Below are 41,173 nucleotides of genomic sequence, written 5' to 3' on the forward strand. Positions count from 1 at the left end.
CAGCTTCGTGACCGCCTGCTTCAGATCCGCGTTGGTCATCTCGCCGGTGTTGAGCTCGGGGCTATAGCTTGGAAGGTAGAACACCTCGATGGCCTCGTGATGCTTGCTCAGCCATGCCTGACGAGGTTGGCGTGGTGCACGCGCCAGTTGGTTCGTTGGCGCAGCGCGTGTTCACCGACATCCGGCGCTGGAGCGTGATGCCGCACGGCGGCCACTTTGCCGCCATGGAGCAGCTCCAGGCGCTGGCTGAGGAAATCCGCGCCTTCTACCGGCCGCTGCGCTGAAGCTGCCGGCCGCCGCACTCCCTGTTCCTCTACTCGCCCAGCACCATCTCATGGTGGCCACTGCCGGCCGGGATCATCGGAAAGCAGTTCTCGTCGGAGCGCACGCGCACGTCGAGGAAGAACGGTCCACCGCTGTTGAGGCATTCGGCCAGCGCCGCGTCCAGGTCGGCACGCCGGTCCACGCTACGCGCCTGCCAGCCGAAGCCCCGCGCCACGGCCACGAAGTCGGGTTGCGACTCGTGGTAGCTCTGGCTGTAGCGCCCGCCATGAACCAGCTCCTGCCATTGCCGCACCATGCCCATCCAGCCGTTGTTGCACAGCACCACCTTGACCGGCGTCCGGTGCTGGCGTGCCGTGGCGAGCTCCTGGATGTTCATCAGGATCGAGGCGTCGCCGCTGACGCACACCACGGTCCTGTCCGGGTGAGCGAGCTGCGCGCCAATGGCGGCCGGCAATCCATAGCCCATGGTGCCCGCGCCACCGGAAGTCAGCCAGTGCTGCGGCTGTTCGATACGCAGATGCTGCGCGGCCCACATCTGATGCTGGCCCACGTCGGTGGCGACCACGGCGTCGTGCCCATCGAGTTGTGCCTGCAACCGGTTCATCAGCGCTTGCGGCGCGATGACCTCGGTCGTGTCTTCGAAGTCCAGGCACCGCTGCGCGCGCCAGCCCTCGATGCGATTCCACCAGTCGGTCAACTTCGGCCCCCGAGTTGACGAGCCCGCCACCGCCGTAGAACACCGGCCGGCGCGCCGCAGCAATCAGTGCGGCGGCCTCCTCCAGCGCCGCGGCCGGCAATGGCGGCTGCGCCGCCTTGGGCGCAGGGTTGGGCAGGAGCGAAAGGCCGTGCCGCACCGGCGCCGCTTGCACGTCCTTGGGCAGGTCCACCAGTACCGGGCCGGGACGGCCACCCGCGGCGACGCGAAATGCCTCGCGCAACGTGGCCGGCAGCGTCTCGGGATCATGTACGCACATTCCAGCGGGTCACCGATTTGGAGATGGCGAGCGCATCACACTCCTGGAAGGTGTCCGTGCCGATGGCGCTGGTCGCCACTTGGCCGCTGATGCAGACCAGCGGCATCCTGGAGGCGCTGCAGCGCGACGCGCGCATGAGCCTGCAGGAGCTCAGTCAGCACGTGGGGCTCACCAACTCGCCGTGCTGGACCCGGATCAAGCGCATGGAGCAGGCGGGCGTGATCGAGGGCTATACGGTGCAGCTCAATGCCGAGCGCCTCAACCTGTCCGACACGGTCATCGTGCAGGTGACGTTGGACTCCCACTCCGACGAGGCGCTGTTTGAATTTGGCCGCGCGCTGGAAGCCATCCCGGAAGTCATTGAGGCGTTCCTTGTGTCCGGCGACTATGACTACTACGTCAAGATCGCCGTGCGCGACACGCGCGACTACGAGCGGCTGCTGCGCGAGCGGCTATACAAAATTCCCGGCATCCGCCACAGCAAGTCCAGTTTCGTGCTGCGCACTCTCAAGCGAAGCCCGCTGCCCATTCGCCGCTGAACATCGCTGTGGCGCGTATGACGATGGACACTGAAACTACCGAACCCCTGCATGGACGACGTCGCCAAAGCCGAGGTGAAGCTCAGGCCTGCGCGGAACCCAGCCACCGAGGCGCGGCGCTCGGTCTCGGCCTGCGCTACTTGGACGATGCCCCGCGCGCCCAGCGGGCGCAAACCCACCATGGCGGCTATGTCCGACTCGAAGGCATCGCGGGCGTTGTGCAAGGCGTCCTCGACGCTGTCGCCGTCGGCCATGACGCCGGGCAGATCGGGAAACGTCACCAGGTAGCCACCCCCATCCTCCTCGCTGAGAGGGCTGACGAGGCGCGCGTAGTCCTCGAAGGGATACGGCGGGAGAACAGGCTGGATGTGCTTGACGTCGCCCATGGCTCAATTCCCTGGATGCGATCGACGAGGGCCACGAACTGCTTGACGTAGATGGCCTTGATCGGTCGGTGAGCGGGCACGGTCACGATGTCGGAGACCGCCGGATGCGCGCGACTGATGCAGCAGATCTTGCTTATCCAGATAACCGTTCATAATCTTTGCTATACATAAATTCCAGCAAGATCGCCGCCATTGGCCACCACTTGTTGAGCCTCGTGGAGCCACAAGCACTTGCGCAGGCCCTGCCCCAGGCGCCTCCACGCAATCCCACCTGAAAGGGTTGAGAAAGTGTCGGCCGCCCGTAACCACGCTTTTCCGCAACGTTGCTTTGCGCCAGCCGATTGAAGGCATCGGCTGGATCCGGGCTCGCCGTTACGCTGGCGGCCCCTGGTTCAAGCGACAGCAGGAGGTATGGCCATGCTGGAGGGGATTTTTGACACATGGGGCCGTCGCGGGCGCTGGCGTGCGGGCGGCGGCTGGGGTGCCGCGCTGCGCTGGCTGGCGGCACTGGCCACGGCGTTCGCGGCGCTGGGCGCGCCGCTGCAGGCGCACGCGCTGGGCGTGCGGGTGCCGGGCACGGCCAACCCATGGCTGGCCGGCATGCCGGACGGCAGCATCGACCCGCCGGACAGCGCGCCCGCGCAGTCGCCGGTGCTGCTCAGTGGCCTGGACCTGAGCCGCCTGGACGTGCTGACCTTCAGCGTGCGCGGCGGCGTGGCCAACTGCCCGGCCACCAGCACCAGCACCTTTTGCTGCCCCGAGTGCGGACGGGCCTTTCCCCGCGCCGACGGGCCGGTGCCGGGCGTGGACGGCGCCACCGAGGTATTCACCCATGCGCCGGTCAACGGCATGTCCAACCTGCGCGCGCCCATCAACTCGCTCATAGGCGTGTTCCTGGGCCCGTCATTGCCCACCGCGGGGCCGACGCCGGACGACCTTGATTTTTCCGGTAGCGGCCTGGGGCTGGACTTCCGCACGCTGCACCCGCAGCTCAAGCAGACCTTCTTCATCGGCGACGGGCTCACCGGCCGCGGCAGCGGCGAGCGTCAGCAGTTCTTCGTCCCCGAAGGCGCCACGCGGCTGTACCTGGGCACCATGGACGGCTACGAGTGGAGCAACAACGCCGGCGCCTTCCGCGTGCGGGTGCCTGCCGTGCCGGAGCCCCCGGCGCCGCTGCTGCTAGCGCTGGGCGCGGCGGCGCTGGCCGGGTGGACGCGCCGCGGCGCGCGCGGACGCCCAATGGGTGCGCTGCCCGCCTGAGCGGCCGGGCTCAGGCCATGGCCGCCGCCGCGCGGCGGCGGGCCGCCCACAGGCCCTCGGCGCTGTACAGCGCCAGGGCCGCCCAAATCAGGACGAAGCCCAGCACGCGCGTGCCCTGAAAGGGCTCGTGGAACACCCACACGCCCATGAGCAGCTGCAGCGTCGGTCCGATGTACTGCAGCAGCCCCAGCGTGCCCAGCGGAATGCGGCGCGCGCCGGCGGCAAACAGCAGCAGCGGCACCGCGGTGATGGGCCCGGCCAGCAACAGCCAGCCCACGGTGGGCGCGTCGGCCTGGGCGATGGCGCTGCTGCCGGAGAGCGTCCACAGCGCCAGGGCCGGCACGGCCAGCGGCGCCAGCAGCAGCGTCTCCAGCGCCAGGCCCTCCAGCGTGCCCAGCGGCGCGGTCTTGCGCATCAGCCCGTACAGGCCGAAGGACGCCGCCAGCAGCAGCGCGATCCAGGGCAGTTGCCCCGCCTGCCAGGTCAGCCACAGCACCCCGGCCCCGGCCAGCGCCACGGCCGCCCACTGCAGCGGGCGCAGCCGCTCGTGCAGGAAGGCGTAGCCCATGAGCACGTACACCAGCGGGTTGATGAAGTAGCCCAAGCTGGCGTCTATGACGTGCCCGTTGTTGACCGCCCACACGTAGACCAGCCAGTTGCCCGCCAGCAGCAGCGCGCTCACGGCAAACAGCAGGAGCTGGCGCGGCGACTTCAGGGCCGGCTTGAGCAGGTGAAAGCGCCGCATCGCGCCCAGGACGACGAGCAGGAAAACCAGCGACCACACCGTGCGGTGCAAGACGATTTCCAGCGAAGGGACCGCGGAGACCTGGCGGAAGTACAGGGGAAACAGGCCCCAGGCCACGTAGGCCAGGGCCGCATACAAAATGCCGACATTCATTCACGGGGATTCTAGGCAGCGCCCTGCGCACCGCCCCCCGGCCGCCGCCTTGCCACCGGCCGGCACAGGGCTGCACCGCACGCGGCGCGCCTGAATGTCTCCAGATTTCCAGGACTTTCCGGTATGCACTGCGCGTTTTTTAAGCCTGGCCGGCCGACATGGGCGCACGCAGCCGCGTGTCTGCTGCTGGCCGCGCCGGCATCCGCCGCCTTGGGCGCCGAGGCCGGCGGTGCGGGCGGTGGTGGCAACCCCGTGGCGGGCAAGGCGGTGTTTGCGCGCTGCGCCAACTGCCACCAGCTTGGGCCGTCGGCGCGCGGCGGGTTTGGGCCGCAGCTCAACGGCATCGTGGGCCGCAAGGCCGGCAGCACCACCGACTTCCACTATTCCGACGCCCTGAAGAACGCGGATTTCGCCTGGACCGAGGAGCGGCTGCGCGCCTTCATCCAATCGCCCAACCGCACCGTGCCGGGCAACAAGATGCGCTTCTGGGGCTTGGGCGACCCGCGCCAGATCGACGATTTGTTGGCTTACCTGCGCACGCAGCGCTGAGGCGGCAGGACGATCCAACGAGGCCAGAAAGCACGGGCTTCAGCCGCTGCCGGCCGTGCCACCGCGGGCCGTTTGGGACGTCCCAAACTACCCGCCTCCGCAGCGGTCCCCGAGGGCGGCTGCGGGCACGGCGTGCGGGCCCCGGCGGCGCCGGGCGCTCAGCCCTTGTCGAAGCAGTTGCGCGCAAAGCGCCAGACCAGGCGCGAGGCGCAGGGGCCGGCCGGATCGCTGAAGCGCTCGCGCGCCGCGCCGCCGCTCCAGGCGTGGCCCAGGCCCTGTATCTCGCACAGCGTGGCCACGGTGCGGCGGCCGGCCTTGTAGTCGGTGACGTGCATGGCGTGGCGCTGGCCGCGCTGCACCACGCGTGCGGCGCCGCCGCGGGCACCCACGGCCTCGGCCCACAGCTCAGCGGCGGCAGCAGCGTTGCGCGAGGACACCACCGCGTCTGCGCTGCCGTGCAGCACCAGCAGCGGCGGCAGCGAGGCGCCCGCCAGCAGCGCCGGGCCGACCGGGACGACGCCCTGCGCGCCGTGGCCCAGCATGGCCCGCAGCGCGGTGGCCGAGGAGCGCGCCACGCCCGGCGGCACGCCGGAGTGCATGGCCACGGCCTTGAACAGCTGCGGCCGCCGCACGGCCAGCAGCGCCGCCATGCTCGCGCCGGCCGACAGCCCCGCCACGGCGATGCGGTTGCGGTCCACCGCCTGCGCCAGCGCCACCTGCTCCACCGCCGCCACCAGCGTGGCCGCCTCGGCCAGCGCCTGGCCGCTGCGCGTGTCGTACCAGTTCCAGCAGCCTTGCGGGTTGGCGCGCCTGTCCTGCTCGGGGTAGAGGACGAAAAAGCCTTCGCGCGCGGCCAGCCGGTTCATGCCGGTGCTGATGGCAAAGCCGTGCGCGTCCTGGCTGCAGCCGTGCAGCATGACCAGCAGCGGCAGCGGCGTGGACCGCCCTGCCCCCTCGGGGCGGTACAGCCGCCAGCGCCGCGCGCCGGCCGGGCCCAGCACGGTGCCGCTGAGCCAGTCGCCCGGCCCCGGCGGCGGCGCGTGGGCCGCAGCCACCGCCTTGACCATGTCCTGCGTCAGCCGCTGGCCGGCGCGCGCGACGCTGCGCACCTGGCGCTGCGCGGCCTGCTGCCACAGCGATACGAGCTTCACATTTCGCATGCCCAAAAACCTTGCTGCGGGTGGCCGGCGTGACCTGCCCTGGTCAAACCTTGAGCGCCTTTTGCAGCCGCTGCTGCAGGTCGCGCGCCTCGTCGTCGCTCAGGCCTTCGAGCAGGAGCTGGATGCGGCCGTCCTCGAAAGTCTTGAGCTCGCCCTTGCCCGCGCCGAAGCTCACCTTCATGCGCGAGGCGTGCGGGCGCTTGTAGGGGCCCTTCTCCGCCGCCTTGCGCAGGTTGTCTATCTCGCGAAAGCTCATGCCGCGGGCGCGGGCGCGCACGACCAGCTCCAGCGTCTTGTCGTCGCCGCAGGTTTCCCAGTAGGCGCGGATGGAGGCCAGCGTGCGCGCATACAGCAGCGCCGGCACCTCGGCCAGCGCCTGCAGGATGCTCCTGGGCATCTTGGCCAGCGACAGCACGCGGCTGACGTCGCCCTCGTGCAGCCGCAGCGCCTCGGCCAGCGCACGCTGGTGGGGATAGACGCCGGTGTCCAGCAGCTCCTTCCAGCGCAGCGCCTCGTCCAGGTTGGAGGGGTTGGAGCGCGCCTCGTTGGCCGCGCGCGCCGTCTCGTACAGCGTGCGCACGCTCTGCGGCTTGGGCCGGATCTCCACGCGCAGCGTGGGCCAGTTGAGTTGCTGGCAGGCCTTCTGGCGGGTCTGGCCCTCGATGAGGACGACGTGGTCGTCCTCCACGTAGCCGGTGGCCGCGGTGGTCTGGCCCTCGTCCAGCAGCGACTGCGCCATGTTCTCCACGGCGTCCACCGTGTAGAAGATGCGCGGGTTCACCGGGTTGGGCCGCAGGCACTCGTGCGGCACCTCGTAGACCTGCCCAACCTGCCAGGGGCCGTAGTAGAGGACGGTTTGGGACGTCCCAAACTCGCCGTCCACGCCATCGTCCGGCGCTGCGGCGATGAGGCCGCGCACCGCGGCGGGTGCAGCCGCGGCGGGTGCGGCGGCTGCACCCGCCGCCTGGCGGGCCGGCGCGCTGGAGGGGGCGGTGTCCGGGGCCGCAGCGGGTGCGGCGACGGCTTGGGCGGCGGCGGGCGCGGCGTCAACTGCGGCGGCTTCGGCCTGGAGTGCGGCGGCGTCCTCGGCGCTGACCTTGGCGCCCTGCGCCTCGGCCTTGGCCACGCGCTGGGGGTCGAGCTGGATGGGGCGGAATTTCTGCCTGAAGCTCATGCGGCCTCCATCTCGTTGATGCGGCGAGCCACCTCGTCGTAGACGGCGCGCATTTCCGTCGCGGCCGCGCCGGCGCCGGAGATCTCGTGGATGGCCAGCCCGTTGCCGGTGGCCTCCCACACCTTGCGCCGCGGCAGCACGGCGTCGAACACGCGCACGCCCGCGTCGCTGAACTGCCGGCGCACGAACTGCGTTTCCTTGGCGCGCGGATGCAGCGCCACGCGGTTGAGCAGCACATAGACGGGCACCTGCACGTCCTGCAGCAGCGACAGCGTCTGCACCGTGCGCGCGATCTCCGGCTGCATGGGCCCGCAGGGCAGCAGCACGAGGTTGGAGATCTCGGCGCACTCCTTGATGACGGCCTTGTTGCCCGCGCCGATGTCCACGACCACGAGGTCGTACTCGCGCGCCAGCGCGGCGATGGTGCGGGCGCACTGGCGCATGACGCCCACGACGTTGATGGGCGGCTCCACGCCGTCCTCGCTGCGCGCGTTGCCCCAGTCCGTGGAGGTGCCCTTGTCGTCGGCATCCACGATGACCACCGAGGCGCCCTCGGATGCCGCCATGGTGGCCAGGCACACCGCCATGGTGCTCTTGGCCACACCGCCCTTGATATTTGCAATCGTCAGAATCACGTCCGCCTCCTGAAGGCGCGATTTTGCGGCGATACACGGCACCCCAACACCGGATTTGCGCTTTGATGCACCGTAAAGTTTGCTGGGTGCCGGAAAGTGTGGGGCGCATGCGACGCATGCGGTTCGCAGTCGGGGAGCTTGGGGCAGGTGCGCGGAGAGTTTGGGACGTCCCAAACCGGCGCCTGGACGCGAGGCTGCGACACGCGCGGGGAAAAATGCGGCCCCTCACCGAACAGCGAACGCTTTACTTACCGCCTGGGTTTGGGACGTCCCAAACGAGCGCTTGAACACGCGATCCAGGCTCCCTCTTGGCCACTGCGTCACCACCGGCCTGCAGATGCGTTGCCAGCAGCCTCTGGTTTGGGACGTCCCAAACCACCCTTCGTCTCCAGAGGTGAGCGCAGACAGGCACCAGCCGCAGCCGACTCGGCCGCTGACTCCCATCCGTCATTACCGAAAGCGGGAACCCAGGAAGTCCCCAAGCTGGCCACCAGTGCGAAAGCCGGTATCGCAAGGCTTGAATCGCTGCTTTTCCGTGTCGCGTCTTCGCTGCGGCGCAGCGATCGCCCAGGTTCCCGCCTTCGCGGAAATGACGGGCGAGGGTGCTGAACGTTTGGGCTCTCGGGCCGCCAGCGTGGGGCGTTTGCCGCACAGGTACGGCTCCAAGGAGTTCAGTTTGGGACGTCCCAAACAATGGTTGAACCCACATGCCACACGGTCCGCCTTGGTTTGGGACGTCCCAAACCGGTGTTCGAGTCCACTTGCCGAACACCACAGACAGCGCATTGCACGCCGTCGTACCTCAAACGGCGCACACGCCTGCCCCGGTTTGGGACGTCCCAAACGGCCCGTTCTGTCTAGAGTAAGAAGCGCGGACAAGCGTCAGCCGCAGCCGGCACCGCCGCGCACACTCAACCGTCATTCCCGTGAAGGCGCACGGCTGTCCGGGGAAAACGTAACGGTCGCCGCACAGGGCTGTAGGCCGAAGAAAAACCGCCGTCATCCCGGCGAAGGCCGGGATCCACGCGCACTAAGGCGCTGGCGTGAAGCCTGTTGGCACGCTGGGGTGCACAACGGGGCGACATCTCGGCACTCGTGGTGCTTGATTGAACAGCGTGCCCGCCACCGTTACGTTTTCACCGGACAGCAGTGCGCCTGCGCGGGAATGACGAAGTGGAGGGCGAAGCGCCTGGGCTCACGGGATGCCAGCCTGGGTTGACCTGGTACGAACGAGCGGGCATTCCGTGACGCAGATGGGCTCCAAGGAGTGCAGTTTGGGACGTCCCAAACAACCGGCCTTCATGCGCTCGCCGATCACTGCAGGGTGCAGTGCACGCCGTCGCGCCACAAACGGCGTGCACGCCAACCCCTGTTTGGGACGTCCCAAACCACCCCTCGTCCCCAGAGTGAGCGCAGACAGGCGTCAACCGCAGCCGACTCGGCCGCTGACTCCCGCCCGTCATTACCGAAGCAGGGAACCCAGGGGGCGCCCAAGCTGGCTCGCTCCGGCGCAGGGCCGCCGAAGTTCCCCCTTCGCAGAAATGACGGGCGAGGGTGCCGAACGTTTGGGCTCTCAGGCCGCCAGCGGGGGTTGGCTTTGTGCGACCTGTCGGGCAGCTCGCCGCGCAGGTGGGCTGCGAGGCGTTCAGTTTGGGACGTCCCAAACCGACGCCCGGATGCCAGGCCTGGGCATACGGAGACAAAGGCCTGGAGCCCGGACAAGTCGCGAGCGTATGACCAGTCCGATAGGGTTTGGGACGTCCCAAACCATGCCGCGCCTGCAAAGTGAGTGCGGACAAGCGCCAGCCTTAACCGACTCGGCCGCTGACTCCCACCCGTCATTCCCGCGAAGGCAAGAAACCAGGAGACCCCAAAGCCGGCCGGACCGTTCGCCGGCCGGCGTCATGAAGTCTTGAGCCGCCGCTCCTTCGCGTCGCCCCTTCGCTCCGGTGCGGAACCACCCGGGTTCCCACCTTCGCGGGAATGACGGATGAGATTGCCAAACGTCTGGGCTTTCGGGAGGCCAGCACAAGCTGGTTTTGCGCAAACCATCGCGCATACCGTCGTCAAATGGGCTTCAGAGTGTTCAGTTTGGGACGTCCCAAACCCGAGCCAAAACGTGCAACCAGCCCGTGAATGCATTGCACACCACCTGCGCGGGCGTTGAGCACGGCCCGCTCCCTCCATCACCAGCCTGCGCGCCCTCCAAGCCGGCCCAATGCGCCCTTACCCCGCAGTCCCAGCCGAGTTATCCACAGGCTCGCCTTCTGACTCTCGCCAACCCGCCCGCTGACTCCCAGTTACGAGAGCCGCCGCCGCCGCCCACCCACGCCTTGCGACTCCCCCGCGACACGCCCGCTGACTCCCGCCACCCACGCCCGCTCACTCCCGCGGCCGCGCCCTCTGGCTCCCACCTGGGAGTCAGAAGAACTTTTAAAATCAATAACTTACATTGCTTATTCACAAGGCTGAATCGTCTTTAATCGTCTTTGAATCCGTCTTGAATCAGCAAAAACCGGGAGCCTGAAGGCGTTGGCGCTGCGCGAAAAGCACCGTTTCCTGCCCACGTTGGGCGATCAGGAGGAAAACCCGGCGCGCCAAGGCCTTGACTGCGGAAGTCGAAGCATCCGGCGAAGGAGGATGCGACTACAAACCGGGACTCAGAAGGCGTGTGTGGACCCGCACCGGAGCCCTCAAGCCGCATGGCCGTGGGTGCCGGGGGCCGTCACGCCATCTGAAGGCACGCACGCGGACCGTCAACTCGCCACCGCGGCGCCAGGGATCGCCTTCTGACTCCCACGGCCGGGGTGGCCGACGGCACTGCCCGGGAGTCAGAAGGCGCGCCCGGGGGGAGTCAGCAGGCGTGTGCGCCACCGCTGGCCCCGGTGGGAGCCACAGGGCGTGCCGCCCGCCCGGGAAATGCCTAGGCGGCGGGAGTCACAAGGCCTGAACGGCGATACCCCGCCCCGAAGGGCCGCCGAAGCAGGCGGCCACCGGGAGTCAGCCGCCCACACGGCGCCTGATCGCCCCGCCAGCGGGAGCCAGAAGGCGTGCCGCGGGGACGGCGGCGGCGGCTTCGGGAGTCAGCGGGCGTGGGTTGGGAGTCACAAGGCGTGCATAGGGAGTCAGAAGGCGTGCGCGTGCGCTTGTCGGCCCTTGCAACGCTCGCGGACACTCGCCCCGCGGCGCTGCAACCGCCGGTTCGGCCGATCCGCCGTCCCACTGAATCGCCTTCTGGCTCCCACCGGCGCCAGGCATGGCTGCGAACGGTGAGCCGGCAGGTCGTCCAACCGCCACCGCCACGCCTTTTGACTCCCGGTACAGCCGGCCACAACGACGACGTTTCTCAACCATGCCACCGGAAAAAAGCCCGCCCAGCAGTCCGCGTGCTCCCGTGGCCGCCGCGCCGTCGCAATTGCCGCTGTGGCACGACCGGGTGCGGGGCCTGCCCAACCCCATCGCCCGCTCCTCGCTGTTCACCGTCGGCAACCAGAACGAGCCGCGCAACTTCTACCGCGAGCACCGCACCATCCAGACCCTGGCCGGCTGGGTGCTCACCGTGCGCGGCGAGGAGCTGCGCCAGGACGACGAGGACGTCTTCCTGCAGCTCATCCACCTGGCCCGCTGCCGCCCGCTGGGCGAGGCGGTGAGCTTCACGGCTTATTCCTTCCTCAAGGAGCTGGGCTGGAAGCGCAGCGTCGAGGGCTACAACCGCCTCAAGGCCAGCTTCGACCGGCTGCAGTTCACCAGCATCCGGCTGAGCTCCGACGCCTCCGGCGCCGATGGTTTCTACCTCTACCAGGGCGCGCTGCTGCGCAAGTTCACCGGCAAATCCGCCAGCGGCGACGAGCCCAAGGCCAAGTGGACGGTCTGGCTGGAGCCGGAAATCATCAAGCTCTTCGGACCCAGCACGTACACGCAGGTCTGGTGGGAGCAGCGCCTGAGGCTGCGCAGCGCGCTGGCCAAGTACCTGCACAGCTACTTCTCCACCCACGAGGCGCCTTACCCGCTCAAGGTCGAGACCTTGAAAGGCCTTACCGGCTCGCGCGCCGCGCGGCTCACCGACTTCCGCAAGGCGCTGCGCGTGGCGCTGCAGCAGCTCGTCAACGAGGGCTTCCTGGACAACTGGACCATTGACGGCTCCGACATCGTCCACGTCACCCGCAGCACCAAGGGCAAGGCCAGCAAGGTGCTGCCCACGGCCTGAAGCGTCACCCGTGCGCGGCCGCGTAGCTGCGGCCCACGCTGGCCAGCAGCGCGGCGATGGCGTCCTTGTCAGCCAGCCGCTGCCGCCACCACTCCAGCGCCTTGCCTTGCGCGCCCACGCGCCAGGCCACGCTCATGGTCTCCGGCGTGCGCTCGTTTTCCACGCGCTTGCGCACCAGCACGCCGGCCTGCAGCAGCCCCTGCACGCAAGGCGCGGGCAGGTAGCCCACCCCTAGACCTTCGGCCTGCAGCCGCAGCTTGGCGCGCAGCGTGGGCACGGTGATGGTCTGCTGCCCGCTGAGCAACCCGGCACTGCGCACGGGCAGTTGGCGCGCCGAGTCCGCCACCACCACGCCGCGGTGGCGGCGGATCTGCGCCTCGGTCAGCGGCTCGTCCTCGCGCGCCAACGGGTGAAACGGCGCGATGCAGAACCAGAAAGGCACCTGCGCCACCTCGCGCGCCAGGTAGCCGCCGCCGGCCGGACCGGCGCCCGTGGCCAGCGCCAGGTCGCAGCGCGCCTGCAGCAGCGACTCCCACGTGCCCGTGAGCGCCTCCTCCTGCACGCGCAGCCGCGTCGCGTCCGCCACCTCGCAAAACGCCGCCATGTGCGGCGCCAGGATCTCGGTGGGCACCATGCTGTCCACCGCGAGCTGGAACGTGCTCTCCCAGCCCGCGGCCACGCGCTGCACGCGGCACTCCAGGTCGCTGGCCGCCTGCAGCAGCAGCCGGCCGTCCCGCACCAGCTCGCGCCCGGCCTCGGTGATCTCCACGCGGGGCCCGTTGCGCGTGAAAAGCTGGACCTGCAAATCCTGCTCTAGCCGCGCCACCGTGTAGGAGATGGTGGAGGGCACCTTGTGCAGCTCGTCGGCCGCGGCGCTGAAGGAGCCCTTGCGCGCGATGGCGTCCAGCAGCTCCAGCCCCTCCAGGGTCAGCTTGCCCATGCAAGGCCCTCATTTTTCATTTTCGATGAATTCGATGATGAGCACCGAACACTCTCATGCTCAAGCTTGATGAGGATCAACACAATGCATCCATGTCGTTGATGTACGGCATCAAATCGTAGATCGAAACCATCGAAGGAAAGGGTCAACACCATGATCACGCTGCGCAAGTCTTCCGACCGGGGCCACGCTCAACACGGCTGGCTGGACAGCCGCCACAGCTTCTCCTTCGCCGAGTACTACGACCCGGCGCACATGGGCTTTGGCAACCTGCGCGTCATCAACGAAGACAAGGTGGCGCCGGGCAGCGGCTTCGGCACGCATGGCCACCGCGACATGGAGATCGTGAGCTACGTGCTCGAAGGCGAGCTGGCGCACAAGGACAGCATGGGCAACGGCAGCGCCGGCGGCGCCAACGCCGGCGTCATCCGCCCCGGCGACGTGCAGCGCATGAGCGCGGGCAGTGGCGTGCTGCACAGCGAGTTCAACCACGCCAAGGACCGCACCACGCACTTCCTGCAGATCTGGCTGCTGCCCAGCCGCCGCGGCGTGGAGCCGGACTACGAGCAAAAGCACTTCGACGCCTCGCTGCGCCGCGGGCGGCTGCTGCCCATCGTCACGCCGCAAGGCGAGGGCACGTCGCTGCGCATCAACGCCGACGCCTCCATCGCCGCGGGCCTGTTCGACGGCGAGGAGTCCGCCACCGTGGCGCTGGACCCGGCGCGGCTGGCCTACGTGCACGTGGCGCGCGGCGCCATCAAGGTCAACGGCCACGCGCTGCAGGCCGGCGACGCCGTCATGCTCGACGGCGAGACGCAACTGGCGCTGCGCCGCGGGCAGGACGCCGAGGTGCTCGTGTTCGACCTGGCGCGCCTGTAAGCGCCGCCGCCTGCGCATTCCCGGGAGGCGGCCTCCCCAGCGGCGGGGCAGCCGGCACGTGGCTTGCCGCCGCCATCGCCCCATCGTTCCCGTCCATTCCCGCCCACGGGTGCCGGGCTCAGCCCCGGTGCCTCGACCCCGCAGCAGGCCCCGCACGGCCTGTGCATCACTACCCAGGAGATTCAAATGGCCCGTGTTCTCGTTCTGTACTACTCGTCCTACGGCCACATGGAAAAGATGGCGCAAGCCGTGGCCGAAGGCGCGCGCGGCGCCGGCGCGACGGTGGACGTGCGCCGCGTGGCCGAAACCGTGCCGGAAGAGGTGGCCAAGAAGTCGCACTTCAAGCTGGAGCAGGACGCCCCCGTGGCCAGCGTGGCCGAGCTGGAGCAGTACGACGCCATCGTCATCGGCTCGCCCACGCGCTACGGCCGCATGGCCTCGCAGATGGCCGCCTTCCTGGACCAGACCGGCGGCCTGTGGGCGCGCGGCGCGCTCAACGGCAAGGTGGGCGCGGCCTTCACCTCCACGGCCACGCAGCACGGCGGCCAGGAGACGACGCTGTTTTCCATCATCACCAACCTGCTGCACTTCGGCATGGTGGTGGTTGGGCTGCCGTACAGCTTCCAGGGCCAGATGCGGCTGGACGAGGTCGTGGGCGGCGCGCCCTACGGCGCCACCACCATTGCCGGCGGCGACGGCTCGCGCCAACCCTCGCAGACCGAGCTGGACGGCGCCCGCTTCCAGGGCGAGCTCGTGGCCCGCACGGCGGCCAAGCTGTTCGGCTGAGCACGCCTGCCGCGGCGCCGGGCGCGCCGGGCCGCGCCGCGGCTTGCATACAGCTTTGCGTCCAAAAAGTCGTGACCAACTAGACACTTTTTGGATTTATGCGCGCCACATGCGAATTACGCACGAAGCAGCTTGGATGTAAGTCAACCGGAAGGATGGCTTGGCCCAAGAGAATGCGCCGCTTCCCCGGTGTGCGTTGCCTGTGTTGGCGGTGTTGCCGGAGACGACAACACCTGGAGGCCGCGCTGCCATGAAAGTCAACTTGCCCGTCACGGGCCGTGAATACGGCATACCCCCTGGTGTGACGCTGATGTCCACCACGGACGTCCACGGCAACATCACCTACGCCAACGCGGCCTTCATCCATTCCAGCGGCTTCGAGCTTGGCGAGCTGATGAAGCAGCCGCACAACCTCGTGCGCCACCCCGACATGCCCGCGCAGGCCTTTGCGGACATGTGGGCCTCGCTCAAGGCCGGCCAGTCGTGGACGGCGGTGGTGAAGAACCGGCGCAAGAACGGCGACCACTACTGGGTGCAGGCCAACGCCACGCCCATGCGGCGCGAGGGCCAGCTCGTGGGCTACATGTCGGTGCGCACGCCCGCCAGCCGCGAGCAGATCCAGGCGGCCGAGGCGCTGTACGAGCGCATGCGCAACAACCAGGCCGGCGGGCGCAAGGTGCATCGCGGGCTGGTGGTGCGCACGGGGCTGCGGGCGTGGATGTCGGCGTTGCAGGTGATGTCGCTGCGCCAGCGCATCGTGCTGGCGCTCGGCCTGGGCTGCGGCGTGGCGGCGCTGCCGGCGCTGCTGGGCGCGGCCACCGGCGTGCAGTCGCTCATCGCGGTGGGCGCGGCGTTGGGCGGCATGCTGGTCAGCGGGCTGGTGCTGCAGGCGCAGGTGGTGTCGCCGGTGCGCGACATCCTGGCGCACGCCAACAACGTGGCCAGCGGGCTGACCGCGCCGGCGCAGCCGTTCAACCGCGTGGACGAGATCGGCCTGCTCATGCGCGCGGTCAACCAGGCGGGGCTGAACCTGCGCGCGGTGGTGGACGACGTGGCCGAGCAGACCGACGGCGTGGCCAGCGCCAGCAGCCAGATCGCCGCGGGCAGCACGGACCTGAGCCGGCGCACCGAGGCCTCGGCGGCCAACCTGGAGGAAACGGCGGCCTCCATGGAAGAGATCACGCAGACCATCAGCCACAACACCGAGATGGCCGACGAGGCGCGCCGCGTGTCGGAGCAGGCCTTCGACGTGGCCGCCCACGGCGGCGAGGCCATGCAGCAGGTGCGCTCGGAGATGGCCGGCATCCAGAGCCACAGCCAGCGCATCTCCGACATCAGCGGCGTGATCGACGGCATTGCCTTCCAGACCAACATCCTGGCCCTGAACGCCGCGGTGGAAGCCGCGCGCGCGGGCGAGGCGGGGCGCGGCTTTGCGGTGGTGGCCGGCGAGGTGCGCTCGCTGGCGCAGCGCTCGGCCACGGCCGCGCGCGAGATCAAGGCGCTGATCGACGAGACGGTGCAGCGCGTGGACTCCGGCGGCCGCCACGTGGAACAGGCCGGCGCGACCATGGAGCGCATCGTGGAGCAGGTGCGCCGCGTCTCCAAGCTGGTGTCGGAGATTTCGGACGCCTCCATGCAGCAGGGCCTGGGCGTGGCGCAGATCCACCAGGCGCTGATGGAGCTGGACGGCACCACGCAGCAAAACGCCTCACTGGTGGAGGAGAGCGCCGCGGCGGCCTCGTCGCTGAGCCGCCAGGCCGAACGCCTGGCCGAGGCGGTGACGCTGTTCCGCGACTCCGGCCGCCACAACGGCCCGGCCCCCGCGCCGGCGCAGCCGCAGCAGCGCGGCGTGGGCGGTGGGGCGCCGGCCTGGAGCGTTTGAGGCGCTCAGGCACTGTTTTTTTTGGGCGGCTACGAGCAGCCGCCCCACCGCAGGCCGTCGCAGATGAGGCCTTCATGCCTGTGAAAGCGCACTGCTGTCCGGGGAAAACGTAACAGCCAACGCGTTGCCCGTTGGGAGTGCAGTCCGTCAGCCCATACGCCGTCATCCCGGCGAAGGCCGGGATCCACGAACGTTGCCATGTCACCCTAGATGCGTTAACGACGCACTCCAGCGCCTCCACGCCCGCACCTCGGTTCGCGTGGATCCCGGCCTTCGCCGGGATGACGGCACTTTTCTACGGCCTGACCCTCTGTGCGGCCCCTGTTACGTTTTCCCCGGACAACCGTGCGCCTGCGTGGGAATGACGCAATGGGGTGCGGCGCGCCTTGGCTGACGGGATGCCCCGCCCCACACGGTGTTTCCCCAACCGGCCGAGCCGTTTACAGCCCCGCCAGCACCTGGTGAATCTGCGCCACCGCCGCCGCCCCTTCGCCGATGGCGGCGCCCACGCGCTTGACGGAGCCGGCGCGCACGTCCCCCACCGCGAACACGCCCGGCACGCTGGTTTCCAGCGGCGCGGGCGGCGTGTCGCCCTTGCGCCGTTCCACCGCACCACCGGTGCGCACGAAACCTTGTGAATCGAGCTCCACGCCGCAGCCCTGCAGCCAGTCGGTCTCCGGGTCGGCGCCGACGAACAGGAACAGGTTGCGCAGGTTGCGGCGGCTTTGCTCGCCGCTTTGGCGGTGGCGCCAGGTGACGGCCTCCAGCCCCGAGTCGCCGCCTTCGAGTTGCGTGATCTCGGTGTGCGTGAGCAGCTCGATGTTGGGCGTGGCCTCTATGCGGTCTATGAGGTAGCGCGACATGCTCGCGGCCAGCCCGGCGCCGCGCACCAGCATGTACACGCGCGACGCATGGCCGCTGAGGAACACGGCCGCCTGCCCGGCCGAATTGCCCCCGCCCACCAGCGCCACCTCCGTGCGCGCGCACATGCGCGCCTCCACCGGCGAAGCCCAGTACCACACGCCCCGGCCCTCGAAATCCTCCAGCCGCGGCACGCTTGGGCGCCGGTAGCGCGCGCCGCTGGCCACCACCACGCAGCGCGCGCGCAGGCGCCGGCCGTCGGTCAGCTCCACGGACAAGGGACCGGCCGCACCCGCGCCCGCCCCGGCGTCGCCTCCGTCCACCGGCTTGGCCGCCTTGGCCGCGGCGGCGCCGCGCTGGTCCTGCCCCGCGGCCGCGTTCGCGTCTGTGCCAGCGCCCGCCTCGCGGTGGCATTGCAGATGCGCCACCTGCGCCGGGATGAGCATGCGCGCGCCGAACTTCTGCGCCTGCACGTAGGCGCGCCCGGCCAGCGCCTGGCCGGAGATGCCGGTGGGAAAGCCCAGGTAGTTCTCGATGCGGGCGCTGGCGCCGGCCTGCCCGCCGAAGGCGCGGCAGTCGAGCACGGCCACCAGTAAACCTTCGGAGGCGGCATAGACGGCGGTGGCCAGGCCCGCGGGGCCGGCGCCCACGATGGCCACGTCCACCACCTCGGCCAACGTCGCCTCGTCCACCATGCCCATGCAGCGCCCAAGGGCCTCGTTGTCCGGGTTGAGCAGCACCGAGCCGTCGGGGCACACGGCCAGCGCGTCGGCGGGCGCGGCGCCGTACTGGGCCATGAGCGAGGCGGCCTCGGCGTCGCGGGTGGCGTCCAGGTGCTGGTAGGGGTGGCCGTTGCGGCGAAGAAAGTTCTGCAGCCGGAGCAGGTCGGCCGAGTCCGGCCGGCCTATGAGCACGGGGCCGCTGGCGCCGGCCTCGATGAGGCCCACGCGGCGCAAGATGAGCGAGCGCACCATCCGCTCGCCCAGGTCGGCCTCCGCGATGATCAGCGCGCGCAACTGCTCCGGCGGCAGGCACAGGGCGTGCACGCCCTCCTGCGCGCGGGCGTCCACCAGCGAGGGCTTGCCGGTGAGCGAGCCCACCTCGCCCACGAAGTGCCCGGCGCGCATGGTGATGATGGGGCGCTCGTGCCCCAGCCCGTCGCGCTGCACCACCTCCACCGCGCCCTGCAGCAGCACGTACAGCCCCGCGCCGGGCTGGCCGGCCTGCAGCAGCAGGCTGCCGGCGTCGAAGCTGCACTCGTGCGCAAAGCGGCGCATGCGCTGCACGTCGGCCGCGCTCAGCAGCGGGAACATCTGGTGGCGGCGAGAGAGCAACTCGCTGGGGGCCTGGTCGGGTGCCGTTGGGTCCGCGGCGGAAAGCTCGGCGGCGGGCGTGGTCAGGTCTTCCGGCATGGGGGCGTTCTCCTGGGCGGGGCGGTTGCAGGCAGGCCGTGCGCCCGCTCGTGGGTCAGTGGCGGGGCAGCGGCGGGGCAGCGCGCCAAGGATGCACCTGCCCGCGAGGCGGACGATTCAAGCTGTTTCGCGCGCGGCGGCAGCGGCTTGCGCCGCCGTGGCCCGCAAACGCGCCCAACACGCGTCCACGAAGGCTTCCATGATCCGTCCGTAGCGCGGGTGCAGCTGGTGGCCCCATTCGGGATGGAATTGGAAACCCCAGGCGAACTGCGCCGCGTCGTGCCAGCGGAAGGCCTCCACCAGGCCGTCGTCGGCATGGGCCTCGGCCACGAGCCCCGGCGCCAGGCGCTTCACGCCCTGTGAATGCAGCGAGCTCACCGCGAAGCGCTGGCAGCCGGTGATGCGCTCCAGCTCGCCGCCGGGCACGACGCCCACCTCGTGGCGCTCGGCGTACTGCTGGGCCAGCGATTCTTCCGGGTCTTCCCAGTGCACCACGCCGCCGCCCAGGGCCTGCAGCCGCTGGTGCAGGCTGCCGCCCATGGCGACGTTGATCTCGTGCGAGCCGCGGCAAAAGCCGATCAGCGGCACGCCACGCTCGATGCACAGGCGTATGAGCGGCAGCGAGACGGCCTCGCGGTCGGGGTCGAATTCCATGTCCTCGCTGACGGGCTCCTCCGCGTAGTGGCGCGGATGCACGTTGGTGGCCGAGCCGCCCAACATCACGCCCTGCACGTGCTCCAGCATCAGCGGCAGCCGTCCGGCGGGCACGCGCGGGAAGCACACCGGCTGCAGCCCGCGGCTGACCAGCGTGCGCAGGCCGCCTTCGTCCATGACGGTGTAGGGCTGCGGGTGCCCGTGCTCGTTGCCCAGCTCGCGGTGGCTGGCCACGACCCAGACGCAGGGCACGGCCTCGGCCGGAAGTCCGGTGGCGATCGCGGTGGCGGCGGCGCAGTGGGAGTCAGCGGACGTCATGCGCAAGGCCCCATGCGCCGGCGGCAATGCTCTGCGCAGGCCTGGGCAAAGGCCTGCAGCGTGCGCTGGTAGAAGGGCGTCTGCTCGTGCCGCCACTCCGGGTGCCACTGCACGCCATAGGCGAAGGCCCGCGCGCCTTCCACGTGCACGCCTTCCACCAGCCCGTCCGGCGCCATGGCCTCGGCCATCAGCCCCTGGCCCAGGCGCTTGATGCCCTGGCCATGCAGCGAATTGACCATGGCGCGCTCGCCGCCGGCCCACTCCATGAAGGCGCTGCCGCTCTTGAAGATGACTTCGTGCCGCACGGCGAACTGCACCTCTTCCGGCTCGCCTTCTGGCTCCCGGTGGTCCAGGAGGCCGGTTTCGACGTGCACCTGCTGGTAGAGGCTGCCGCCCAGGGCGACGTTCATCTCCTGCAGCCCGCGGCACACACCAAAGAGCGGCGTGCCGGCGGCAACGGCTGCGGGGACGAGCGCCATGGTCAGCCGGTCGCGGCGCGGGTCCAGCAGGTCCGAGGCCAGGGCCGAGGCGCCGAAGTGCGAGGCCTCGACGTTGGAGGGCGAGCCCGTGAGCAGCACGCCGTCCACCAGCGGCAGCAGGTCGGCCACGTCGGCCGCGCCCGCCATGGGAAACAGCACCGGCTGCAGCCCCAGCCCGCAGACGGCTGCGGCATAGCGGTCGGCCAGCACGGTGTAGCCGCCGGGGTCGCAGAGGTCGAGGTTGCGGTGGCAGGCCGGCAACCAGACGAGAGGTTTGTGCGCGGACATGCGCCCCATGGTTCACACCGGCAGCGGCCGGGAACATCGGAAAGGGGCGGGCGCGGCTGTAGGACGGGGCCGATACCGGCGCGGCCAGCGCGCATGTCGCAAACGCACAAGACCGTGTCGCATCCCTACGACCGAAGCGCGCCGGCGGTTTCTATATTGGGGGCGTGGATGTTTGAAAATGAGCGCGCGAAGGCATCCATGAAGTCAACGGAGTTGAATCATGAAAGTCATCGCCGAATCAGCGCTGAAAATATTGCTGCGCCGCAGAAACTCGTCCGGCCCGCTGCGTGACACCACGCGGCAATTGATACGGCAGACGATTGCGCAAATTCACGCCGAGGAGCGCGGCCGGGTTTGAAATTGCTTCAAACCCACATGCCGGTTTTTCCGCCGCGCCCGCGGCCCAATTCCATCGCGAGTTTCGCCCCCATCGCCGCGTTGTTTTTCACCAGCGCGATATTGGCCGCCAGGCTGCGCCCCCCGGTCAGCGCCTTGATGCGGGCCAGCAGGAAGGGCGTCACCTCCTTGCCGGCGATGCCGCGGGATTGAGCCTCCGACAACGCCTGCTCGATGATGGCGTCGATTTCATCGCGGGCCATCGCATCGCTTTCCGGCACGGGCACGCCCACGACCACGCCGCCTTTCAAACCCAGATCCCACTTGGTGCGGACGATGCGGGCCATGACCGCCGGGTCGTCCACGCGGCGATCGGCCTTATAGCCGCTGTCGCGCGTATAAAAGGCCGGGAAATTCTCCTGGCCCACGGAAATCACCGGCACGCCGTGGGTTTCCAGGTATTCCAGCGTCAGGCCGATATCGAGAATGGATTTGGCCCCGGCGCAGACCACGGCCACGGACGTGCGGGCCAGCTCCTGCAAATCGGCCGATATATCCATGGTCTGCTGCGCCTGGCGGTGCACGCCGCCAATGCCGCCGGTGACGAACACCTCGATGCCCGCGAGTTGCGCGCCAATCATGGTGGCCGACACGGTGGTGGCGCCCATCTCGCCGCTGGCCAGCACGGCCGGTAGATCGCGGCGGCTGACCTTTTGCGCCTGGCCGCTGCGGCCCAGCAATTCCAGCTCGTCGTCGGCCAGGCCTATGCGCAGGCGGCCGTCCATCACGGCGATGGTCGCGGGCTCGGCGCCGTGCGTGCGTATGACGGCTTCCACCTCGCGCGCCGTGCGCACGTTCTCCGGGTAAGGCATGCCGTGCGCGACGATGGTGGATTCCAGCGCCACCAGCGGCCGCCCGGCCGCGCGCGCGGCGGCAACGGCGGGGCTGTCAACGAGCCAGGGGCGGGCGGTGTCCGGAAGGGGCATGGGCAAGTCCTTATGTGCTGCGGCGGTGCAAAGCGCCGGCAGTGTGCCGCAGCTTCCGGTGTTCCAAGCCGTGGGCGCGGCGCCTGGCGGGCGCTCCCGTGGCCGTGCCCCACGGCCCGGGCTGGGCATCTGGTTTGCCGCCCCGCTGCGCAATGACTGGCCCAGGACGAACCCGCGGCCCTCGGGAAACAGCCAACCGTCCACGCAGCAGTACAGGGAGCACCGCCAGGCCGATGAACGAAGAAGTCCGCCGCCTGCGCACGCTGCACGAGCTGGGCCTGCTGGACACGGCGCCGCAGGCCGAGTACGACGATCTGGCCCGCCTGGCCGCCACGCTGTGCGGCACGCCGTCGGCCGCGCTCACGCTGGTGGACGAGCACCGCACCTGGCCCAAGGCCACCTTCGGCCCGCCCATGCCGGAGGTCTCGCGCGAGGACTCCCTTTGCGCGCGGGCGCTGGGGGCAGGGGACTTCTTCGAGGTCGAAGACGCCACGCGCGACGCGGCCTTGAGCGGCCTGGCCCCGGTGAGCGGCCCGCCGCACATTGCCTTCTACGCCTGCGTGCCCCTGGCCCTGGCCGACGGCGCTCGCGTGGGCGCGCTCTCGGTCTTCGACACCCGCGCGCGGCGCCTGGACGAGGCAGCGCGCGACTGGCTGCGCACCCTGGCCCGCCAGGCCGTGTGCCTGCTGGAGCGGCAACTGGAGCGCCGCCGCCACGAGGAAACGGCGCAGCAACTGGCCGACATCCAGTCGCTCAGCCACGTGGGGACCTGGTCGCTTGAGCTGGCGTCGGGCTCGGTGCAGTGGTCGGCGGAGGTGTTTCGCATTCTTGGGCTGGACGAGAGCACCTTCGTGCCCTCGCGGGAGGCGTACTTCGCGCTGGTCCACCCCGAGGACAGGCCGCGCCTGGAGCACGCCATCGCGCGCGCGGGCGAGGCGCCCATGGACCTGCGCGTGCGCGTGCTGCGCCCGGACGGCAGCCGGCGCTGCGTGCACGAGCGCGCCGCGCTGCGCGAAGGCCCCGAGCCCTTCGGCCAGCGGCTGGCCGGCACCATCCAGGACGTTACGGCCGAGCACGAAGCCCTGCTGGCGCTGCAGCAGCGCCAGCAGGCGCTGGAGCGCGCCGGCGAGCGGCTGCGCCTGGCCTGCGAGATGGGCCACCTGGGCACCTGGGAGTTCGACGTGCTGCGCCAGCGCCTGCACGGCGACGCGGAGTACCTGCGCATCCTGGGCTTCGAGCCGGCGGAAACGCCCACGCCGCAGCAGGTGATCGCCCTGTTCGAGCCCGGCCACCAGCGCGCCATCGCCCTGGCCTTCGAGCAGGCCTGCGAGCACGGCACGCCTTACGACCTGGTGCTCAAGTTCACCTGCCGCAAGGGCCTCACGCGCTGGACGCGCTCGGTGGGCAAGCCCGTGCGCGGCGTGGCAGGCCCGGGCGCCGGCTCGAGCGCGGTAGTGCGGGTGCACGGCATCTTCCAGGACATCTCGCAGCAGGTGGAGGCGGTGGAGGCGGCCTACCAGGTCGGCCGGCAACTGGAGGCCACGCTGGAGCGCATGAGCGACGCCTTCTACCTGCTCGACGGCCACTGGCGCTTCCTCTACTTCAACGCCGCGGCCGAGCGGCTGCTGGGGCGCAGCCGGCGCGAGCTGCTGGGCCACACCCTGTGGGAGGCCTTCCCGGCCACCGTGGGCTCGCCGCTGGAGCAGCTCTACCGCGCCACCATGGCCGACGGCCGCACGCGGCGGCTGGAGTTTCACTACCGGCCGCAGGACCGCTGGCACGACATCTCGGCCTTCGCCACCGACGAGGGGCTGGCCGTCTATTTTCGAGACAACACCGAGCAGCACGTGCAAATGCAGAAATGGCGGCTGTTGGCCGAATCCATGCCCATCGTGGTGTGGACGGCGCGGCAGGACGGAACGCTGGACTTCGCCTCCTCACGCCTGGCGCGCTACACCGGCGTGCCGGTGGAGCAGGTCATTCCCCAGGGCTGGCTGGCGCTGGTGCACCCCGACGACAAGGGCGCCGTGGTGCAGCGCTGGGGCGAGGCCGTGAAGCAGTTGAAACCCTTCGAGATCGAGTACCGGCTGCGCCGCTTCGACGGCGCCTGGCGCTGGCACCTCATCAGCGCGCAGCCGGTCAACATCGACGGCGGCGCCACCATGGCCTGGTATGGCTCCTCGGTGGACATCCACGACCACAAGCGGCTGGAGCAGGAGGCGCGCGCCCTGGCCACGCGGCTCACGGCCACGATGGAGAGCATCACCGACGGCATCTTCTCGCTGGACGACGGCTGGCGTTTCACCTACGTCAACGGCCAGGCCGAGGTGTTCCTGGCGCGCCGGCGCGGCGAGCTGCTTGGGCGCACGGTGTGGGACGAGTTCCCCGAGGCCGTGGGCTCGCGCTTCCAGCGCGAGTACGAGCTGTGCATGCGCACGGGCACGGTGGTGCGCTTCGAGGAGCACTACCCGCCGCTGGGCAAGCGCTACGAGGTGTCGGCCTACCCCTCGGACGACGGCGGCATCACCGTGTACTTCCGCGACGTGACGGAGCGCGAGCAGGCCGAGCGGGAGCGCGCCGCGCGCCGCACCGCCGAGCAGGCCAGCGAGGCCAAGAGCCGCTTCCTGGCGCGCATCAGCCACGAGCTGCGCACGCCGCTCAACGCCATCCTGGGCTTTGCGCAGATGATGGAGATGGATGCCGACGCACCCTTGCGCGGCGCGCAGGCCGAGCGGCTGCGCAAGGTGCACGCCGCCGGGCGCCACCTGCTGGCGATGATCAGCGAGATCCTGGACCTGGCCAGCATAGAGGCCGGCAGCACGCCGCTGGCGCTGCAGGCGCTGGACCTGCATGCCCTGGTGCGCGGCAGCTTGGGCAGCGTGGAGCCGCTGGCCGAGGCCGCGGGCGTGCGCCTCATCAACGACGTGGGTGCCGGCGCCCCGGCCGTGCTGGCCGACGGCCTGCGGCTGCACCAGGTGCTGCTCAACCTGGCCGCCAACGCCGTCAAGTACAACGTGCGCGGCGGCTGGGTGCGGCTGTCGGCGCGGGAGGAATCGGGGCGCGTGCGCATCGAGGTGGCCGACTGCGGCCGCGGCCTCACCGACGAGCAGCTCGCGCATCTCTTCCAACCCTTCAACCGCTTGGGCGCGGAGAAGACGGACATCGAGGGCGCGGGCCTGGGGCTGGTGATTGCCAAGGGGCTGGCGCAGCTCATGCAAGGCGAGCTGCATGCGGCGCGGCGCGAGGGCGGGGGCAGCGTGTTCACGCTGGAGCTGCCGCGCGCGCACCCGCCTGAGGCCGCTGTGCCGGCCGTGGCGCAGCCCGCCGCGGCACCGCAGGGCGGGCCCGCGGGTGGCGAGGCGGCGGTGCCCGCCGCGCCGGCCTCGGTGCTCTACATCGAGGACGACCCGGTCAACGCGCTGCTGGTGAAGCACATCCTGGCGCTGCGGCCCAACTGCACGCTGCACGAGGCCGCCGACGGCGCCGCCGGCATCGCGATGGCGCGTCGGCTGCAGCCGGACCTGATCCTGACGGACATGAACCTGCCCGACATGACGGGCTACGAGGTGCTGGCGGCCCTGCGGGCGGATGAGGCCACGCGCGACCTGTGCTGCATCGCCCTCTCGGCCGACGCCATGCCCGACAACGTGAAGCGGGCGCTGGCGGCGGGCTTTGCGGATTTCTGGACCAAGCCGATTGACGTGCCGGGGTTCTTGATGCGGCTGGATGGGCTGCTGGGCAAGAAGTGAGCCCTCTGCAGGCACCACCGACCGTGTGTTTACTTGAGCGCCAGCTAATTTATGTATTTGCAAAATTCGGCTTTGGCTGACATATATGTCATGCCAAAACGCTCCGGCGCCATCGACAGCCTGCCCTCCGCCGTGCTGGCACACCTGCGCCGCCTGGGCGAGGACTTGTCCATCGCGCGCAAGCGCCGGCGCGAGCCCTTGAAGGCGTGGGCGCAGCGCATTGGCGTTTCCGAGCCGACGCTCATGCGCATGGAAAAGGGTGGACCCGAGCGTTTCCATGGGCGTGTATGCGACGGCGCTGTGGCTCATGGGCCGCTCGCAGGCGCTGGCCGAGTTGGCCGACCCGGCGCAAGACCTGGGGGCACTGGAAGACGCGGTGCGCGCGGCCACAACTTGGCGGACTACCAGCCCGGCGAGCCACTGAATTGGCTCTTGGTTGAGCACGCCACCATAACGCTGGCGCCGCGCGCCGGCATACGCGTGGCGGACACACGGCCGGTGCCCGTGCGGCGCGGGCATGTCGTGGCGGTGCGCCGCCATGACGGCCACCGGCTGCGCGAAAGGCACCCAAGATCCAAGTCCAGATAATGGCAACGGCCCGTCACTGGTGACGGGCGCGCGGCCGAGATGGTCTCGGCCGGGGCCGGAGACATGCATGCATCCCGATCTCGAGAAAATCGCCTCGGAGCTGGATTCGTCCGACAGCGGTCAAGCGTTGGCCCTGCGCTTTGGGCTTGCCTGCGTTGAAGAAGTTGCCGGAAATCTGGAAAGCGATGAGGCCATCGCCGTGCTCGAAAGATTCCGCGCCTGCCTCGCCAGCTTCGGCCCAGAGTCCCCAGCGGAGCTTCAGGCCTTGTCGGCGAGCATCACGAAACTCGCCGCAAGCCATCCGGGTTCGAGCTCGCTGGATGGAAGCCGGCATGCCGCGGTGTCCGCAACCTACGCGCTGGCCAAGGCCGTGAACGGTCAATCGATCGAGGCGGCTGCGTATGCAGCCTATTCGTCCGTCTACGGCTACGGTGGCTACGCGGTTTCAGACCCAGATGCTTTCTCCGAGGTGCACCGCAGGCAATTGGATCGCTTGCGGGCTTTGAAGCAGCAAGACCCTCCCTTTGGTTCCTGATGGCCCTGCGGCCATCGCGTCTGGCGTGCTGCGGGGCACGGTCCATGCCCGCTGGGTGGGAACCGCGGCTGCCCCGCGCCTTGGGCGCCGCCGCCACTGGCTACGATGCCCCACCTTTTCCCGGAGACCCGCCATGGAGAACAAGACTTACCGCATCGCCGTCATCCCCGGCGACGGCATCGGCAAGGAAGTGATGCCCGAGGGCCTGCGCGCCGTGCAGGCTGCCGCCGACAAGTTCGGCATCGGCCTGGAGCTCACGCACATCGACTGGGCGAGCTGCGACTACTGGCAGGCCCACGGAAAAATGATGCCCGACGACTGGAAGGCCCAGCTCCAGGGCATGGACGCCATTTTCTTCGGCGCCGTGGGCTGGCCCGCCACCGTGCCGGACCACGTCTCGCTGTGGGGCTCGCTCTTGAAGTTCCGCCGCGAGTTCGACCAGTACATCAACCTGCGCCCCGTGCGCCTCTTTGAAGGCGTGCCCTGCCCGCTGGCCGGGCGCAAGGCCGGGGACATCGATTTCTTCGTGGTCCGCGAAAACACCGAGGGCGAATACACCAACCTCGGCGGCCGGATTTTTGAGGGCACGGAGCGCGAGATCGTCATCCAGGAGTCGGTGTTCTCGCGCCACGGCACCGAGCGCGTGCTGAAATTCGCCTTCGAGCTGGCGCAGTCGCGGCCGCGGAAAAAGCTCACCGTGGCCACCAAGAGCAACGGCATCGCGGTGAGCATGCCCTGGTGGGACGAGCGGGCCGACGAGATCGGCCGCAGCTACCCCGAGGTGGCGGCCGACAAGCAGCACATCGACATCCTGTCCGCGCGCTTCGTGCTGCAGCCGGACCGCTTCGACGTGGTTGTGGCCAGCAACCTGTTCGGTGACATCCTGTCCGACCTGGGCCCGGCCTGCACCGGCACGATCGGCCTGGCGCCTTCGGCCAACCTGGACCCCGAGCGCCGCTTCCCCTCGCTGTTCGAGCCCGTGCACGGCTCGGCGCCGGACATCTACGGCCAGAACATCGCCAACCCCGTGGCCATGATCTGGTCCGGCGCGCTGATGCTGGACTTTCTCACCCACGGCCAGGGCGCGGGGCGGCAGGCGCATGACGCCATCGTGGCGGCCATTGAAACGGTGCTGCGCGAGGGGCCGCGCACGCGCGACCTGGGCGGCCAGGCGGACACGACGGAGATGGGCAAAGCGGTTGCGGCCCTGATCTGACCACGGTGCACCCCCAATGAAAAACGCCGGCCCCGGGCCGGCGTTTTCGCTTGGGCGGCGACATCACCGCGTCAGCGACGACCCTCCGCACACCTGTATCTCCTGCCCCGTGATGGGTGCAGCCGCATCGGAGAGCAAAAACGCCACCAGCGCCGCCACTTCCTCAGGCCGGATCAGCCGCCCCATGGGCGGCAGCTTGGGGCTGGAGGACGCCCGCGCCGGGTCGGCCAGCATGGGCGTGTCGGTGGCGGCAGGGGAGACGACGTTGACCGTCACGCCCCGCGGCGCCACCTCGGCGGCCCAACTGCGCGCCAGCGCCACCAGCGCCGCCTTGGTCGCGGCGTACTGGCTGCGGCCGGGCATGCCGCCCGCAACCCGGCTGCCGATCAGCACCATGCGCCCGCGGCCCGCGTCGGCCATGCGCGGCAGGAGCCCATCGGCCAGCCGCGTGGCGGCGTCCACGTGAAGGCGCCACATCGCGGACGAATCGTCGGCCTGGAGCTGCCCCAGCGGCGCGGTGCGCAGCAAGCCCGCGGCATGGATCACGGCGTCAGGCAACGCGTCAAGGCCGGCCAGGGCCTGCTCCAGCGCGGCGCCGTCGCCCAGGTCCACGCGCAGCGTGCGCAGCGCGGGGTGCTCCAGCGCCGCCGGGCCGCGCTGCAGGCCCAGCACCTGCCAGCCGTCATCCAGCAGCCGCTGGGCGATGGCCAGGCCTATGCCGGAGCTGCTGCCGGTGACCAGCGCCAGCCGCGGCGCCGGGGCCGATGCCGCCTCACTCGGCACGGATCTTCCCTTCCGCGATGATCTTGGCGGCCTTGGCCATGTCGTCCTTCTGGAAGCTCACGAAGTCGGCGATGGAGCCCGGCGTGACGAGCACGCCCTGCGCCAGCAGCTTGTCCTTCATCTCGCCGTTGAGCGCCTTGTTGATCTCGGTGTTGAGCCGCTGCGCGACGTCCTGCGGCAGCTTGGCCGGCGCCCACACGCCGTACCAGCTGTAGAACTCGTAGCCCGGCAGCGTCTCGCCCACGGTGGGCACGTCCGGCAGGCTGGGCACGCGGGCCTTGGAGGTCACGCCGATGACCTTCAACTGGCCGGCCTTGGCAAAGGGGGCGGAACCCAGGATGGGGTCGATGAAGCCGTCGATCTGGCCGCCGATGAGGTCCTGGTAGGCCGGGGCCGAGCCCTTGTAGGGGACGATCAGGTACTCGATGCCGCTGGCGCGGCGCAGCAGCTCGGTGGAGAGATGGCCGGCCGAGCCGGAGGAGCCGATGGCAAAGCTCAGCTTGCCCGGGTTGGCCTTGGCGTAGCTGACCAGGCCCTTGATGTCGGAGAAGGGCAGGTTCTTGTTGACGGCCACGGCCAGCGGCGCCTTGGCGACGAGGGAGATGGGCGTGAAGTCCTTGGCCACGTCGTAGGGCACGCTCTTCATGGTCATGGGCGTGGTCGTGACCGTGGAGGCGCTGAACAGCAGCGTGTAGCCGTCGGCCGGGGCGTTCTTGACGGCCACGGCGCCTATGGTGCCGGCGCCGCCGGGGCGGTTGTCCACCACCACGGTCTGGCCCATCTGCTCGCCGAGCTTTTGCGCCAGGGCGCGCGCCACCGTGTCCAGCGTGCCGCCGGGCGGGAAGGGCACGACCATGGTGATGGGCTTGTTGGGATAGCCGCCCTGCGCCAGCGCCGGGAAGGACGCGGCGCCGGCCAGCAGCGAGGCGGCCACGGCGGCCGTGCGGATGAAGTGACGTCGTTGCATGGTTTGTCTCCTGGGGTCTGTGGACGGCGCTCGGGGCGCCTGCTTGTGGTTCTGTGGCGTTGTGGCGTTGTGGCGTTGTGGCTTTGTGGCGTTGTGGCGTTGTGGCCTTGTGAATGCCGCCAGGTGGCGAAAGCGCCCCGCTTCCTACTTCGTCATTCCCGCCTGCGCGGGAATGACGATGTAGTGGGCGAAGCGTTGTGGCTTGCGGGATACGGCTGGTGCTTCAGTGCTTCAGCGACTCAGCGACTCAGCCCTTCATTCCCTCAGCGCTGCGCGTACCGCGCAGCCACCGCGTCCGCCCCGGCGATGAGCAGGTGCAAATCCGTGCCCACGCCGACCATGGTTGCGCCCGCTTCGAAGTAGTGGTCGGCCTTGCCGTCGGCGGCCAGCGTGCCGGCGGCCACGCCCGCGGCGTTGGCGGTGCGGAAGGCCTGCGCGATGGCGGCCTGCACGTCCGGGTGGCCGGACTGGCCGCGGTAGCCCAGGCTGGCCGCCAGGTCCGAGGGGCCGATGAAGACGGCGTCCACGCCCGGCACGCGGCAGATGGCCTCCAGGTCGTCCAGCGCCTCGCGGGACTCGATCTGCACGATCACGCCGATCTCGTCATTGGCGCGGGCCATGTAGTCCTTGTAGCGCGTGTAGTTGCCCGCACGCGTGCTGCCGGCCACGCCGCGCAGGCCCTCGGGGGCGAAGCGCGTGTAGGCCACGCAGTCGCGCGCCTCGGCGGCATTGCGCACGTTGGGGAACATCACGTTGGGTGCGCCGGCATCGAGCACGCGCTTGGTCCAGGCCATGTCCACCACGGGCACGCGCACGATGGGCGCGACGTTCTTGCCGCGCACCGCCAGCAGTTGCTGGCCGACCTGGTGCAGGTCCGTGGGGCTGTGCTCCATGTCGAACAGCAGCCAGTCGAAGCCGGAGTCGGCCAGCACCTCGGCGATGGGCTGGTGCGCGAAGGTCACCCACAGGCCGACCTGGCGGCGGTTGGCTTGAAGGGCCTGCTTGAGGGTGTTGGCGGGCAGGGAGTTCGAAAGGGATTGGCTCGTGCTCATGCTTGTCTCCTTGGTCGTTGTCGTGCTTACAGCAGCGCCGCGTACAGCGCGCGCATGTCCTCGCGGCTCATGGGCCGGGGGTTGTTGTCCAGCAGCCGCGTGACCTTGGCGGCGCCGTCCACCAGGCCGTCCAGGTGCGTCTCGTCCATGCCCCAGCCGCGCAGGTTGGGCGGCACGCCCAGGTCGGCGTTGAGCTGCTTGAGCTCGTCCACGAAGGCAGCGCCGGCTTGCGCCTCGGTCAAGCCTTCCGTGTCCAGCCCCATGGCCTTGGCCATGGCCGCGAAGCGCTTTTCGTTGCCCACGAGGTTGAAGGCCATGACCGAGGGCAGCAGGATGGCGTTGGACAGCCCGTGCGGCATACGGTACTTGCCGCCCAGCGGATAGGCCAGCGCGTGCACGGCCGTGGTGCTGGAGGTGGCGATGCACACGCCGCCCCAGTAGGCGCCCATGAGCACGTCCTCGCGCGCCGCGAGGTTGCGGCCGTCGGCCACGGTGGTGCGGATGCTGCGCGAGATGAGCTTGATCGCCTCCAGCGCATACAGGTCGCTGAAGGGGTTGCCCTTCTTGGAGCAGTAGCACTCGATGGCGTGCGTGAGCGCGTCCATGCCGGTGGAGGCCGTCACCGCCGGCGGCAGCGTCAGGGTCAGCTCCGCGTCCAGGATCACCGCGTCGGGCATCAGCCGCGCGCTGACGATGCCCACCTTCAGCTCGTCCTCGGGGACGAGGATGATGGAGTTGGGCGTCGCCTCCGAGCCCGTGCCGGCCGTGGTCGGCACCATGACGGTGGGCAGGCCGCGCGCGGTGATGTCGGCCTTCTTGCTCAGCAGGTCGCGCAGGGACAGCGGATGCGCCAGCAGCACGGCGACGATCTTGGCGACGTCCATGGCGCTGCCGCCGCCGATGCCGACCACGAGGTCCACGCCGCCCGCGGCCTGGGCGGCTTCCATGATGGCTTCCACGTCCTTGACGTCCGGCTCCGGCGGCGTGTTGTCGATGACGGTCACGCGCAGGCCCGCCGCTTCCAGCGCGGCGCGCGGCCCGTTGACGAGGCCGGCCGCGGCGACGCCCTTGTCGCTGACCACCAGCACGTGCTGGGCATTGAAGCTCTGCGCCACTTCGGCCAGTTGCGAGATGCTGCCCGCGCCGGCGATGACGCGGCTGGGGTTGACGATGGCGTACATGGACGTGCTCATTGCGCTTGCTCCTGCGCGGCGGGGGACGCTTGAATCCACTCAGGCATCACGCGCGCATGGCGGATGTGCTGGCGGAACACGGTGTAGGCCAGGTGCAGCGCGCCGTCGGCGCCCTGGCGGATGCTGGGATACGAGTACTCGCGGTTGAGGCGCTGCGCAGAGTTGTTGCTCATGCAGTAGCCGTCGCCCGTTTCCAGGTTGCGCTTCCAGGGCCAGGTCAGGCCTTCGTCGGCAGACAGGGCCAGCGTCAGCGGCGCACGCGGGGCGCCCCAGAAGGCGCGGCGGGCGGGAGCTTCAGCGGCAGCGGCGGCCGGCGCGGCGTCCTTGGACTCTTTCGAGTCTTCTTCCAGCTCGTCGTACAGCGACTCGCGCCGCCCCGTGGCGTCCAGCGCGCTGCTGTCGTTGAAGATCATCGCCAGCCGCCCGTCGGCCAGGCGCACGGCCTGGATGGACGAGTTGTTGTTGGGCAGGCCGCAAGGTTGCGGCTGCGACCAGCTCAGGCCGCCGTCCCGGCTCTCGCTGCGATACACATGGTCCGCCCAGCGGCTGCGGAAGAAGGCCAATAAATCGCTCGCGCCCTTGCCGGCGACGACGTTCATGTGCACGCAGCCCAGGCTCGCGGGCACCTCGATGCGCTGCCAGCTCGCGCCCTGGTCGGTGGAGCGCAGCACGGCGCTGTCGTCCAGGCTGCCGTCCCACGCCTGGCCGGGCACGGCGCGGCAATTGAAGATGGGCAGCAGCCAGCTCCCGTCCGCCTGCACCTGGATGGGCTGGCGCACGAAGGTGCCGGCGGGCACGTCCTTGAGCGTCTCGGTGGGGCCCCAGGTGCGGCCCTCGTCGTGCGAGACGCGGCGGCGCACCACGGAGGTGTCCTGGTGGCCCGCCGTCTGCGCGGTGTGCAGCAGCCACAGGCTGCCGTCCGGCGCGGGGAAGAGGATAGGGTTCTGCTCCGAGCGGTCCGGGTCGCTGGAGAGCTGCACCGGCTCGCTCCACTGGCTGGAGCCCGGCTCCAGCCGCGACATGAAGACGCAGATGTCGGACTTGCCTTCCATGCTCCCGCCAAACCAGACGCAGCCGAGCGCCCCGTCGCGCAGGAACATGAGGTTGGCGGCGTGGGCCTGGACGCGCAGCGAGGGGAGGTCGGCCACCTGGCGGGCCGCGTCCTCGGCGTGCGTGCGCAGCGCGCCCGCGCTCATGCCTGGGCCCCTTCGGAGGTTTGGGCGGCGGCTTGCGCGGCGGCGCGCTGGCCGGCGATGAGGCGCAGCGCGTATTCGGCCGCTTCCACCACGCTGTCGGCGTTGGCGATGCCCTGGCCGGCGATGTCGAAGGCCGTGCCGTGGTCCACCGAGGTGCGCAGGATGGGCAGGCCCAGCGTGATGTTCACGCCGCTGATCGCCTGCCATTTACCCGTGTTGGGGTCCACGTTGAAGCCCAGCAGCTTCACGGGGATGTGGCCCTGGTCGTGGAACATGGCCACCACGGCGTCGTACTGGCGGGCGCGCAGCTTGATGAAGACCGTGTCGCCCGGGATGGGGCCGACCAGCCCGCGCTCCGCATACTCCTGGATGACGGGGGCGATGACCTTGTCGTCTTCCGTGCCCAGGATGCCGCCCTCGCCGCAGTGCGGGTTGAGGCCGGCGACGGCCACGCGCGGCTGGGCTATGCCCAGGGCGTGCATGGCGTCCAGCGTGACGTCGAAGACGCGGCGCAGGCGCTGGGGCGTGATGCGCTTGGGCACGTCGGCCAGGGCGCAGTGGGTGGTGACGTGCGTGACGCGCATGTCGCCGTGGGCCAGCATCATCACGGCGTCGCGCTGGCCGGTGAGGTGGGCCAGCAGCTCGGTGTGGCCTTCGAAGTGGTGGCCGGCGAGGTGCAGCGCCTCCTTGGACAGCGGCCCGGTGACGATGGCGTCCGCCGTGCCGCCTTGGACCATGCGCGTGGCGCGCTCCACCGCGCGGTAGGCCCACTCGCCGCCCGCGGCGGCCACCTGGCCGATGACGATGGGCGCCTCCACCGGGCCCACGTCCACCATGCGGTAGAAGGCGTTGCCTTGCTCGTCCGTCGAAGGCAGCTTCAGCAGCGCTTCAGCCTGCGCCATGGCGGCAGCGCTGCCCAGGACGATGAACTCGGCGCGGCCGGCGCGCACCAGGCCGGCCATCTCGCGGGTGGCCTTGGCAATGATCTCGGGGCCGATGCCGGCGGGATCGCCCATCGTGAAGGCCAGGCGTATCGGGGTGCTCATGTGGCGGTCCATTCGTTGTCGGTGGGGTGGGAGTCAGGCGGCGCGGGGAGCGGCACCTTGGGCGACGGCCGGCGCGAGGCTGCGCGAACTTGGAACTTTGTGATCGTTCATGGCGTTGTCTCCGTCGTTGTGGCGACCGGCCAGGCCCTCTGTGTGGAGCTTTGTGGAAGCCGATGAGTGAATTGAATCATAAAACTCCACAAAAGATCAACAACCATCACGATCTATCAGGTGCTGTGGCATGATTTGCCGCATTCGCCAGGAAAACGCCATGTCCACGACTTCAGACTCCTTTGCCACGATGGACTCGCCCTTGCTGCCTGCGCAGCGGCGGCATCGCATCGTGGATTTCCTGCGCGTGCACGGCGCGGTGACGATTGGCCAGTTGGAGCAGGCGCTGGGCGCGTCGATTTCGACGCTGCGGCGCGACCTGGACGCGCTGGCGGCCGAGGGCGTGGTGGACCGCACGCACGGCGGCGCGCTGCTGCGCCAGCAGGCGCCGGAATACGCCACCTTCGAGCCGGACCCGGTGGCGGCGGCCGAGCTGTCGCCGCGCGAGAAGGCGGCCATAGGCGAGGCGGCGGCCGAGGCGCTGGAGCCTCGTCAAAGCGTCATCTTTGACAGCGGCACGACGGTGCTGGAAGCCGCGCGCGCGGCCGTGCGCCGCCAGATTCCGCTGACCGCCGTGACCAACGACCTCGTGATCGCGCAGGTGCTGGGCAAATCGCCGCTGGTGCAGGTGCACATGCTGGGCGGGATGCTGCGCCCTGGGAGCACGACCATCCTGGGCCAGACGCTGGTGGACCAGGCGTCCTCCCTGCGCGCCGACGTGCTGCTGCTGGGCGCGCACGCGGTGACGGACGACGTGATCTCCGAGACCTCCGCCGAGCTGGCCGGCGTGAAGCGGGCGCTGATGAAGGCGGCCAACGCGACGCGGCTGCTGGTGGACAGCTCCAAATTCCGGCCGCGCGCCTTCATGCAAATCGCGTCGCTGGGCGACGTGGCTGAAGTGATCACCGACAGCGGCCTGCCCGCTGCCGAGGAGGAGCGCCTGCGCGCCCTCAACCTGAAACTGACCGTGGTGAAGGCCCGCTGATGAAGACGCTGCGCATCCTGGCTGACGATCTAACTGGCGCCCTGGACTGCGCCGCCGCCTTTGGCGCGGGGGTGCCGGTGCACCTAGGGGCGCCCGCTGCGGGCAAACCCGTCGCGGGCATAGACATCGTCGCCACCGCCACGCGGGACGTGCCGGTGGCCGATTTACCCGCGCTGCTGACTCCCAGCGTGGCGTGGCTGCGCGGGGCAGGCATCGCCTTCAAGAAGGTGGACAGCCTGCTGCGCGGCAACACGTTCGCGGAAGTGGCTTATCTGGCCCAGCAGGGCGGCTTCGAGCGCATCGTCTTCGCCCCGGCCTTTCCCGCACAGGGGCGGGTAACGGAGGGCGGCCGGCAGTGGGTGGTGAAGGCGGATGACTCCCGCTCGCCGGTCGGCCCGGAAAGCATCGCCCAGGCGCTGGTGGGCGACGTGACCGTGTGGGTGCCGGACGTGCATTGCGACGCGGACATGGACGCGGTCGTGGCGATGGCCTTGAAACCCGAGGCCGGGCGCTGGCTGTGGTGCGGCAGCGCCGGCCTGGCGCATGCGATGGCGCGCGGGCTGGATTTGAATGTGCCCGCCGCGCCCGCCAGCGAGCGCGGCACGGGCGCGCCCATGCTGGTGAGCGCGAGCCACCACCCCGTTTCGCGCGAGCAGTGGCGCGTGCTGCGCGCCTCGCGCTGGGCGGATGAATGCCACGCGGGCGCGGAGCCGGAAACCCTGCGGCGGGCGGCGGAGGGCTATCCGCGGCTGATTGATTTATCGCCGCAGGAAATGCTCACGGCCGACCAAGCCGCCGCGCTGCTGGAACGCCAGGCCGCCCTGATCGCCGAAAACGTGCCTCGGCCTGGGGCGCTGGTGATCGTGGGCGGAGATACCTTGCTGGCGATGTGCCGGGCGCTGGGGGCTTCGGGGTTGGTTTCCGAAACTGCGATGGACAGGGCGGGGTGGGGCTGTGCGCGGATGGTGGGAGGGAAATGGGATGGGGTGGTTTGCCATACCCGTTCTGGCGCCTTCGGTGGGGCTGAGGATTTATTGCAGGTAATTGAAGGAATAGCCGCGGTTTAATGCTGCAGCATCTAGGTGAGCGGACACGCAAGAGGACAACGATAAGGGCTTGGTACCGGATTGGCTGTCCCGCTGTTTGCCGAATACTTATTGGTGTGGCAAAGCACTCTGTGCACCTTGCTGCAGCGCCACGTTGCGGTATCCGGACCGCCATGCAAGGAAAAGCAGTCATGCTGCATAGACCACTTGGAGTTGCCGCACCACACGGTGCGCCTCTTTGGATTGGATGCCGAAATGGTCGCTGGCCAAGTCCAGCGACCTACATAGGGAAGAGTGGCCAAGTTACGTAGCAGCCAGATTCTCGTGAATGCAAAGGTAATTGCCTTCGGTATCCTTGAACCAGGCTGCTTTCTCAGCGCCAAGTACGCAGACGTGGTTTACGGTTTTCAGGCCCGGGAAGTCGTAGTCTTCAAAAACCACACCAGCACGTTTCAATTCTTGGATTTCGGCAGCGATATCAGACACCTGGAAACTGATGGCCGTATGGTCAGCCTTTGTGCCCTCAACCTTGGGAAACAAAGCCAATGTGCTGCCACCCACCCTATAGACAAACTTGCCATCGGGTTGTAAGCCGCCGGGCTGCAGGCCCAGGCAAGTTTCATAGAAGGCACGCGCCCTGGCCATGTCCTTGACCGGCAACATCGTAGTGACGGAGGCATTGGACAACATAGGTAGTCCTTTCACGCAGACCGGCAGTAGCGCGTGGCGACAAGCCCGCTTGCTCGGCCGAAAGAAAAGCATAGGTCCGTCATCCCTGAGATGCCAGTCGCCAGTACCGGCATCACGCCTGCATGGGGACTTCCAACAAGAACATCAAAAGCGCTGCGCGGGCTGCTTGTTGGGCCTGTTGAATCTCGTCGCGGGCTTGGTGTTGGGTTTTTCAATCTCTGCCCGCACAGATTGCAGTCTTCGATTTTCATCGTCGATCAAGCGCCTGACTTCAACGATTTCCATCGCCCCGAGTTTTTTTGGCGGTCTCTTCTACCTGTGCGCAATGCACTCGCGATTGCGAAAGTTCCGCTTCCAGTTGGTCTGTGCGAACCCGGTGTGCGGGACCTTTCAGGTAGTCCATTGTTGCCATGAAATTTCTCCGTCAACTAATTTTGATTCCGGTTTGAGATTATCTTTTCAAATCTCTGCAATTCCTAATCTTAACCGCGCCTTAGCATTAACCCCTTCCTCATCTGCCAGTTCCCACCCATTGGTCAGCATCCGCGTCATATATTGCCGGTTATAGAGAAACGCCATGATGGGTTGAAAAAGACCAAAGGTGAATGCAGTCAAAATCAGGTGCAGCACGCCTATGCCGACTTCGCCGCGGATCACAGGCACGAGCCAGCCGAACAGCCAGTAAGTCCAGGAAAAGCCCACGTATCCGTTTTTGACCAGCCCGGAGGCGCCATGCTTGATTTTTGCAGGCTTTTGAAGGCCCATCAGCAAGAATCCCATGCCGATGGGAATCAAGAAAAAAATCAGCACGATCAGCCAGTGCCAAACGGAAAAGGAGTCCATATCGTTTTTTAGAAAAACTTCAAAGATTAAAACATTGAGGCGTTTTCCTAAGCCCCAATCCATTACTACACCTCGCGGCTGCTCAACGATACAGGCTCAACTACGTTTTGCACGCCAATCCGTTAATCGTTGCGTCGGCTCAGCCGCATTCGTGACGTATTTAACGCTGCCCATGCTGGGGCCATAAAGAAAGCATGTATTTGCTGGAAATGGCTCTTTTGTTTGCACGCCTGTGATTGATTTCTTCGCGCCGCCTTGTTTTGATGTGGCTCAATAGCCCGAGGCTCTCGACACCCTGGCCCCAAATCCTTGAACTGCTTCAAGGATTCCCCCCGCTCCTGTTGCGTACCTTCCGCCCCCGCCGTTCGCCAGAAACGGCACGCCATCACGGACAACACCACAGAGAGCCTTTTCCGCATGTTCTGCTACCAATGTGAACAGACCGCCCGCACCGAAACCTCGGCCGGCTGCGCTTCCGAACGCGGCCACTGCGGCAAGGACGCCACCACGGCCGATCTGCAGGACCTGCTCGTCCACGCCACCAAGGGCATCGCCCAATACGCCGGCCGCCTGCGCGCCCTGAATGCGCCGGACCGCGAGGCCGACGCCTTCATCCTCTACGCGCTGTTCACGACGCTCACCAACGTCAACTTCAACGCCGCCCGCTTCGTCACGCTGCTGAAGGAAGCCGCCACCCTGCGCGACGCCGTGCGCGCTCGCTACGAGGCCGCCGCCCGCGCCGCCGGCCAGGAGCCGCAAGTGCTCGCCACCGCCGCCGCCACCTGGCAGCCCGCCGCCGACCAGGCCGGGCTGCTGCTGCAGGCCGCCGACGTGGGCATCAACGCCGGGCTGGAGCAGGTGGGCGCCGACGTCACGGGCTTGCGCGCGCTGCTGCTGTACGGGCTCAAGGGCGTCTGCGCCTACGCCCACCACGCCTACGTGCTGGGCGAGGCGCGCGAGACCGTGTTCGCCGGCATCGAGCACGCGCTGGACTTCCTGGCGCAGGACCCGGCCGACATCCCCGCGCTGCTGGGCGAGTCGCTGGCCCTGGGCACGCTCAACCTGCAAGTCATGGAGATGCTGGACGCCGCCAACACCGGCCGCTTCGGCACCCCGCAGCCCACCGCCGTGCGCCTCACCCCGGTGGCCGGCAAGGCCATCCTGGTCTCCGGCCACGACCTGGGCGACCTGCAAGCCCTGCTGGAGCAGACCAAGGACAGCGGCATCCAGATCTACACCCACGGCGAGATGCTGCCCGCCCACGGCTACCCGGTGCTCAAGGCCTACCCGCACCTGGCCGGCAACTACGGCGGCGCCTGGCAGGACCAGCAACTGGACTTCGCCAACTTCCCCGGCCCCGTGCTGATGACCAGCAACTGCATCATCGAGCCGCTGCCCGCCTACCGCCAACGCATCTTCACCACCGGCCCCGTGGGCTGGCCCGGCGTGCGCCACGTGGAAAACCACCAGTTCGCGCAAGTCATCCAGGCCGCCAAGGCGCTGCCCGGCTTCAAGGCCACCGAGCCTGAGCAGACCATCACCGTCGGCTTCGGCCGCGACGCCGTGCTGGGCGTGGCCGGTGCGGTCATCGACGCCGTCAAGGGCGGCGCCATCAAACACTTCTATTTGATAGGCGGCTGCGACGGCGCTGCCCCCGGCCGCAACTACTACAGCGACTTCGCCACCCAGGCGCCGCAGGACACCGTCGTCATGACGCTGGGCTGCGCCAAGTACCGCTTCAACCGGCACGAGTTCGGCGACATCGGCGGCATCCCGCGCCTGCTGGACATCGGCCAGTGCAACGACGCCTACTCGGCCATCAAGATCGCCTCGGCGCTGGCCGAAGCGTTCGAGTGCGGCGTGAACGACCTGCCGCTGTCGCTGGTCATCTCCTGGTTCGAGCAGAAGGCCGCCGCCGTGCTGCTGACGCTGCTGGCGCTGGGCATCCGCAACATCCGCCTGGGCCCCACGCTGCCGGCCTTCCTCACGCCCAACCTGCTGGGCGTGCTGGTCGAGAAGTTCGGCATCCAGCCCATCGGCGAGGCGCAGGCCGACATCCGCAAGACGCTGCAGCTCGAAGCGGCCTGACGCGCCAAGCGAAAGACGAGACCGATGGACCAAGCCGTCAAGACCTGGTCCGTCGAGCTGTGCACGCTCGACGGCCAGTCCCTCCAACTCGACAACCTGCCGGGCCAGTCCGTGCTGGAAGCCGCCGACGCGGCCCAATGGCGGCTGCCGGCCCAATGCCGCCAGGGCGGCTGCGGCGCCTGCGCGGCGCAGGTGCTCAGCGGCGACTACGAGTTGGGCGACCACAACCCCAAGGCGCTGAGCGCTGACAAGCCCGGCAGCGTGCTGCTGTGCCGCACCACGCCCTGCGGCGATCTGCGCATCGCGCTGCCCTACGACCGCGCGCGCATCGCCGGCGGCCCCGTGCCGCAGCGCGACGCCGAAGTGCTGGAAATCGAGCGCGACGGCGACGCCACCGTGCGCCTGGTGCTGCAACTGCTGCCGGACGCCGAGGGAGTCGCGGTGGCCGAGTTCGAGCCGGGGCAGTTCGCGGAGCTGAAAGTGCCGGGCACGGACTTGCGCCGCGCCTACTCCATGTCCAACACCGGCAACTGGGCCGGCACGCTGGAGTTCCTGATCCGGCTGCAGCCGCAGGGCCGTTTTTCCAACTGGCTGCGCGACGAGGCGGCCGTGGGTGCCCGGCTGGTGGTGCACGGTCCGCAGGGTGCTTTCGGCCTGCGGGAAAACGGGCTGCGTCCGCGCTGGTTCGTGGCCGGCGGCACGGGGCTGGCGCCGCTGCTGTCCATGCTGCGCCGCATGGCGGAGTTCGGGGAGCCGCATCCCGTGCGGCTGTACTTCGGCGTGAACCGCGAGGCCGAGCTGTTCGCCGCCGCCGCGCTGGCCGAACTGCCCGGCCTGGAGCAGCGCGTGTGCGTCTGGCAGCCCTCGGACGCCTGGCTGGGCCTGCGCGGCACGCCCGTGGACGCGCTGCGCGCGGACCTGGCCGCCTGCGCCCCCGGCGCATGGCCGGACGTGTACGTGTGCGGCCCGCCCGCGCTGGTGGAAGCGGTTGAAGCCGCGGCGCGGGAGGCCGGCGTGCCGGACGCGCAGGTGTACGCGGAGCGGTTCACGGCGGCTTGACGCCGGGTGCCGCCTTGAGTTTGGGACGTCCCAAACCCGAGTCAGCCGGAAGCTGAAGAGCCGCGCTCTCTACTCCGTCATCCCCGCGCAGGCGCATTGCTGTCAGGGGAAAACGTAACGGCCCGGCTGGCTGGCCGC

Annotated in this window: 35 protein-coding genes and 2 pseudogenes (1 of these 37 cut by a window edge); 17 read left to right on the plus strand and 20 right to left on the minus strand. The window is 69.2% G+C overall.

Translation table 11 applies throughout. The features are described from left to right. A pseudogene (locus tag SM757_RS15935) lies at positions 1-129 on the minus strand (transposase); its annotated part reaches 123 nt to the left of the window's first position; the annotation flags it as partial. Between SM757_RS15935 and SM757_RS15940 the strand changes: the two are divergent. Then, complete coding sequence (locus SM757_RS15940) at positions 114-284, plus strand: hypothetical protein (RefSeq protein ID WP_407655767.1); 171 nt, start codon at positions 114-116, stop codon at positions 282-284. The pseudogene SM757_RS15935 and the gene SM757_RS15940 overlap by 16 nt on opposite strands. Positions 285-313: 29 nt before the next feature. Here SM757_RS15940 and SM757_RS15945 read toward each other — a convergent pair. Beyond that, positions 314-1,341: pseudogene (locus SM757_RS15945) on the minus strand (thiamine pyrophosphate-dependent enzyme); the annotation flags it as partial. Between SM757_RS15945 and SM757_RS15950 the strand changes: the two are divergent. Next, the gene (locus SM757_RS15950; RefSeq protein ID WP_322466248.1) at positions 1,322-1,798 is read left to right on the plus strand and encodes an Lrp/AsnC family transcriptional regulator; all 477 of its coding nucleotides are present in this window, start codon (positions 1,322-1,324) and stop codon (positions 1,796-1,798) included. The pseudogene SM757_RS15945 and the gene SM757_RS15950 overlap by 20 nt on opposite strands. On the opposite strand, the gene SM757_RS15955 is transcribed toward SM757_RS15950, so the two are convergent. Beyond that, entirely contained in the window at positions 1,687-2,184 is a 498-nt protein-coding gene (locus SM757_RS15955) for a type II toxin-antitoxin system HicB family antitoxin (RefSeq protein ID WP_322466249.1), read from the minus strand. The genes SM757_RS15950 and SM757_RS15955 overlap by 112 nt on opposite strands. A 417-nt stretch (positions 2,185-2,601) precedes the next feature. Between SM757_RS15955 and SM757_RS15960 the strand changes: the two genes are divergently transcribed. Further along, a complete protein-coding gene (locus SM757_RS15960) occupies positions 2,602-3,444 on the plus strand; it encodes a hypothetical protein (protein WP_322466250.1) in 843 nt (280 codons plus the stop codon). Between the two features lie 10 nt (positions 3,445-3,454). Here the strand turns inward: SM757_RS15960 and rarD are convergent, their stop codons facing one another. Then, positions 3,455-4,342, minus strand: coding sequence for an EamA family transporter RarD (gene rarD / locus SM757_RS15965; protein WP_322466251.1), 888 nt, complete (start codon positions 4,340-4,342; stop codon positions 3,455-3,457). A 210-nt stretch (positions 4,343-4,552) separates the two neighbouring features. On the opposite strand from rarD, the gene SM757_RS15970 reads away from it, so the two are divergent. Beyond that, complete coding sequence (locus SM757_RS15970; protein WP_322466252.1) at positions 4,553-4,891, plus strand: c-type cytochrome; 339 nt, start codon at positions 4,553-4,555, stop codon at positions 4,889-4,891. 158 nt (positions 4,892-5,049) lie between these two features. On the opposite strand, the gene SM757_RS15975 is transcribed toward SM757_RS15970, so the two are convergent. Genes SM757_RS15975 through SM757_RS15985 form a run of 3 tightly spaced genes read right to left on the minus strand, consistent with a single transcriptional unit; the run spans position 5,050 to position 7,860 of the window. Next, positions 5,050-6,051 carry an extracellular catalytic domain type 1 short-chain-length polyhydroxyalkanoate depolymerase gene (locus tag SM757_RS15975; protein ID WP_066333997.1) on the minus strand — a complete coding sequence of 334 codons (1,002 nt, stop codon included), beginning with the start codon at positions 6,049-6,051 and terminating at the stop codon, positions 5,050-5,052. A gap of 43 nt (positions 6,052-6,094) precedes the next feature. Next, entirely contained in the window at positions 6,095-7,225 is a 1,131-nt protein-coding gene (locus SM757_RS15980) for a ParB/RepB/Spo0J family partition protein (RefSeq protein WP_322466253.1), read from the minus strand. Then, positions 7,222-7,860 (minus strand): nucleotide-binding protein, encoded by a 639-nt coding sequence (locus tag SM757_RS15985; RefSeq protein ID WP_322466254.1) that lies wholly within the window; start codon positions 7,858-7,860, stop codon positions 7,222-7,224. Before SM757_RS15985 ends, SM757_RS15980 begins: the two co-directional genes overlap by 4 nt. 3,394 nt (positions 7,861-11,254) lie before the next feature. On the opposite strand from SM757_RS15985, the gene trfA reads away from it, so the two are divergent. Continuing rightward, complete coding sequence (trfA, locus tag SM757_RS15990; RefSeq protein WP_066334003.1) at positions 11,255-12,067, plus strand: plasmid replication initiator TrfA; 813 nt, start codon at positions 11,255-11,257, stop codon at positions 12,065-12,067. Positions 12,068-12,071: 4 nt separating this feature from the next. Here trfA and SM757_RS15995 read toward each other — a convergent pair whose 3' ends face one another. After that, on the minus strand, positions 12,072-13,007 hold the full coding sequence (locus tag SM757_RS15995; RefSeq protein WP_322466255.1) for a LysR family transcriptional regulator: 936 nt from the start codon (positions 13,005-13,007) through the stop codon (positions 12,072-12,074). Positions 13,008-13,160: 153 nt separating this feature from the next. Between SM757_RS15995 and SM757_RS16000 the strand changes: the two genes are divergently transcribed. The 3 genes from SM757_RS16000 (at position 13,161) to SM757_RS16010 (ending at position 16,554) form a co-directional block, all read left to right on the plus strand. Beyond that, the gene (locus SM757_RS16000; RefSeq protein ID WP_322466256.1) at positions 13,161-13,886 is read left to right on the plus strand and encodes a pirin family protein; all 726 of its coding nucleotides are present in this window, start codon (positions 13,161-13,163) and stop codon (positions 13,884-13,886) included. Between the two features lie 186 nt (positions 13,887-14,072). Further along, the gene (gene wrbA / locus SM757_RS16005) at positions 14,073-14,672 is read left to right on the plus strand and encodes an NAD(P)H:quinone oxidoreductase (RefSeq protein ID WP_066334011.1); all 600 of its coding nucleotides are present in this window, start codon (positions 14,073-14,075) and stop codon (positions 14,670-14,672) included. Positions 14,673-14,922: 250 nt separating this feature from the next. Further along, complete coding sequence (locus tag SM757_RS16010; RefSeq protein ID WP_322466257.1) at positions 14,923-16,554, plus strand: methyl-accepting chemotaxis protein; 1,632 nt, start codon at positions 14,923-14,925, stop codon at positions 16,552-16,554. A gap of 440 nt (positions 16,555-16,994) precedes the next feature. On the opposite strand, the gene SM757_RS16015 is transcribed toward SM757_RS16010, so the two are convergent. The 3 genes from SM757_RS16015 to SM757_RS16025 all read right to left on the minus strand — a co-directional run bounded on the left by SM757_RS16015 (position 16,995) and on the right by SM757_RS16025 (position 20,566). Then, the gene (locus SM757_RS16015; protein WP_322466276.1) at positions 16,995-18,728 is read right to left on the minus strand and encodes an FAD-dependent oxidoreductase; all 1,734 of its coding nucleotides are present in this window, start codon (positions 18,726-18,728) and stop codon (positions 16,995-16,997) included. Positions 18,729-18,944: 216 nt separating this feature from the next. Next, positions 18,945-19,799 carry a gamma-glutamyl-gamma-aminobutyrate hydrolase family protein gene (locus SM757_RS16020; protein ID WP_322466258.1) on the minus strand — a complete coding sequence of 285 codons (855 nt, stop codon included), beginning with the start codon at positions 19,797-19,799 and terminating at the stop codon, positions 18,945-18,947. After that, positions 19,796-20,566, minus strand: coding sequence for a gamma-glutamyl-gamma-aminobutyrate hydrolase family protein (locus tag SM757_RS16025; RefSeq protein ID WP_322466259.1), 771 nt, complete (start codon positions 20,564-20,566; stop codon positions 19,796-19,798). Before SM757_RS16025 ends, SM757_RS16020 begins: the two co-directional genes overlap by 4 nt. A 220-nt stretch (positions 20,567-20,786) precedes the next feature. On the opposite strand from SM757_RS16025, the gene SM757_RS16030 reads away from it, so the two are divergent. Then, on the plus strand, positions 20,787-20,924 hold the full coding sequence (locus tag SM757_RS16030; RefSeq protein WP_157118806.1) for a hypothetical protein: 138 nt from the start codon (positions 20,787-20,789) through the stop codon (positions 20,922-20,924). A gap of 7 nt (positions 20,925-20,931) precedes the next feature. Here SM757_RS16030 and SM757_RS16035 read toward each other — a convergent pair whose 3' ends face one another. Beyond that, on the minus strand, positions 20,932-21,888 hold the full coding sequence (locus SM757_RS16035) for a pseudouridine-5'-phosphate glycosidase (protein ID WP_322466260.1): 957 nt from the start codon (positions 21,886-21,888) through the stop codon (positions 20,932-20,934). 233 nt (positions 21,889-22,121) lie between these two features. Between SM757_RS16035 and SM757_RS16040 the strand changes: the two genes are divergently transcribed. The 4 genes from SM757_RS16040 to SM757_RS16055 all read left to right on the plus strand — a co-directional run bounded on the left by SM757_RS16040 (position 22,122) and on the right by SM757_RS16055 (position 27,976). Next, the gene (locus SM757_RS16040) at positions 22,122-25,637 is read left to right on the plus strand and encodes a PAS domain S-box protein (protein ID WP_322466261.1); all 3,516 of its coding nucleotides are present in this window, start codon (positions 22,122-22,124) and stop codon (positions 25,635-25,637) included. Between the two features lie 259 nt (positions 25,638-25,896). Further along, positions 25,897-26,061, plus strand: a complete 165-nt coding sequence (locus SM757_RS16045) for a hypothetical protein (protein WP_322466262.1) — start codon at positions 25,897-25,899, stop codon at positions 26,059-26,061. A gap of 231 nt (positions 26,062-26,292) precedes the next feature. After that, positions 26,293-26,760, plus strand: coding sequence for a hypothetical protein (locus SM757_RS16050; RefSeq protein ID WP_066334044.1), 468 nt, complete (start codon positions 26,293-26,295; stop codon positions 26,758-26,760). A 133-nt stretch (positions 26,761-26,893) separates the two neighbouring features. Continuing rightward, positions 26,894-27,976: a tartrate dehydrogenase gene (locus SM757_RS16055; protein WP_322466263.1), complete on the plus strand. Its 1,083-nt coding sequence runs from the start codon at positions 26,894-26,896 to the stop codon at positions 27,974-27,976. A gap of 63 nt (positions 27,977-28,039) precedes the next feature. Here SM757_RS16055 and SM757_RS16060 read toward each other — a convergent pair whose 3' ends face one another. The 6 genes from SM757_RS16060 to pdxA form a co-directional block, all read right to left on the minus strand. Continuing rightward, the gene (locus SM757_RS16060) at positions 28,040-28,759 is read right to left on the minus strand and encodes an SDR family NAD(P)-dependent oxidoreductase (protein ID WP_322466264.1); all 720 of its coding nucleotides are present in this window, start codon (positions 28,757-28,759) and stop codon (positions 28,040-28,042) included. Further along, a complete protein-coding gene (locus SM757_RS16065; protein WP_322466265.1) occupies positions 28,749-29,726 on the minus strand; it encodes a Bug family tripartite tricarboxylate transporter substrate binding protein in 978 nt (325 codons plus the stop codon). The genes SM757_RS16060 and SM757_RS16065 overlap by 11 nt, the downstream gene beginning before the upstream one ends. 263 nt (positions 29,727-29,989) lie before the next feature. Further along, a complete protein-coding gene (locus tag SM757_RS16070) occupies positions 29,990-30,778 on the minus strand; it encodes an HpcH/HpaI aldolase family protein (protein WP_322466266.1) in 789 nt (262 codons plus the stop codon). A 26-nt stretch (positions 30,779-30,804) separates the two neighbouring features. Further along, the gene (locus tag SM757_RS16075) at positions 30,805-31,971 is read right to left on the minus strand and encodes an iron-containing alcohol dehydrogenase (protein WP_066334065.1); all 1,167 of its coding nucleotides are present in this window, start codon (positions 31,969-31,971) and stop codon (positions 30,805-30,807) included. Next, a complete protein-coding gene (locus SM757_RS16080) occupies positions 31,968-33,167 on the minus strand; it encodes a sialidase family protein (protein WP_322466267.1) in 1,200 nt (399 codons plus the stop codon). The genes SM757_RS16075 and SM757_RS16080 overlap by 4 nt, the downstream gene beginning before the upstream one ends. Then, complete coding sequence (pdxA, locus tag SM757_RS16085) at positions 33,164-34,213, minus strand: 4-hydroxythreonine-4-phosphate dehydrogenase PdxA (RefSeq protein ID WP_322466268.1); 1,050 nt, start codon at positions 34,211-34,213, stop codon at positions 33,164-33,166. The genes SM757_RS16080 and pdxA overlap by 4 nt, the downstream gene beginning before the upstream one ends. Positions 34,214-34,484: 271 nt before the next feature. Here pdxA and SM757_RS16090 point away from each other — a divergent pair, with 271 nt between their 5' ends. Together SM757_RS16090 and SM757_RS16095 are read left to right on the plus strand one after the other, a co-directional pair. After that, positions 34,485-35,309, plus strand: coding sequence for a DeoR/GlpR family DNA-binding transcription regulator (locus SM757_RS16090; protein WP_322466269.1), 825 nt, complete (start codon positions 34,485-34,487; stop codon positions 35,307-35,309). Then, positions 35,309-36,376, plus strand: coding sequence for a four-carbon acid sugar kinase family protein (locus tag SM757_RS16095; protein WP_322466270.1), 1,068 nt, complete (start codon positions 35,309-35,311; stop codon positions 36,374-36,376). Before SM757_RS16090 ends, SM757_RS16095 begins: the two co-directional genes overlap by 1 nt. 282 nt (positions 36,377-36,658) lie before the next feature. On the opposite strand, the gene SM757_RS16100 is transcribed toward SM757_RS16095, so the two are convergent. Further along, entirely contained in the window at positions 36,659-37,045 is a 387-nt protein-coding gene (locus SM757_RS16100; protein ID WP_322466271.1) for a VOC family protein, read from the minus strand. A 459-nt stretch (positions 37,046-37,504) separates the two neighbouring features. After that, entirely contained in the window at positions 37,505-37,951 is a 447-nt protein-coding gene (locus SM757_RS16105) for a Sec-independent protein translocase family protein (RefSeq protein ID WP_322466272.1), read from the minus strand. A 354-nt stretch (positions 37,952-38,305) separates the two neighbouring features. Here SM757_RS16105 and hcp point away from each other — a divergent pair, with 354 nt between their 5' ends. Both hcp and SM757_RS16115 read left to right on the plus strand, forming a co-directional pair. Beyond that, entirely contained in the window at positions 38,306-39,976 is a 1,671-nt protein-coding gene (gene hcp, locus SM757_RS16110) for a hydroxylamine reductase (protein ID WP_322466273.1), read from the plus strand. 24 nt (positions 39,977-40,000) lie between these two features. After that, positions 40,001-41,035: a 2Fe-2S iron-sulfur cluster binding domain-containing protein gene (locus tag SM757_RS16115; RefSeq protein WP_322466274.1), complete on the plus strand. Its 1,035-nt coding sequence runs from the start codon at positions 40,001-40,003 to the stop codon at positions 41,033-41,035. Positions 41,036-41,173: the final 138 nt, after the last annotated feature.

Origin of the sequence: Azohydromonas lata, from assembly GCF_034427735.1 — a bacterium.
GTDB classification, from domain to species: Bacteria; Pseudomonadota; Gammaproteobacteria; order Burkholderiales; family Burkholderiaceae_C; genus Azohydromonas; species Azohydromonas lata.

Excerpts from the sequence above, each read along its gene's own strand:
- SM757_RS15940 (WP_407655767.1), top strand. The coding sequence starts at position 114 with ATGCCTGACGAGGTTGGCGTGGTGCACGCGCCAGTTGGTTCGTTGGCG.
- SM757_RS15950 (WP_322466248.1), top strand. The coding sequence starts at position 1,322 with ATGGCGCTGGTCGCCACTTGGCCGCTGATGCAGACCAGCGGCATCCTG.
- SM757_RS15955 (WP_322466249.1), bottom strand. The coding sequence starts at position 2,184 with ATGGGCGACGTCAAGCACATCCAGCCTGTTCTCCCGCCGTATCCCTTC.
- SM757_RS15960 (WP_322466250.1), top strand. The coding sequence starts at position 2,602 with ATGCTGGAGGGGATTTTTGACACATGGGGCCGTCGCGGGCGCTGGCGT.
- rarD (WP_322466251.1), bottom strand. The coding sequence starts at position 4,342 with ATGAATGTCGGCATTTTGTATGCGGCCCTGGCCTACGTGGCCTGGGGC.
- SM757_RS15975 (WP_066333997.1), bottom strand. The coding sequence starts at position 6,051 with ATGCGAAATGTGAAGCTCGTATCGCTGTGGCAGCAGGCCGCGCAGCGC.
- SM757_RS15980 (WP_322466253.1), bottom strand. The coding sequence starts at position 7,225 with ATGAGCTTCAGGCAGAAATTCCGCCCCATCCAGCTCGACCCCCAGCGC.
- SM757_RS15995 (WP_322466255.1), bottom strand. The coding sequence starts at position 13,007 with ATGGGCAAGCTGACCCTGGAGGGGCTGGAGCTGCTGGACGCCATCGCG.
- SM757_RS16000 (WP_322466256.1), top strand. The coding sequence starts at position 13,161 with ATGATCACGCTGCGCAAGTCTTCCGACCGGGGCCACGCTCAACACGGC.
- wrbA (WP_066334011.1), top strand. The coding sequence starts at position 14,073 with ATGGCCCGTGTTCTCGTTCTGTACTACTCGTCCTACGGCCACATGGAA.
- SM757_RS16010 (WP_322466257.1), top strand. The coding sequence starts at position 14,923 with ATGAAAGTCAACTTGCCCGTCACGGGCCGTGAATACGGCATACCCCCT.
- SM757_RS16015 (WP_322466276.1), bottom strand. The coding sequence starts at position 18,728 with ATGTTCCCGCTGCTGAGCGCGGCCGACGTGCAGCGCATGCGCCGCTTT.
- SM757_RS16020 (WP_322466258.1), bottom strand. The coding sequence starts at position 19,799 with ATGACGTCCGCTGACTCCCACTGCGCCGCCGCCACCGCGATCGCCACC.
- SM757_RS16025 (WP_322466259.1), bottom strand. The coding sequence starts at position 20,566 with ATGTCCGCGCACAAACCTCTCGTCTGGTTGCCGGCCTGCCACCGCAAC.
- SM757_RS16030 (WP_157118806.1), top strand. The coding sequence starts at position 20,787 with ATGAAAGTCATCGCCGAATCAGCGCTGAAAATATTGCTGCGCCGCAGA.
- SM757_RS16035 (WP_322466260.1), bottom strand. The coding sequence starts at position 21,888 with ATGCCCCTTCCGGACACCGCCCGCCCCTGGCTCGTTGACAGCCCCGCC.
- SM757_RS16040 (WP_322466261.1), top strand. The coding sequence starts at position 22,122 with ATGAACGAAGAAGTCCGCCGCCTGCGCACGCTGCACGAGCTGGGCCTG.
- SM757_RS16050 (WP_066334044.1), top strand. The coding sequence starts at position 26,293 with ATGCATCCCGATCTCGAGAAAATCGCCTCGGAGCTGGATTCGTCCGAC.
- SM757_RS16055 (WP_322466263.1), top strand. The coding sequence starts at position 26,894 with ATGGAGAACAAGACTTACCGCATCGCCGTCATCCCCGGCGACGGCATC.
- SM757_RS16065 (WP_322466265.1), bottom strand. The coding sequence starts at position 29,726 with ATGCAACGACGTCACTTCATCCGCACGGCCGCCGTGGCCGCCTCGCTG.
- SM757_RS16070 (WP_322466266.1), bottom strand. The coding sequence starts at position 30,778 with ATGAGCACGAGCCAATCCCTTTCGAACTCCCTGCCCGCCAACACCCTC.
- SM757_RS16075 (WP_066334065.1), bottom strand. The coding sequence starts at position 31,971 with ATGAGCACGTCCATGTACGCCATCGTCAACCCCAGCCGCGTCATCGCC.
- SM757_RS16080 (WP_322466267.1), bottom strand. The coding sequence starts at position 33,167 with ATGAGCGCGGGCGCGCTGCGCACGCACGCCGAGGACGCGGCCCGCCAG.
- pdxA (WP_322466268.1), bottom strand. The coding sequence starts at position 34,213 with ATGAGCACCCCGATACGCCTGGCCTTCACGATGGGCGATCCCGCCGGC.
- SM757_RS16090 (WP_322466269.1), top strand. The coding sequence starts at position 34,485 with ATGTCCACGACTTCAGACTCCTTTGCCACGATGGACTCGCCCTTGCTG.
- SM757_RS16095 (WP_322466270.1), top strand. The coding sequence starts at position 35,309 with ATGAAGACGCTGCGCATCCTGGCTGACGATCTAACTGGCGCCCTGGAC.
- SM757_RS16100 (WP_322466271.1), bottom strand. The coding sequence starts at position 37,045 with ATGTTGTCCAATGCCTCCGTCACTACGATGTTGCCGGTCAAGGACATG.
- SM757_RS16105 (WP_322466272.1), bottom strand. The coding sequence starts at position 37,951 with ATGGATTGGGGCTTAGGAAAACGCCTCAATGTTTTAATCTTTGAAGTT.
- hcp (WP_322466273.1), top strand. The coding sequence starts at position 38,306 with ATGTTCTGCTACCAATGTGAACAGACCGCCCGCACCGAAACCTCGGCC.
- SM757_RS16115 (WP_322466274.1), top strand. The coding sequence starts at position 40,001 with ATGGACCAAGCCGTCAAGACCTGGTCCGTCGAGCTGTGCACGCTCGAC.